Genomic DNA, 55,163 nt, shown 5'->3' with positions numbered 1-55,163 from the left:
GGCGCCGCCGACCTGGGCGTGGCCGGGCGCGACGTGCTGATCGAGCATGGTGGCGCGGGCCTGTATCAACCGCTGGACTTGGACATTGCCAAGTGCCGCCTGATGGTGGCGGTGCAGAACGGCTTCGACTACGACGGCGCCGTCAAGCAGGGCGCACGGCTGCGCATCGCTACCAAGTACACCGATCAGGCCCGCGAGCATTTCGCCGCCAAGGGCGTGCACGTGGATCTGATCAAGCTTTACGGCTCGATGGAGCTGGCGCCCCTGGTCGGCCTGGCCGACGCCATCGTCGATCTGGTCTCCACCGGCGGCACGCTGAAAGCGAACGATCTGGTGGCAGTGGAGCACATCCGCGATATTTCCAGCCGCCTGATCGTCAACCAGGCCGCGCTCAAGCTCAAGGAAGAGCGTATCCAGCCCATGATCGAAGCCTTCGCCGGCGCGATCGGCCGCTGAGTTGCCGCTCCCCGTGCATTGGCAAGCGGGGTGGCAACGTGCCACGACCAGTGGTCCGGGCCATCCGGCCGTCCTCTGACATGGCGCAATGTGTGCACGGATGCGGCATGAGGAAAGCGGTTGCATGCTTTCCGCCCCGGTTGCGGGAGGCGGAGGATTGCATTAATTTCCAGGCGGTTGTCCTTTGCCCATGACAAAAGAATGAGCGACACCGTCCGCCTTGTCCTGACTGGCGCCGTCCTGCCCGGCCATACTCGCGAATCGTTGCTGCACAACCTTGGTGGATTGCTCAAGCTGGAACGAGAGCGCGTCGCTACCCTGCTCGACGACGCGCCGACAGTCATCAAACAGCAATTGCCGCTCGAACACCTGGGTGCCTACCTGCCGTTGCTGGAGCGTACCGGCGCGGTGGTACGGGTAGAACATCCCGATGGCAGACTTTACCAGCCACGCCACGCCGCTGCGCCGGACGCATTTCCCACGCTGCTCGATGATCTGCCTCCCGTGGCGTCGCCGACACCTCAAGTTGCGCCAGCCCCAATGCAGCCGGTGGTTGCAGTGGTGCCCACGGTGGAAGTCATTGGCCCAGCCGAGGCGCCACTGGCGCTTGCCGAGGCCGAAGAGGAAACCATGAACTGCCCGGGCTGCGGGCATGCGCAGCGCAAACGTACCCTGTGCATCGCGTGTGGTGTGGACATGCCGCGTCTGGCCGCGGCACAGGTCCAGACCAAGCGCGAAGCTCGCGACGAAATCCAGGCCGCGCGCGGCGAAATCGTTCGCCCTTTGTCCGGCCGCGCGGAGCCGGGCGTCGACTGCTACGAAACGCCAGCGCTGTTCGGCCTGAGCCCGGTGGGCAGGTTGGGACGGATGCGGTATCTGGCCTATTCGCTAGGCCTGATCCTTGCGCTGATTCCCGGCGTACTGGTCTTTTCGATCGCCTTGGTGTTTCTTCAGGGGTTCTGGGTCGTATTCGCCATGGCCTGGGCCTGGATGTACATTCGCTTGATCGTATTCCGTTTGCACGACATCAACCTGTCCGGCTGGTGGGTGGCCGCGGGAGTCGGATTGCCCAGCCTGGTCTCGCTGATCGACCTGCGCTTCGGTGCGTTGGCTTCGGCGTTGGTCACGGTGGCTTCGCTGGGCCTGTCGTTCCTGCCCGGCAACGATGGCGAAAACCAATTCGGCGCACCCGCCGCGCCGCCGACGATGCTGATCAATATCGTGGCCATCGTGTCGTTGGCCCTCACCCTGCTCAGTCTGCCCTGGGTGTTGCAATCGCATGCTGTGCGGGGCGAGGATAAGTCGCTCGACGACGATCAGATGGTCGAAGTCATCTAGATAGTCGGCCCTCGGATTCACATCCGAAGATCGCTCGCTTGCCATCCCGATCCCATGCCGGAGTTCCCATGTTCCACACCACGCTGGCCATCACCACCATCGCCCTGCTGGCCATGCTGTCGCCGGGCCCGGATTTCTTCCTGATGGTGAAGAACGCAGCGCGTTACTCGCGCGGCGCCGCGCTGGCGACTGCCGCTGGCATCAACCTGGGCATTGCCGTCCACATGACATATTGCGTGGCGGGGCTGGCGGTCATCATCGCCACCACACCATGGCTGTTCGGCATCCTGAAGTATGCCGGCGCGGCCTACTTGGTGTGGATCGGCATCCAGGCGCTGCGCTCGCGCGGTGGCGCGATGGCGGAAATGGGCACGGCACATGAGCAGGTCAGCCTGCGTGGCGCTTTCCTCCAGGGCCTGCTGTGCAATCTGCTCAACCCCAAGGCCACCTTATTCTTTCTTTCGGTCTTCACCCAGATACTCAATGTCGATACCTCGCTGCTGGCCAAGGTCTGGTATGCGTTCATCATCTGGATGCTGGGGGTGATCTGGTGGCCCTTGCTGGTATTCATCATCCAGCACGCCGCCGTTCGCCGTGGCCTGGCACGGGCACAGACCGCCATCGACAAGGTGCTCGGCGGCGTACTGGTGGCACTGGGCGTGAAGGTCGCGCTGTCGTAACCCTGGCAGGTAAGCAATTGTTCGCGATCATTAGCGGACCGGGGGCCTTCGGTATAATCGTCCGTTCCGCCTTTTCATCCCGGTTCACGCCATGATCCGCCGTCTCGACTCCGCCACGCCCCAGTTCCAGGACCAGCTCAAGGCCCTGCTCGCCTTCGAAACCTCGCAAGACCCGCAGGTCGACACGCGGGTGGCCGAGATACTGCACCACGTGAAGACACGCGGTGACGACGCGGTGGTGGAATACACCAACCGTTTCGACGGCACCAGTGCTGGCACGATGGCCGATCTGGAACTGACCCAGGATGAGCTGAAGGCCGCGTTCGAGCGTCTGCCGGACGCGCGTCGCGACGCACTGACCGCCGCCGCTGCCCGCGTGCGCAGCTATCACGAACACCAGAAAATGGCGTCGTGGAGCTATCGCGATGAAGACGGTACCTTGTTGGGCCAGCAGGTCACCGCGCTGGATCGCGTCGGCATCTATGTGCCGGGCGGCAAGGCCGCCTATCCGTCGTCGGTACTGATGAACGCGCTGCCGGCGCATGTGGCGGGCGTGCCCGAAATCATCATGGTGGTGCCCACCCCGCGCGGCGAGCGCAACGACCTAGTGCTGGCCGCCGCCTACGTGGCCGGCGTCAGCCGTGCCTTCACCATCGGCGGCGCGCAGGCCGTGGGCGCGCTGGCCTATGGCACCGCCACCATTCCGCAGGTGGACAAGATCACCGGCCCCGGTAATGCCTACGTCGCCGCCGCCAAGCGCGCCGTTTTCGGCGTGGTCGGCATCGACATGGTGGCGGGCCCGTCCGAAATCCTGGTGATCTGCGACGGCGGTACCGATCCGGACTGGGTGGCGATGGACCTGTTCAGCCAGGCCGAACATGACGAAATCGCCCAGGCGATCCTGCTTTGCCCGGACGCTGCCTTCATCGAACGCGTCGAGGCCAGTATCGCCAGGCTGCTGCCGACGATGCCGCGCCAGGAAATCATCGCCGCCTCGCTGGCCGGCCGTGGCGCGCTGATCAAGGTGGCCAATCTGGCGGAGGCGTGCGAGATCGCCAACTACATCGCGCCCGAGCACCTGGAGTTGTCCGTGGCGGACCCGGACGCCTGGTTGCCCAGCCTGCGCCACGCTGGCGCCATCTTCATGGGGCGCTTCACCAGCGAATCGCTGGGCGACTACTGCGCCGGTCCCAATCACGTATTGCCGACAGCGCGCACCGCGCGCTTCGCCAGCCCGCTCGGCGTGTACGACTTCCAGAAGCGCACCAGCCTGATCAATGTGTCGGAGGCGGGTGCGCAGAAACTGGGCCGCATCGCCAGCGAGCTGGCGCATGGCGAAGGCCTCACCGCGCATGCGCGTGCGGCGGAATTGCGGCTGAAATAGGCCGTGAGCCGTTGCATTGAAAAGACCGGCCAAGGCCGGTCTTTTTCGTTCAGGCGGCCCCGTGTGCGCGCCGGTGCGAGGCCAGGATATTGTCACGCTCCGGCGCGGCGCCACTGGCCAGTGTGGCGATCCATTCCCCGGTGGTCAGCACGGCGGCGAAGTTCGACTGCATCACCACCATCGTCACCCGGTGGATTTCCTCGGCGGTAGCGTGGCCGGCGCGGTTGGCCAGAGCCAGCGCGCCGCTGGCATCCGACAGGAATTCCACCGCGAAGCCTTCATGCGCCGCCTGCTTGACCGTCGAATCGTCGCAGTTCTGTGTCATGTATCCGACGACGGTCAACGTATCGATGCCGCGCTGCCGCAGCCAGCTGCCGAGATCCGTTCCCGCCAGCGCGCTGGCCTGGTGCTTCTCCACATGGTGATCGTGCGGATGCCGGGCCACCGTCTCGTGCAGTTGCCAGCCGTGGCTACCCGCCGCGAACACCGGGGCGCCCGCAGCCATCGAATGCTGGACCACCACCACGGGGATGCCGGCCGCGTGGGCTGCATCCATGGCCTCGCCCACGCGGGCCAGCGTCTGGGCGAAGGGGGGATATTCGATTTTCAGGCCACCGGTTTCGTATTCGTTCTGGACATCGATGACGATCAGTGCGCGTTGCATGGTGTTCTCCTGGTTGGTCGCTCGTGTGGGACGTGTGGCCATGATGCGTGAACCCGCTATCGACCGACGATTGACCCGAATGACATAAATCGATGAAATCGGGTCAATCTGCATCGAATGCGCGGTGCGCCCAAGGAGACAAGCCATGACTCGCGTCGCGGTTATCGTGTTCGACCACATCAGCCCGTTTCATCTGTCCGTCCCCTGCATCGTGTTCGGTTCGCCGCCTGCGGGTTGCACGGTAAGGGTTTGCGCCGACCAGCCCGGCATGCTCGCCACCAGTGCGGGGTTTCGCATTGCCATCGACGACGACCTGAGCGCGCTCGACGACGCCGACCTGATCGTGATCCCCAGTTGGCGCGATGCCGGCGAGGTGCCGTCGCCCATGCTGCTCGACGGCTTGCGGCGCGCGCATGCGCGGGGCGCGCGGCTGGTGGGGTTGTGCCTGGGGGCGTTCGTACTGGCGCATGCCGGCCTGCTGGATGGCCGGCCGGCGACCACGCACTGGGGCCGGGCCAATGAGTTCGCCACAGCCTTTCCGCGCGTGCGGCTGCAACCCGGTGTGCTGTACGTGGACGATGGTTCTATCGTCACCTCGGCGGGTACGGCTGCCGGCATCGATTGCTGCCTGCATCTGCTGCGCTCGCTGGTCGGTGCCGAAAAGGCCAACCGCGTCGCGCGCTTCCTGGTAGTGCCGCCCTATCGCCAGGGCGGGCAGGCGCAGTACATCGAATGGCCGCTGCCGGCCTCGCGCGCCGACGATCGCCTGGGGGCCACGCTGGAGTGGGCGCTGGCGCGACTCGATCGACCGCTCAGGCTGGATGACCTGGCGGCGCATGCTGCGATGAGCCGCCGCACCTTCACCCGCAAGTTCCGCGCGCTGACTGGTTCCACCGTCGGCGCCTGGCTGCTGCATCAGCGGCTGGGGCAGGCGCAGCGCCTGCTGGAGCAAAGCGATATGCCGATCGAACAGGTGGCGGAAGCGGCGGGTTTCGGCAGTGCGATTTCACTGCGGCAGCATTTCGCGGCGACGCTGGGCGTTTCGCCTTCCGCCTACCGACGTACTTTTCGAGGTTAGTCTTGATCTGTGTATGTTGCCGGTAATGAAAATGACGGTTTTGCTACGGAAATTTTCCCAAGTTAGCTGATAGAATCAAAAAACTGTCTCTGGCAGACAGTAATCAGATAGTTGAGATGAGCTTCTTATAAACAGGGGATGTCCACATGAACGCAGAAACTGTCGTCGCCGTCGAAACAAATCCGTATGCCGCCACCACCGTCGATCTGCAACAGAACGCCAGTGACGATCTTGAACTTGCCGGCCGTGGCACCCGCCTGGGCGCGGTGCTCCTGGATGGCCTGTTCGGCACGATCGCGGGGATCCCGCTCATTGCCGCCGCGATCGCCACGCCCGCCATGTTCCAGGCTGGCGTTTCGCCGGGTGCGGGCCTGATGGTGGGGATCGTCATCGGTAGCCTGTTGCTGCTGGCCTTCGTCATCTACAACTTCGTGCTGGTTCATCGCAACGGCCAGACCCTGGGCAAGAAAGTGCTGGGGATCAAGATCGTGCGCCAGGACGGCAGCCGTTGCGGCCTGCGGCGCTATGTCTTCATCCGTTATCTGCCGATCGCGCTGCTCTCCATGATTCCGCTCGTAGGGGTCATTGTCAGCCTGCTTGATCCACTGCTGATCTTCCGCGAATCGCGGCACTGCCTGCATGACGACATCGCCGGCACCATCGTGGTCCGTGCGTGAGCGCGGCCAGGCCTGAGGAGGACAGGGCGGTCATACCGTTCGAACTCAACCCCTATGCGGCGACCGAGGCCGTACTGGACCAAAGCCCAGAGCCGCAGCAACTGGAGCTGGCCAGCCGCCTTTCGCGCCTGGCTGCCGCGGTTGTGCCGGCGATCCTGTTGTCTTTAGTGCCTATGGGCGGTTTGCTCGATACCACGATGATCTTCCGCAACAACCGTCGCTGCCTGCACGATGACCTTGCCGGCACCATGGTGGTCAAGGCCTGACGGTCGGCCTCGCCCCGGCTAGTTGCCGGGGCGAGGTTTTCCCACTGCCGTGGCTAGCCATGCAACGCGTGGCCGGCACCGGTACACTGCCACTTTTCCAACCGCCTCTCCTCGCACAGAACGAGGCAAGGCCCGAATCGCTTCCATGCTCGACGGCAAGCTCTACTTCTCCACTCCCGAAGGCGTTTCCCTGGTGTTCACCCCGGCCGGGCCGGCGCGGCGCGGGTATGCCTGGCTGATCGACTGGATCCTGCGGGCGTTGATCGGCGCGCTGATCTATATCCCGTTGCTGGTGACGATGGGCCGCGCCGGCATGGGTATGGGGCTGGTGGCGTTCTTTCTGCTGCAATGGGCCTATGGTGTGCTGTTCGAAGTGCTGGGCGATGGCCGCACGCCGGGCAAGCGCATGCTGGGGTTGCAGGTGCTACGCGAGGATGGCCTGCCCGTGGGCTGGCGCGAATCGATATTGCGCAACGTGCTGCGCGCCATCGATTTCATGCCGCTCTGCTACGGCATCGGCCTGGGCGCGATGTTGCTCGACTCGCGTTTTCGCCGTATCGGCGATCTGGTGGCCGGCACCATCGTGGTCTATCGCGAACCGCCAGCGCCATTGCCCAGGCCGGTCGATGCCGCACCGATACCACTGCCGTTTGCGCTATCGCCGGACGAGCAACGCGCGCTGGTCGATCTGGTCGAGCGCATCCACGCGGTACCGCCGCAACGGCAACTCGAACTCGGTGATCTGGCGCAGCCCCTGACCGGCCTGCGTGGCGAGGCCTCGTTGCAACGCCTGTATGGTTATGTCGCCGGCCTGACCGGCAAGGATGCCGTGTGAAACAGCGTCAATTCGAAGCACGCCACGCGGCGCTGTGGGACGAAATCGGCCAGGAGCTGAAAGCTAGAAAGCCATCGCTCGACCTGCCGGCACGCTACCGCGCGCTATGCCATACGCTGGCGGTGGCACGGCAGCGCGGCTATTCGCCCTCGCTGGTGGCGCGGCTGGACAGCCTGGCCATCGCTGCGCACCGCACCCTTTATCGCAGCAGCGCCAACCAGGAACTGGTGTTCGTACGCTGGTTGCGCGTGGATTTCCCCCGGTTGGTACGCGCCGAATGGCGCGTGGTGCTGCTGGCGCTGGTGGCTTTCCTGCTGCCCGCGCTGATCTGCATCGGGCTGGTTAATTGGCGGCCTGAACTGGCCTACACGGTGATCGAGCCGGGACAACTGGCCGACTATGAGTCGATGTATCGCAAGGCTGCCGAGCGCCTGGGCCGCAAGGGCCCGGAGGACGACATCCTGATGTTCGGCGTATACGTCTGGAACAATATCTCCATCGACCTGCGCACCTTCGCCGGTGGCTTGGTGCTGGGCCTGGGGGCGCTGGTGTCCACTGCTTACAATGGCATGCATTTTGGCGTGATCGGCACCTGGCTCGCGCGCGAACCGGCCACACGCGAGGCGTTTCTCTCCTTCGTCGTCACCCATAGCTCCTTCGAAGTCACCGGCCTGCTGCTGGCTTGCGCCGCTGGCCTCAAGTTGGGCGGCGCGCTGCTGTTGCCAGGGCGGATGACGCGCATGGCCGCGTTGCGCAACGCCGGCCATCGCATCCTGCCCATGCTCGGGGGGGCGGTATTGCTGACGCTGTTTGCGGCGTTCGTCGAAGCGTTCTGGTCGGCGCGCACCGATGTGCCGGCGCTGACCAAGTACATCGTCGGTGGCCTGACGTGGTTCATCGTGATCGCCTACTTCTGCCTGATGGGGCGGCGCCGTGCGGCTTGAGCATCTACAGATCGACGCCCGCCCGCGACCGCACTGGATGGCGGTCGACCTTGGCCACGCCTTGCTGCGCCGCCACTGGCGCATCACCTACCTCGCGTGGTGGGGGCCCTGGGCGCTGGCGGCCGCCTTGTTGTGGCTATGTCTGCCGCAAGGCTGGTTGTGGGCGGCATCGCTGGCGCTGTGGTGGCTGCGGCCCATCTTCGAGCGGCTGCCGCTGTTCATCCTGTCGCGCGCTGTCTTCGGTGAACAGGTGAGCGTGCGGCAGGCATGGCGCGCGTGGCCGCGCCAGTTGGGCGGCTGGTTCCGTTCACTGACCTGGTGGCGTCCCTTTATGGTGGGGCGCGGCCTGTATGCGCCGATCTGGCAACTGGAGGGCGCGCGCGGCGCGTTCGCGTCGCAACGCCGCAAGGTATTGGGCGCGCGGGGCGCCTATGGCGTCGCCGCGTGGTTCGGCGTGGCCTGCGCCCACTTCGAAATGGTGCTCCAGTTCGCCGCCTACGGCGCGCTCGGGTTGATCCTGGCGCAGCCGGAATCGGCCAACCCGTTTTCCTTCCTTGCCGGGCACTACCAGGATTCCGCGCTGCTCGAAAGCACCGGCCTGCTGTGCTACGTGCTGACCGCTGGCGTGATCGGTCCGGTTTATACCGCCGGTTGCTTCGGCCTCTATCTGTGCCGGCGCGCCGAACTGGAAGGCTGGGATATCGAACTGACCTTGCGCCAACTGGCCGCGAGGCGCCGCGCCCCGGCAGCGCGCGGTGTCGGGGCGTTGGCGGCGCTGCTGCTGGGCGTGGCATTGTGGTGGGGCACGCCGACACCGGCCTACGCACTGGAGTGCGCCCCGCCCGACGAGGTGACCGAACTTCGCTCTGAGCGCGGGCCGGCCAGGGATGCCGAGCAGGCCGAACTGCGCCAGCAACTGGACGACGTATTGTCCAGCGAGCCATTGCGCGGCTGGACCTGCATCGAAAGCTGGGTGCCGAAAGAGAAAGCCAAGGACGAGGACGACAACTGGCTGGTCGAGTGGCTGCGCAAGTACCTGCGCTCCGGCAAGGGCGGTGGCGGCGTCAGCGCGGATGCGCTCAAGGTCACGCTGATCGTGCTGCTGGTGCTGGTTCTCGCGTGGCTGCTCTGGCGCTATCGCGGCCCGCTGGCCAGCGCGCTGAACCTTCAGCCCCGCCGCGCCGCGATGCCGCCGACCGAGGTGTGCGGCATGGACATCCGCCCCGAAACGTTGCCGGAAGATGTACCCGACACCGTGATGCGCCAGTGGCGCGAAGGCCATCGGCGCGAAGCGCTGGCGCTGTTGTACCGTGCCACCGTATCGCGACTGGCGCATGACCACGGGATCGAGCTGTTCGTCGGCGCCACCGAAGGCGACGTGATCGCCGCCTGCCAGCGCGGCCGCCGCGCGGGCAGGTTGCCCGAACCGGCCGAGCGTGGCTGCGTGCGTGTGACCGAAATCTGGCGCAATGCCGCCTACGCCCGCCGCTGGCCGACCGAGGACGAACTGTCGCCGTTGCTGAGCCAATGGCGGCAGGCCTTCGACGGAGCGCGCCCATGAGCCGGGCCGCGCGCTGGATCATTACCCTGCTGCTGCTGTGGGGCATCGGTTATCTCGCCTGGTATGGCTACACCCACTTCAAAAAGCGCGTGTTCGCGCAAGTGACGCCGCCCGGTGCGGAGGCCGTGCAGAACCCGCTGCTGGCCGCCGAGCGTTTCCTGGTGCGGCGTGGTCATCGCGTCGAGGCCCGTCCGGCGCTGCACGGCGTGGTGGCCGAGCTGGGCGCGCGCGACGTCCTGTACACGCCCCGTCTGGACGAACGCCTGCCGGTCGCCGAACAACGCGCCCTGCGCGATTGGGTGCGGCACGGGGGCGTGCTGATCACCGCCGTGACCGGCTGGGACAATGATGAAACCGCCGCACTGCGCGAGGGCATCGTCCTCGGCCCGCTGGGGCTGACGCTGAACGAAGAGGATTGCGGCTGCGAGGATGACGAGGACGATGGTGCCGGCGACGAATCCGCCACGCCGACGCCCACGCCGGTTCCGCTGAGCGTGCAACCGCCAGGCTCGCGTCATCCGCTGCGCTTCTCGCCCGGCTACACCGTGCTGGAGGCATCGCCCAAAGTGGTACCGGCCTGGCAGGACAACTTGCACGAGCGGCTGTTCGGTTATCGCGTGGGCCAGGGCTGGATCGTGGTAGGCGGCAACGACGAGCTGTTCACCAATGCCGGCCTGGGCAAACGCGACCATGGCGAACTGCTGTGGCGGCTGGCCCGCCTCAACCCGGGCCGGGTATGGCTGGTGCGCCCTGGCGTGCCCGATCCTTGGTACCAGCAGGTTGCCGCGCGCTGGCCGCTGGCAGTGGGCGCGCTGGCGGCGCTGGTGCTGCTGTGGTTGTGGCGCGAAGGTACGCGCTTCGGCCCCAGGCTGGCCGAACCGGCCAACGGACGGCGCGCGCTGCTGGAACATATCCGCGCCACCGCCTTCTGGACCTGGAAGCAGCATGGGCAGCGCCGGCTGCTGCACGCCGCGCGCCGCGAAACGTTGGCGCGCGTGGCGCGGCGCCATCCCGAATGGGCAAATCTGCCCGTCGCCGAACTGTCTGGCCGGCTGGCCGCACTGGCCGGCCTGCCGCAACAGGACATCGAACTTGCGCTGGCGCGCGAAGCGCCCAAGCAACCGACGGCGTTCACCGACTGCGTGGCAACGCTACAAATCTTGAGGAACAAGCTATGAATCCGGAACGTTTCGCCCAGGCCGTCGAGGCCGTGCGCCGCGTGCGCGAGCAGGTGCAGCACGCCGTGGTCGGCCAGGACGACACGGTGAACACCGTGCTGGCCGCATTGCTGGCCGGCGGCCACGTGTTGCTCGAAGGCGTGCCCGGCCTGGGCAAAACCCTGCTGGTACGCGCGCTGGCCAAGACCTTCTCCGGCCAGTTTTCGCGGGTGCAGTTCACGCCCGACCTGATGCCCGCCGATGTCACCGGCCACGCGCTGTTCGATCTGAAGAACCAGGATTTCATCGTCCGCCACGGGCCGATCTTCGCCAACCTGATACTGGCCGACGAAATCAACCGCGCCCCGGCCAAGACGCAGGCAGCGCTGCTGGAGGCAATGCAGGAACGCCAGGTCACCATCGAGGGCGACACCCATGCGCTGCCGGCACCATTCATGGTGCTGGCCACCCAGAACCCGATCGACCAGGAAGGCACGTACCCGCTGCCCGAAGCGCAACTCGACCGTTTTCTGGTCAAGGTGCTGATCGACTACCCGACCGCCGCCGACGAAGTGACGCTGGTGCGTCAGGTGACCGGTGGCCAGGTGGGCGACGCGCTGGATCTGTCCACCGTCGGCACGCTGCTGCGCCCGGAAACGATCAATGCGCTGCAACAACTTACTGCCGAAGTGACGGTGGACGACCAGGTGCTCGACTACGCGGTACGCATTGTGCGCGCCACGCGCGACTGGCCCGGCTTCTCGATGGGCGCCAGCCCGCGCGGCGCCATCGGCTTGATCCGCGTGGCCCGCGCGCTGGCGCTGCTGGCCGAGCGCGACTTCGTCACGCCGGATGAAATCAAGCGCGCCGCGTTGCCGGTACTGCGCCACCGCGTGCTGCTGGCGCCCGAATCCGAGCTGGAAGGGCTGAGCGCCGACCATCTGCTGGCCGGTCTGCTGGAACAGATTCCCGCACCGCGCGCATGATGCCTGGCTTCGTTCCCGGTCGCCGCCTGCTTTACCTGGGGCTTGCTCTGGCGCTCGCCGCCTGCGCCCAGCCCTGGCTGCCACCCGGCCCATGGTGGCTGGTGCCGCTGGCGCTGGTCTCTGTGGCGGTGATCGATGCCGCGCTGGGGTGGCGGATACCGCCACTGACCTGCGAGCGACGCGTCAGCAAGGTGTGGGCGCGTGGCCGCTGGGGCGAGGTGACGCTGACCGTGCATCACCCGCAGGGCCGCGCCTTGCGGCTGGCGCTGTTCGACCATTACCCGACCGGCTGGGAGATGCAGGGTCTGCCGCATGCCGCCAGCCGTCTTGCGGCAGGGCGGTTCCTGCAACTGGGCTATCGCCTGCTGCCCACGGAGCGCGGCGATCATCGCTTTGGCCGGCTGGAACTGCGCGTGGAGACACCGCTGCGCCTGTGGGCTCGCCGCGCCTGGGTGGGAGAGGGCGACGCGGTGCGCGTGTTTCCGGATTTCACCACGGTACTGAAGCGCTCGCTGGCCGCTGCCGACCGGCGCGTACCGCAGGCGGGCGTGCTGCGCCGCCGCCGCCGCGGCGAAGGCACCGATTTTCACCAGTTGCGTGAATATCGTCGCGGCGACAGCCTGCGTGCCATTGACTGGAAGGCCACCGCGCGCCAGCAAAAGCCGATCAGCCGTGAGTACCAGGAAGAACGCGACCAGCAGATCGTGTTCATGCTCGACTGCGGCCGGCGCATGCACGCGCTGGACGGCGAGACCTCGCACTTCGATCACGCGCTCAACGCCATGCTGGTACTGGCGTGGCTGGCCCAGAAACAGGGCGATGCCGTTGGCCTGTTCACCTTCGCCGGGCCGCAACGCTGGCTGGCGCCGACCAAGGGCCGCGCGGCGTTCGACCGCCTGCTGGCGGGCCTGTACGACCTGGAACCGGGCGAAATCCATCCCGACTACGTGCAGGCGGCGCAGGCGCTGGGCGAGCAGGTACGCAAGCGTAGTCTGATCGTGCTGCTGACCAATGTGCGCGACGAAGACAGCGATGCGCTGCCCGATGCGCTGCGGCTGCTGACGCGGCACCATCGCGTGATGTGCGTCAGTCTGCGCGAAGTGGTGCTCGACCAGGTGCTGGCGCAGCCAGCCACCGACCTCGACAGTGCTTTGCTCCACTGCGGCACGCTCGAATACGTCGAAGCGCGCCGTCAGGCGCTGCTCAAACTGCACGGCCACGCCCGCGAGCTGATGGACGTGACGCCACAGCAGTTGCCACTGGCGCTGGTCAATCGCTACCTGGATTTGAAGGAAAGCGGGGCGCTGTAGGTTTTGGGGGGAAGAGGGAAGGGCAACGGCAAGCCAAAAGCCCCTCCGGGCAGTGCTTAGGATCGGCCTTTCACCCTTCCCACCTCCCCCTTCTTCCTTCCCGGTGCGCTCGGGCGCGCCGGCACGCTTTCCGCCGCGCGGGTTCTGGGCGACAATTGCACTCTGTTCCCGCTCCTGCACAAGCCCCATGCGTCAAGTCACCGTTACCCGCAACACGCTCGAAACCCAGATCACCGTCACGCTCAACCTCGACGGTAGCGGGCAATCCCGTTTCGACACCGGCGTGCCGTTCTTCGAGCACATGCTGGACCAGGTGGCGCGCCACGGCCTGTTCGACCTGGACATCGTCGCCAAGGGCGACCTGCATATCGATGCGCACCACACGGTGGAGGATGTCGGCATCGCGGTGGGCCAGGCATTCGCCAAGGCCGTGGGCGACAAGAAGGGTATCCGTCGCTATGGCCACAGCTACGTGCCGCTGGACGAGGCGCTGTCACGCGTGGTGGTCGATCTCTCCGGCCGTCCCGGCCTGGAATACCACTGCGACTACACCCGCGCGGTGATCGGCCAGTTCGACGTGGACCTGTTCGGCGAATTCTTCCGGGGCTTTGTCAACCATGCCGCCGTCACGCTGCATATCGACAACCTGCGTGGCAAGAATGCCCACCATCAGGCCGAGACCATCTTCAAGGCGCTGGGCCGCGCGCTGCGTATGGCCTGTGAGTTCGATGATCGCATGGCCGGCATTACCCCTTCTACCAAGGGCACCCTGGTCGGTTGAGCGGGGCAGCCGGCCAGGCCGGCGCCACCGCCCGTCAACAGGTTCCAAGTCATCACAGGCTCTGAAATGCAAAAAATCGCCATCGTCGACTACGGCATGGGCAATCTGCACTCGGTGACCAAGGCGTTCGAGCTGGTCGCCGAAGGCCGGGCGCAGGTCGAACTGACGCAGGACCCGGCCGTGGTCGCCGCCGCCGATAAGGTGGTGTTTCCCGGCCAGGGCGCCATGCCGGACTGCATGCGCCACCTGGATGAATCCGGCCTCAAGGCCGTTGTGCTGCAAGCGTCGCAGGATCGCCCGTTCTTCGGCATCTGCGTCGGCGCGCAACTGCTGTTCGAGCGTAGCGAAGAAGGCCCGACCGATAGCCTGGGTGTGTTCAAGGGCGAGGTACGGCGTTTTCCGCCCGAACTGATGATCGACGGTCACGGCCAGAAGCTGAAAGTGCCGCACATGGGCTGGAACGAAATGTTCATCGTGCGCGACCACCCCTTGTGGGCCGGGATTCCCGACGGCGAGCGCTTCTATTTCGTACACAGCTATCACTTTGCCCCGACCGACGACATCGCAGTGGTGGAAACCGCCTATCCGTACCGTTTTGCGGCGGCTGTGGCGCGCGACAATATCTTTGCCATCCAGTGCCACCCGGAAAAGAGTGCACAGGCGGGCCTCAAGTTATTGAAAAATTTCGTAGACTGGGACGGTCGCGCCTGAAAGCGATCATTCCTCCGCACCGGTGCCGCGCTGTGCAACCCCTTCATTCAATTCTCATGCAAACGTACCAATCATGCTGATCATTCCCGCAATCGACCTCAAGGACGGCCAGTGCGTGCGCCTGCGCCAGGGTGAAATGGACGACGCCACGGTGTTCTCCGACGATCCGGCCAGCTTCGTCAGCCACTGGCTGGGCCAGGGCGCGCGTCGCATGCACCTGGTGGACCTGAACGGCGCCTTCGCCGGCAAGCCGCGCAACCTGGACGCCGTGAAGCGCATCATCGCCGCCATCGATGGCGAGGTGCCGGTGCAACTGGGCGGCGGCATCCGCAGCCTGGAAACCATTGAGATGTACCTGGACGCCGGCATCGACTACGTCATCATCGGCACCGCCGCCGTCAAGCAGCCCGGCTTCCTGCACGAAGCCTGCGACGCCTTCCCCGGCCATATCATCGTCGGGCTGGACGCCAAGGATGGCAAGGTCGCCACCGATGGCTGGAGCAAGATCACCGACCACGATGTGGTCGATCTGGCGCAACGCTTCCAGGGCTACGGCGTGGAAAGCGTGATCTACACCGACATCGGCCGCGACGGCATGCTGTCCGGCGTGAACATCGAAGCCACGGTACGGCTGGCGCAGGCGCTGACGATCCCGGTGATCGCATCGGGCGGCCTGACCAACCTGGACGATGTGCGCAAGCTGGTGGAAGTGGCCGACGAGGGCATCGAAGGCGTGATCACCGGCCGGGCCATCTACGCAGGCACCATCGACTTCAAGGCCGCGCAGGAGCTGGCCGACGAACTCGTCGCCGCCTGATCCGCCGGGCATCGCCCTTTACCTTTTGCTTCCACGGGCATGGCAAGCGGCCATGCCCCGTTTTTTCCACCCCACCGGTTTTTGCCATGCCGCTCGCCAAACGCATCATTCCCTGCCTCGACGTCACCGCCGGCCGCGTGGTCAAGGGCGTCAATTTCGTCGGCCTGCGCGATGCGGGCGACCCGGTGGAGATCGCCCGCAAGTACGACACGCAGGGCGCGGACGAAATCACCTTTCTCGACATCACCGCCAGCTCGGACGAGCGGGACATCATCCTGCACGTGATCGACGCCGTGGCCAGCGAGGTCTTCATTCCGCTTACGGTGGGCGGCGGCGTGCGGCAGGTGGCGGATGTGCGGCGGCTGCTCAATGCCGGCGCGGACAAGGTCAGCATCAACACCACCGCCGTGACCAACCCGGAAGTGGTGCAGGGTGCCGCCGACCGTTTCGGCAGCCAGGCCATTGTGGTCGCCATCGACGCCAAGGCCGTGGACGCAGACAACACCCGCTGGGAGGTCTTCACCCACGGCGGGCGCAAGCCCACCGGGCTGGATGCGGTGGAATGGGCGCGCAAGATGCAGGAATACGGCGCCGGCGAAATCCTGCTGACCAGCATGGACCGCGATGGCACCCGCATCGGCTTCAACCTGCCGCTGACACGCGCGGTGAGCGACGCGGTCGATATCCCGGTGATTGCCTCGGGTGGCGTGGGCAATCTTGGCCATCTGGTCGATGGCGTATTGCAGGGCCATGCCGACGCGGTACTGGCCGCGTCGATCTTCCATTTCGGCGAGTACACCGTGCGCCAGGCCAAGGAAGAAATGCGCAGGGCCGGCATCGAAGTCCGCCTGTAGGCCACGCGGCCACGGCCGTCGTATGCCGATGGCGATGCGACTGGCTCGCGTTATCGTGGCCGTTTCCCCAAAAAAACCGGATTTACCATGCGCCTCGCCCTCGCCCTCATCGCCACGCTGTTCGCCGCCAATGTGCTGGCCTGTGAACTGGAAGTAAGCAAGCCCGCCAAGGATTTGAACGTGTCCGTGGACAATATGCGCCACGGGATCAAGAACGAACTGACGTTGTTCCTGACGCTGAAGAACGAAGGCACCAAGCCGATCAGGCTGGCCGGCGGCTTCGACGTGCTGGACGATCAGGATCGCCGCGTTGCGCCGGCCAAGGTGGAAGGCGCGGTAACGGAACTGGCGCCCGGCGCCAGCGCCCAGGTGGTCAGCTATTACCTGCCCAGCCCGGATTACACCCCGACCCTGCTGGATCTCAAATAAGCGGCCGACAAACCCTTTTCGGCAGCGTGCACGGGTGCTGGCCTGTGCAGGAGCTGCCTGCGTTCCGCCTTGCCGGGATGATGTCGGGTTTTGTTCGCCGCGCCGGAACATGGAGTACCGATGAGCGCCTGGCTCGACGAAATCAAATGGGACGATAAAGGCCTGGTGCCGGTGATTGCACAGGATCGCGCCACCGGCCGGGTGCTGATGTTTGCCTACGCCAATCGCGAGGCCGTGGCGCTCACGGCGGAAAAGCGCACTGCGCACTACTACACCCGTAGCCGTGGCCGCCTGTGGCACAAGGGCGAGGAAAGCGGGCATTTCCAGGACGTGCACGAAATCCGGCTCGATTGCGACGGCGACGTGCTGATCTACCTGATCGACCAGCAGGGTGGCATCGCTTGCCACACCGGCCGGCAGAGCTGCTTTTTCCGCGTGCTGGAACAAGACGGCTGGGCCACGGTGGACCCGGTACTCAAGAACCCGGACGACATCTACAAGGTTTAGGCGTGTCGTGATACAAGCGACGACACGCCCTGGGTCGATTCGCCCTGAAACGCGCCATTGGCAAAGGGGCTGGCCCAAGGCATGACCGTCCCCGCCACCCGGCCGCGCGCACGATCTGGCCCTTTGCCACGTGCTTGCAACGAAACGGCAATATAATTGCGTTTTGATTGCGCGCCTGGGGGCATCTGCCATGGTTTCTGCCGACATCCTCGAACGTCTTTCCGCCACGCTTGTCAGCCGGCGGGACGCCGACCCGAACGTTTCCTACGTCGCCAAGCTCTTCCACAAGGGCCAGGAGGCCATCCTGAAGAAAGTGGGGGAGGAATCCGTGGAGGTCATCATGGCCGCCAAGGATGGCGACAAGCTGCACATCGTGCGCGAAGTGGCGGACCTGTGGTTCCACACGCTGGTGCTGCTGGCACACGAAGGGCTCAGCCACGAGGACGTACTGGCCGAGCTGGCGCGGCGCGAAGGGATTTCCGGCATCGATGAAAAAGCGGCACGCAAAGGACACTGAGGCATGACGGACTGCATCTTCTGCAAGCTGGCGGCGGGCGAGATCCCGGCCAACAAGGTTTACGAGGACGACGACGTATTCGCCTTCCACGATATCCACCCGGTGGCGCCGGTGCATTTCCTCATCATTCCCAAGCGACACGTCGATTCGCTGGCGCATACCGATGAAAGCCACCAGACGGTGCTGGGCCGGATGCTGCTGCTGGCGCCCAGGCTGGCGGCGGAGCTGGGCCTCACCGAAGGCTTTCGCACCATCATCAATACCGGTGCAGGTGGTGGCCAGACCTTCTTCCACCTGCATCTGCACGTAATCGGCGGCGCGCCGCTGTCCCCCAACATCGTCGAACTTTCCACTCACTGATACATCGCGGAGTACGTTTTCATGGGTTCCCTCAGCATCTGGCACTGGCTGATCGTGCTGCTTATCATCGTGCTGGTCTTCGGCACCAAGAAGCTTGGCAACATCGGCAAGGATCTCGGCTCGGCCGTACGCGGTTTCAAGGAAGGCGTGCGGGGCGACGAGGAGCCCAAGCAGGCGCAGTCCGAGCCGGAAAAAGGCCGTGTGATCGACGTGGCGGAGCGCGACAAGCGCTGATCCACCGTTCAGGGCCGGATGCCGCCTGCGGGCTGGCATCCGGCCTCTTCATTGGCGCGCCCGTCATCGGGGCGTGCCGTGTTCCGCCCCAGGCAATCACTGCCGGGGCTTTCGAATTCTTTCCAGGGTTGATGTCGTGTTCGACGTGGGTTTCGGCGAGCTGATCGTGATTGGCGCCGTGGGGCTGGTGGTACTGGGCCCCGAACGGTTGCCCAAGGTGGCGCGCACGCTGGGTGCGCTGCTGGGGCGCGCGCAGCGCTTCGCCGCCAGCGTGAAGGCCGATCTCGACCGCGAAATCGGCCAGACCGAGCTGGCGCGGATCGAAGCCGAGCTGCGCGAGGAGGGCGACGCGCTGCGTCAGACCATCCACCAGCCGCTCAGCGATGCGCGCGAGGAAATCACCGGGCTGAATCGCGAGCTGGCCGCGCTGGAACAGGCGCCGCCCACCCCGGCACCCGCGCCCCAGGTGTCCGCCGTTTCCCCACCGCTACCCGTTCCGCCGCCCGCCGGGCAGGCCGAACCGGCCATTGACGCCCCCGAGCGCGATGAGCGGCAACTCGACTTGTTCGCTGATCCTGCGCCCCCGGCCGGGCCGGAGAGGGACCGCCGATGAGCGCCGACCTGCAACCGCTGCTGGTCCACCTGCTGGAGTTGCGTACCCGGCTGGTCCGCACGGCACTGGTGTTCCTTGCCGCCTTTTTTGCCTGCTTCTATTTTTCGGGCCAGCTTTATGACCTGCTGGTGGCGCCGCTCGCCAGCGTGCTGCCCAACCAGAAGCTGGTATCGATCGGTATCGCCTCGCCATTCCTGCTTCAGGTGAAGATCGCGGCAATGGCGGCGTTTGTCCTGACGTTGCCGCACACGCTGTATCAGATCTGGGCCTTTGTCGCGCCCGGCCTCTACGCGCACGAAAAGCGGCTGGTGGTGCCGCTGGTGGTGTCGAGCACGCTGCTGTTCCTGCTGGGCATGGCGTTTGCCTATTTCTTTGTCTTCGGCACGGTGTTCCATTTCATCGCCGGCGTGGTGCCGGCGTCGATGCAATGGCTGCCCGACTCCGGCGAATACCTGGATTTCGTGCTGGGCATGTTCGTTGCCTTCGGCTTCACCTTCGAAGTGCCGGTGGCGGTGGTGGTGCTGGTGCATCTGGGCGTGGTCACCGTCGAGAAGCTGCGCGAATGGCGCCCATACGTGATCGTTGGCGCCTTCATCGTCGCCGCCGTGGTCACCCCGCCCGATGTGCTGTCGCAATGCATGCTGGCAATCCCGCTGTGCCTGCTGTTCGAACTGGGCTGCGTGGTTGCCAGATGGGTGGGGCGCCGCGCACCGCTGGGCGGGCAGGCCTGACGCGAAGCGGGCTCAGGGGCGAGGCGCCGCATACAGCAAGCGGTTACAGGCAAGCCCCGCACGGCCCGTTACACTGCGCGTTTTCCCTCCAGGGCATCTGTTCATGCCACTGCGTATCTTCCAGGTTTTGCTGGTGCTGCTGGTCTCGCTGCCGTTTGCGATTCCCTACAAGTATTCGCCCAATGCCGTCTTCCCGTCCGAAGTGGCCGCCTTTGGCCTGAGCGCCTTGCTGGTGCTGGCCGCACTGGCGTTGCCGCGCGACGGCAAGCGTGCTCCCGTGCCGTGGATGGCCTGGCCCTGGCTGACGCTGGCGATGGTGATCGGCCTGCAATGCGTGGTGCTGGATACGCCCTACTGGTCGCTCCGGTTGATTCCCATCGCCTATCTGGTGGTGGGCGCGCTCTCGGTGCTGGCGCTGGCGCGTGCGAAGGACGCGTATGGCTGGATGCCGCTGCTGGACGCGCTGGCCTGGGGTCTGCTGATGGGAACGCTCATCAACTCCGGCATGGCGTTGCCGCAAGTGGTGGACAAGCTGCTTTCCGGCAGCGGCCGGGTATACGGCACCATCGGCCAGGCCAATATGTACGGGCATTACCTGGCGTGGGGCCTGGCCGGCACAGCATGGCTGGGCGCGCGTCGGCAAGTGCCCCGCTGGGTGTTCTGGACGATGACCACATGGCTGGTCATTTCGCTGGCGTGGTGTGGTTCGCGCTCGGTGCTGCTCTATGCCGGCGCATGGCTGGTGCTGGGCGGGCTGGCGGGCTGGCGTGTGCGCGACGAGGAAACCCGTCGCTTCGGACGCTATCTGCTCGGCGCGGCGCTGGCGATGCTGGCGGGCCAAGTGTTCACACCGCTGCTCAACGACCTGATCGCGCTGCTGATCGGCCAGGATCACAATGTACCGACCGCGCTGGAACGGCTCGGCTCCAACGGCGCCCGCCGGCTGGCGGAGTGGCACAAAGCGTGGCTCGCCTTCCTGGCACATCCGCTGCTCGGCGTGGGCTGGGGCAGCTACCCGGCCTATAGCGTGTCGCTGCACGATGCGCCGGAGCTGGCACGGGTGATGGAAAGCAAGCTGTTCACCCATAGCCATAATTCGCTGCTCAACCTGCTGGCCGAAACCGGCGTCGTTGGCGCGCTCTGCGTGTTGTCCGGGCTGGTGGCGGGCGTGGTCGGACTATGGCGCCGACCGGATTCGCCGGTGGTCTGGCTGGGCGCGGCGTTGTTGTCGGTGTCGTTGCTGCACAGCCTGGTGGAATACCCGCTGTGGTATTTCCATTACCTCGGGCCGTTCGTCCTGTTCTGCGTCGTCTTCTACGATGCGGCCCCCTCGTGGCGCCTGCCGGACAGCGCGGCGCGCGCCGTATCGGTGGTGTTCGGTGCGCTGGGCCTGGCGCTGACCTTCGTCGGTGTGCAGTCGTACATGCTGATCTGGCCGCTGATGACGCCTTCGAAGAGCCCGACCGAAAGCATGCAGCAGATCCTGCGGCTAGAAGCGATGCGCCGACATCCACTGACCGACTTCTACGCCGACTTTGCGTTATCGAACTACGTGGTGGCGAACCAGAGCGAGATCGACTGGAAGCTGTCGGTGCTGGACCCGCTCAATCGCGTGCGTCCTTACCCGGCGCAACTGGGCAAGGCAGCGCTGTTGCACGCCTTGCGCGGCGAAGAGGCCGAGGCGCGTCGGCTGATGCACGAGGCGGTGTACGCCTATCCGGCCAACCTGGACTGGTTCGGGCAGATGCCGCTGCCTTACCAGAATGTACCGGCGGTGGCGGCGATGTTGCAGGAAGTGGAGCAGGCGAAGGCATTCTTCGCGACACTGAAGCAGCCGCTGCGTTAAGCACGTGGGAACCGGCGGTGGCCGCGTGAAGCGGCCTTACGCCTCGGCTGCGAGGCGCCTCACGCCGTGGATGAAGAACTCCCGGTTGCCATCGCCGCCGGTGATCGGGCTGTCGAAGTAGTCCAGAACCTCGAAGCCTGCTGTTTCGGCGGCGGCACGGATTCGTGCTTCCACCTGAGGATACAGGGCGGCGTTGCGCACGATGCCACCCTTGCCCAGCGCCTGTGGCCCCACTTCGAACTGTGGCTTCACCAGGAACAGCAGCCTGCCGCCCTCCGGCAGTAGTGCGGCCAGCGCGGGCAGGACCAACGTCAGCGAAATGAACGATACATCGCCGACGATGGCATCGACCCGCTCGTCCAGATAGGGCGCCAGGTCAGTCGGCAGCACATGCCGCACGTTGATGCCTTCCAGCGTGGTCACCCTGGTATCGCTTGCCAGGCGCGGATGCAACTGACCGTGGCCGACCTCCAGCCCCAGTACCCGGCGCGCGCCGGCCTGCAACAGGCAATCGGTAAAGCCGCCGGTGGATTGCCCGATATCCAGCGCCAGCCAGCCGCGCGCGTCCAGCCCGCAATGCGCCAGCGCGCCCGCCAGTTTCAGCCCACCGCGCGAAACGAAGCGATCCGCGTCATCGGCTGCCAGGTCGATGTGCATGCCAGCATCGAGCTTCTGGCTGGGCTTGCTCACCGGCTTGCCTTCCGCCGTCACCCTTCCGGCCGCGATCATCGCTTGCGCCGCGGTGCGCGAGGCGGCCAGGCCCAATTCGACCAACAGCACATCGGCGCGCGACATCAGTGGGTTCCTCTCGCAATGGGGGTAGATAAGGCCGTTGGCCTTACCGCCATAGCTGAGCGCAAGTTGCGATTGAAGCGAGCGCTGCTCACAGGGGAACGGGGGGAACCGGTGCTGGCACTCATTTTCAGGTGTGTCTCCTGCTTTGCCGGGGGCCTGGCAATCCCTTGAATACCGATCTGGGTTGGCGCGTGCATCCCAGTTTTTCGAGCGAAGCGAGGCTCCCTCGCGGCGGCGAGGGCGGGGGGAGCAGGAATGGAACAGGAGGGACCGGTGCTGGCACTCATTTTCAGATGCGCGCCCGGCTTTGCCCGGGGCCTGGCAATCCCTTGAATACCGATCTGGGTTGGCGCGTGCATCCCAGTTTTTCGAGCGAAGCGAGGCTTCCTCGCGGCGGCGAGGGCGGGGGGAGCAGGAATGGAACAGGGGGGACCGCTGCCGGCACTCATTTTCAGGTGCGCGCCCGGCTTTGCCGGGGGCCTGGCAATCCTCTGAATACCAATGTGGGTTGGAACGAGCACCCAGGTCCTCAAAAGCGTTCGTCCGAGCGCAGATAGCGCCACTTACCCTGCGGCAGTTCGCCGAGGGTGATGCGACCGATGCGGATGCGCTTGAGGCCGACCACGCGCAGGCCCACCTGCTCGCACATGCGGCGGATCTGGCGCTTCTTGCCTTCCTTCAGGATGAAGCGTAACTGATCGTTGTTCTGCCACTCGACCCGGGCGGGTTTGAGGCGCTCGCCATCCAGCGACAGGCCATGGTTGAGCAGCGCGAGCCCGTCGGGCGGAAGGCGGCCGGTCACGCGGACCAGATATTCCTTCTCGACGTCGGAATCCTCGCCGATCAGTGTCTTGGCCACCCGGCCGTCCTGGGTCAGCACCAGCAGGCCCACCGAATCGATATCCAGCCGTCCGGCGGGCGCCAGCCCTTGCAGGTGATCGCGCGAGAAGCGCAGGCCGCTCTTGTCGCCGGCCCACAGGTTGTCCGGCTTGATCAGCACCACCGCCGGCTCGTAGCCCTTTTCGGCCTGGCCGGAGACATAGCCCACGGGCTTGTTGATCAGGATGGTCACGCGCTGTGCCTGGGCCGCCTGGGCCTGGCGCTGGAGTTCGATGCGCTGTGTCGGCAGCACCTTGCTGCCGAGCACGTCCACCACCACGCCATCGACGCGTACCCAGCCCTTGGCGATGTATTCATCGGCTTCGCGCCGGGAGCACAGGCCCAGTTCGGCCATGCGTTTGGAAAGTCGGACGGGTTCCATGCTGCGGGGGAGGGACGGTTGCTCAGGTGTGGAAGTCTACAGGCGAACGCTGGCCCGACCAAACCCGGTGGCCGGGCGCCGGGGCCGGCGCAGGGGGATCAGGATTGTGGCGCCTGCCAGTGCCCCGAGCGTCCACCCTGCTTTTCCAGCAGGCGGATACCGTCGATGCGCATTGCTTTGTCCACGGCCTTGCACATGTCGTAGACCGTGAGCAAGGCGATGCCGACGGCGGTGAGCGCCTCCATCTCCACGCCGGTGCGGGCCAGCGTTTCGACGATCGCTTCGCAACGTACGCTGTCGTCGGTGACATTGAATGTCACCTCCAGCCGTGTCAGCGGCAGCGGATGACACAGCGGTATCAGGTCGGCGGTCTGTTTGGCACCCATGATGGCGGCCACGCGTGCCACGCCCAGCACGTCGCCTTTCTTGTTCCCGCCGGAACGGATCAGCGAGATGGTCCGGGCATCGGCATACAGGCGGCCCTCGGCACGTGCGATGCGCACGGTTTCCTCCTTGGCGCCGACATCGACCATGCGCGCGTTGCCGGCCGTGTCGAAGTGGGTCAGGTATTGCCCGGAGGTGTCCAGGTAGCGCTCGGCGTTGTCCAGATCTTCGGCCGTGTTCAGGTTGGCAAAGGCGGTGTCGGGGAATTCGACGTAGGCCGGCGCCAGTGTCACCAGCCAGTCGCCCAGCCCACGGTTGCCACCGCAGCCCAGGCGCTCCATCAGCGACAGCAGTACGCCGCGTCGCAACAGGCACAGTGTCGGGTGCACCCGGCCGTTCTCGCTTTGTGCCACCGCGGCGGGTGTGTTGGCCTCCGTCAGACCGCGATGGAGCCGCTCGGCGAAATCCGGTGGCAGGAACGGAACGTCGCACGGCATCACCAGCAGGTACTCGGCGGGCGAGGCGAGCAGGGCGGTGTGGATGCCGGCGAGCGGGCCGGGGTAGTCGTCGTAGATGTCGTGCAACACGGGATGCCCGAAGCGGGCGTATTCGGCCAGGTTGCGATTGGCCGACAGCAGGATGTGGTCGAGTGGCAGCGTCTGGCGTTGCAGGGCTTCGATGGCCCACAGCACCAGCGGGCGATCCGCCAGCCGGATCATCCCCTTGTCCTCGCCGCCCATGCGCAGGCCGCGCCCCCCGGCAAGGATGACGGCATCGATCTTCATATCAACCCCCACTGTCGGGCCGCTTCGGTGGCGGCCCGCTTCTCGATGATTGCCACCTGGGGCCAACCGCCCCGTCTATGCGGTAATCATAGATGCGCCACCGTCCATAACCGCTGCGCGGCGCCTACTGGTGGCGCCGCGTCGGGCGATCAGTGGTCGAGCAGCGACAACTGGAAGATGCGTACCGGGTCGCCTTCCACCAGCACGCTGTGTTCCGGCACCACGGCGAAGGCATCCGCCCAGACCACCGAGGTCAGCACGCCCGAACTCTGGTTGGGATAAGGCACGGCCAGGCCGTGTTCGATGCGTACGCGGAGGAACTCCCGTCGCGGAATGGCCCGGTTGCGGGAAAAGCCAGCCGGCAGCCACAGGTGCGGCAGGGTTTCGTATACGCCCAGGCGGGCCAGCAGGAACGGACGTACCAGCAGCACGAAGGTGGCGAAGCTGGAAACCGGGTTGCCGGGCAGGCCGATGAAATCCGCCTCGCCGATGCGGCCGAACGCGAAAGGCTTGCCCGGCTTCATGGCGATCTTCCAGAGCGCCAGCCATTCGTGCGTCTGCAAGGCGGCACGTACGTGATCCTCCTCACCCACCGAGACGCCGCCGGTGGAGATCACCACGTCGTTGTCCTGTGCCGCTTCGGCCAGCAACCGAGTGGTCAGGTCCAGCTCGTCGGCCACGATGCCGTAGTCGGTCACGATGCAGCCCAGGTCTTCCAGCAACGCGCGCAGCATGTAGCGGTTGCTGTTGTAGATCTTGCCGGGCGTGAGCGGCGTACCGGGCTCGACCAGTTCGTTGCCGGTGCAGAGCAAGGCCACACGCAAGGGGCGCAGCACACTGAGCGCGGGAACGCCGATTGCGGCGGCCAGGCCCAGTTCGGCGGCGCGCAGCCGCAGGCCGGTGGCGAGTACCACGTGGTCGCGCGCGACGTCTTCACCAGCCAGGCGGATGTTCTGGCCGCGCCGTGGCGGCACGTTGACGTGCACCGTTTCCGCGCCGGCGATGCAGTCCTCCTGCATTGCCACGGCGTTGGCGCCCGGCGGAATGGGCGCACCGGTGAGGATGCGCGCGGCCTGGCCGGGGGCGAGCGGGATGCCGACCTCGCCAGCGGCGATGCGCTGTGTCAGCGGATACTCGACGGGGGGCGCGGCGAAGTCCGGCACATGCAGGGCGTAGCCATCCATGGCACTGTTGTCGAAGGCGGGCACGTCGATGGACGAGGTCAGCGGTGTGGCGAGGACTCGCCCGCGCGCGGCGGTGAGCGGCACCGTTTCGCAATCGGTCAGCGGGCGGGCGGCAGCCAGCAATTGTTCCAGGGCCAGGTCTACGGTCAGCATGGGCGATCCAGAGGTGAAGTCGGAAAACAGATGGGCAACCGGCGCATGATCAGCCTCCGGTCTGCGACATGAAGCGCACGATGCGGTCGGGCGCTTCACGGAATTCGTGGCGCTCGGGCTTCCGTTGCAGTGCATGGTGGATGGCGTCGGCCAGTTCGGCGTCGCTGGCTCCGCCGCGCAGCAAGGGGCGGAACTCGAATTTGTCCTCCTGGCCCAGGCAGAGGTAGAGCGTGCCATCCACGGCCAGCCGCACGCGGTTGCAGCTTGCACAGAAATGCTGCGAGATCGGGGTGATGAAGCCGATACGGCCGTCCCCGTCGGCGGTGCGCCAGTAGCGTGCCGGGCCGCCGCCCAGCTCCAGCGCTTCGGGCTCCAGGCCGAAGCGTGCCACCAGTCGCTCGCGCACGGGCGCCAGGTCCAGGTGGCGCGCATCGCGCCCGGTGTGGCCCATCGGCATGGTTTCGATCAGGCGCAGGATGAAACCGTGGGCGAAACAGAACTCGGCCATGCGTTCGATCTCGTGATCGTTCACGCCCTGGAGCGCCACCATGTTGAGCTTGATGGGTGACAGCCCCGCAGCGCGGGCGGCGCCCAGGCCGGCCATGACCGCGGCGAGCGTGTCGCGGCCGGTGATATCGGTGACGCAGGCACGATCCAGCGAATCCAGGCTGACGTTGATGCGATCGACTCCCGCCTGCTTCAGTGCGTGGGCGTGGCGGTCGAGCTGGGTTCCATTGGTGGACAGCGAAAGGTCGGCCAGGCCGGGTAACGCTTTCAGCCGCTGCGCCAGCCGGGGCAGGTCGCGCCGCAGCAGCGGTTCGCCACCGGTCAACCGTACGCGCCCCACCCCCAGGCGGACAAAGGCGCCCACCAGCCGTGTCAGCTCATCGAAGGTCAGCCAGTGCGCCGGCTCCTGGTAGCCGTGGAAACCCTGGGGCAGGCAGTAGGCACAGCGCAGGTCGCAGCGATCGGTGACCGATACGCGCAGGTAGCTTACCCGACGGCCGTAGCGGTCGATCAAGGCGGGGGGGCGGGTAGCGGTATCGGGCATGGCTGGGTTCCTCGATCCCGTCTCGACGAGTGGACGGGCCAACGCGGCGGCAGCGCATCGCCGGCCCGAAGGCGGCGCACCGCGCGGGGCACGCTGCGGGCGGAACGGCGATGGAAACTTCCCTCACTATACGGCGATGGCGAGGGCGGCGCTCCCGCTCAGTCGCCAGTGCGGCGCGGGAGTTCCAGCAGATGGCCCAGCTTCTGGCGCTTGGTGACGAGGTAGCGGCGGTTTTCGGCGTTGGCGGCGATCTCGTGCGCTTCGCGTTGCAGCACCGGCAGGCCGGCGGCTTCCAGCGCGGCGATCTTGCGCGGATTGTTGCTCATCAGGCGCACCGAGCACAGGCCCAGGTCGCGTAGGATGAAGGCGGCGGCTTCGTAGCTGCGCGCATCCACCGGCAGGCCCTGCGCTTCGTTGGCCTGCACCGTGTCCAGCCCCTGGTCCTGCAAGGCGTAGGCGCGGATTTTATGTGTGATGCCGATGCCGCGCCCTTCCTGGCCGCGCAGGTACAGCAATACACCGCGTCCTTCGTCCTGGATGCGATGCAGTGCCAGTTCGAGTTGTTCGCCGCAGTCGCAACGCAGCGAGCCGAAAATGTCGCCGGTCAGGCATTCCGAGTGCAGGCGCACCAGCACGCCTTCCTGGCCCTCCAGATCGCCCAGCGTCAGCGCCACATGCTCCACGCCATCCAGCCGCGAGCGGTAGACATGCGACATGAACTCACCATGCCGCGTCGGTAAACGGGCGCTGGCCACGCGATCGGCAAGGGTGGGATCGGCCAGCGCGGACAGGGCGTCGGCGCCGGCTGCGGGCAGGCGTTCGGATTCGGGGAGCGACGAGGTGGGCATGAGGATCCGGGGCAGGCTTGGAACGGTTTATCAAAAAGATGTGGGCGACGGCGCGGGTTTCAATGGCCGAGGCTGCCCATTGCGCCACCCCGGAAACGAAAAATCCCGCCGCATCGCTGCGGCGGGATCGGCGCTGTGGCTGGTCCGGCGATCAGGGCGTCGGCAGCGTATAGCCTTCCACCTTAGCCTCGCCCACCAGGCGGGTGAGGTATTCGTTCATGGCGCGGCGGTTGGCCATTTCGGTCAGGAAACCGGCCAGGCGCTCATGCGCTTCCTCGAAGGTCACCTTTTCGCCGCCATGCTTGGCGCCGGCCTTGATGATATGGAAGCCGAACTGGGTTTCCACCAGTTCCGGGCTGACTTCGCCTTCCTTCAGCGAGAATGCGGCGGCTTCGAACTCCGGCACCATCTGGCCGCGACCGAAACGGCCCAGCTCGCCACCCTGCTTGCCCGACGGGCAGGCCGATTGCTCGCGCGCCACGGCGGCGAACTTGTACGGCTCCGCCTTTACTTCTGCCAGCACGCCTTCGGCGCGGGCGCGTACCAGGCCGGCCGAGGTGGCGTCTTCCACCGCGAACAGGATGTGGGCGGCTTCCACTTGCTCGCCGCGCACGAAGCTCTGCGGGTTTTCTTCGTAGAAGCTGCGGCAATCGGCTTCGCTGGGTGCTTCCACCTTGATGTTGGCTTCCAGCAATTCGCCGATGGCGGCGTCGGCGTCCGGGTTGGTGATGCCTTCCTTGCGGGCCTGCTGGGTCAGCAGCTCACGCAGGATCAGTTCCTGGGTGATCGCATCACGCGCGCCGGGCGCGTCGTTGGCTTGTTCGACTGCTTCGTTGATTTCGGCCTCGCTGATCGCGACGCCGTTGACGGTGATGGCCATGCCGGTTCCTTGTCTGTAAAAGAAAAGGCCGCGTCTGTAACGTGCGGCCGTTGCCTTGATTGTACTCGTTATGCGCCGGGCGGCGATGAGTGCCGCCTGGCGGCTTCGCCGCACAGGCGGTTCGACATGCCCCGGCGCGTGGAAAAAAGTGTGTGGTTGCCGGTCCCCCGCGAAAGCAAACCGCCCGGTCAGGCCAGGGCGGTCGGCATCGAGGTGCGCGGGTTCGAGCGGCGCCTAGCGTGCTTTGGACAGCTTGTCGTTCCAGAACACGACGGCGGCATCCAACGCCGCCTTGGCGGTCTTGCGGCCGGTGACGGCCGACTCCACTTCCTCGCGCAGCTTGCGGTACAGCGGCTCGGTGTCGTCGATACCCAGCAGCGTCAGCGTCCGCACGTTGGCCAGGTTACGCGCGCCGATGGCGCGTGCGTTTTCCACCGCACCGGCGTTGGCGGGCAGTTGCTGGAAGTAGGGATCGAACGCAGCCTTGGTCGCGGACGGATAGGTGCCACCGGTGGCCTTGGAGAACGCCAACTGGTTGGCGTCGTTGGTCAGGTACTTGGCGAACTTGGCCACTTCCGGCAGCGCCTTCGGATCGACGCCCTTGGGCACCACGAAGTCGAACAGCCAGCCACCCTTGACCACGCCGGTGGGGCCTTGCGGCGCCGGCAGCACGCGGGTCTTGGCATAGACGGCCTTGCCGTCGTCGCGCACACGGGCCAGGCCGGTGGGCGCGGTTTCCAGCATGGCCAGCTTGCCAGCGTTGTAGGCGGCGATGGCGGCCTGGAAGTTGTCTTCGCCGAACAGTGCGGCCTTGTCGTGGATCAGCGCCTTGCTCTTGTAGGCCAGCACGTATTTTTCCAGCAGCGCCACGTGGGCGGGCGAATTGAACACGGCGCGGTTCTTTTCCACCAGCGGCAGGCCTTCGGCCATGAAGATACGTACCGGCAGGCCCAGTTCGGGCGCCAGCCCGGCCACACCGGTCTTTTCGGCAATCTGCTTGGCGGCGGCCAGCTGCTCGTCCAGCGTGCGGATCGGTTTGTCGGGATCGAGCCCCGCGCGGCGGAACAGATCGGCATTGACGGCCAGCACGCTCACGCCGTTGTACCAGGGGAAGGCGTAGGTCTTGCCTTCCCAGGTCACGTCGGCCAGCGCGCCGGGCATATACATGGCGCGGTCGGCGCCCATCAGCTTGTCCACCGGGACGATGGAGCGGCGTTGCGCCAGGTCGTAGGCCCATTCCACGTTCAGGTTGGCCAGCGCGGGCGGCTGTGCGGCGGCAATGGCCCCGTGCAGGCGCGGCATGATCTTGTCCCATGGGTGGTCCACCCAGACGATATCGACGTTGGGGTTAGCGCGCTCGTAGTCTTTTTCGATCTTCTGGAAATAGCTGTCGAACTTGGGCTTGAGGCTCATCGTCCAGAATTCGATACGGATTTTTTCCGCGTGGGCGAGCGTGCTGACGCACAAGGCGCCGGTGAGCAGCACCGCGAGGGCCGGTTTCATGGACAACTCCTTATAGGCGAACTGGGCAGGGGCGGGCTGGGCGAGAGCCCGCTTCCGCAGCCCGTGCCGTCAGGACGGCCGGAGCGGAAGCGGCGGGATTGTGCCACGCAACCCGCGGCAGGGCCAGAATTTTGACGGGCTAACTTGATGATTCGTAAGATTTTATGAGAAGCGGATTTATCCTGTTTTGTCCTGGGTGCCGCAGTGCGCCATTCCCGCGGGCGGCCACCCGGCCGCTCGTCGTGTACGGGCGCACGTTTGTTCGTAAGTTTTGCGGCGGCGATGCTCAGTTGCCCCGAACGGGCAGGGCGCGCCCATCCGCGTCGAACAGATGGCAGGCATCGGCGTCGAACAGCAGGTGGAGGGTGGCGCCGACGGGGGCCTCGCGCTGGAGCTTGACGGTCACGATCTGCGGCACGCCGGCGATTTCCACGTAGCCCAGCAGGACATCTCCCAGGTGCTCGATCAGATCGACGCGCGCCGCGATCGCACCCGGCTGCGGGCCGGCAACCACGCTGACGTGCTCGGGGCGGATGCCCAGCGTCAGCGCCGCGCCTGCCTGCTGCGTGGAGGCATCGCGCCGGGTGGCGACCAGAGCGCCCGCCAGAGCCACCTGAGCGCCCTGTGGTGCGTCGCGCTCCAGGGTGCAGGGCAGCAGGTTCATGCGCGGCGAGCCGAGAAAGCCGGCGACGAACGCATTGCGCGGCGCGTGATACAGCTCCAGCGGCGTGCCGATCTGTTCGATGCGCCCCGCATTGAACACGGCGATGCGGTCGCCCAGCGTCATCGCCTCCACCTGATCGTGTGTCACGTAGATCATGGTGGTGCCCAGTTCCTGGTGCAGCTTGGCCAGCTCCACGCGCATTTGCAGGCGCAGCGCCGCGTCCAGGTTCGACAGCGGTTCGTCGAACAGGAACACCTTGGGTTCGCGCACGATGGCGCGGCCGATGGCCACGCGCTGGCGCTGCCCGCCCGACAGGGCCTTGGGCTTGCGTTGCAGCAGGTGGGTGATTTGCAGTATCTCGGCGGCGCGGGTGACGCGGGTGTCGATTTCGGTGGGCGGTGTCCGGGCCAGTTTCAAGGCGAAAGCCATGTTGTCGTACACGCTCATGTGCGGGTACAGGGCGTAGCTCTGGAACACCATGGCGATGCCGCGCCGCGAGGCATGTATGTCGTTGGCGTGCGTGCCGGCGATATGCAGCTCGCCGTCGGTGATGTCCTCCAGCCCGGCGATCATGCGCAGCAGGGTCGATTTGCCACAGCCGGAGGGGCCGACGAAGACCATGAACTCGCCGGCCTCGATATCCAGGTCCAGCCCTGGAATGACGTAGTGGTCGCGGGTGTAGGCCTTGCGGATGTTGCGGAGTTGTACTGCGGCCATGTTCTGGCTCCTTGGGTTTTTTGTTCGCGGGTGGTCAGGGCGTGTCATCAGATGTTTCACGACAGCGTTCGGTGCAGTTCGGGATGCCGTGCCAGGCGCTGGGCGCGCTGCGGTATGGATACCGCAAGCGGCCTGCGACGTCGCGCGGCGCCCGAAATGCCCCAAACCCGCAGGGCTGGGCCGAAAAAACACCATCCACTGCGTTGCACTCCTTGCCAATAACCGGTTATTGCCTGCGTCATGCGCCTGGTGGCTGGTGTTTTTTCGGCCCAGCGCTGTCGCGAAACATTTGATGACATGCCCTAGGGCTTGTCGTGATACAGGTGACGACACGCCCTACTTCACAGCGCCGTCCAGGCCGCGCATGAAGTAGCGCTGCGCCAGCAGGAACAGGATCAGCACCGGCAGGATGGTCAGTACCGTGCCGGCGGCGATGACGCGCGTCTTGGCGGCGAAAGTGCCGGACAGGTAGAGCACGCCCACCGCCAGCGGGTACTCGTCGGGTGTTTGCAGTACCACCGCCGGCCAGATGTAGGCATTCCAGGTGGCGACCAGGGTGAAGATGCCCAGCGCGGCCAGCGACGGCATCGCCAATGGCAACGCCACGCGCAGGAACAACTGCCACTCGCCCGCGCCGTCGATGCGCGCGGCATCCAGGATCTCGGCGGGGATTTCCTCGAACGCCTGCTTGAGCAGGAAGATGCCAAAGGCGTTGGCGAGCAGCGGCAGCACCACGCCGGTATGCGTGTTGGTCAGCTTCAACTGCGTCACGGTGATGAAGTTGACGATGAAGTTGAGTTCCGACGGCAGGATCAGCGTGGTCAGTACCGCGAGGAACACCCACTTGCTGCCACGGAACTTCATCACCGCCAGCGCGTAACCGGCCAGGCTGGAGATCAGCAGCGTGCCGAACACGGTCCAGGCGGAAATCCACACCGAATTCCAGAAAAAGCGATCCAGCGGGATCACGCGGCGCGCTTCTTCCACGTGGGCCAGCGTGGGTTCGGTGGGCAGCATCTGCGGCGGAAAGGCGTAGATGTTGCCGCCGTCGCCCAGCGCGGTGGACAGTGTCCAGAGAAAGGGAAAGGTGGTGAACAGGCCGACCAGCGCCAGCAAGGTATAGCGCGGCGTCCAGTTCAGCAGGATGCGTTTCAACATGGGGTGCCTCCAGCGGCGGTTATCGATGGCCCGGCGGGCACGAGCGGGCGCGGTGGGGAAAGAGGGAGCGGCCGCCCGATTGCGGGCCACGGATGCGCCCTGGCCAGAAGTCTTGGGTCCATGGCGGCACTACCGGGAATCGGGTCGGAAGAAGCGGAAGTTGAACCACGCCAGTACGAAGCCGATCAGCGATACCACCAGACTGGCGGCCAGTGCGCGGCTGAAATCGAAGGCGCGGAAACCCATGTCGTAGGCATAGAACGCCAGCGTGTAGGTGCTGCCGATGGGGCCGCCACCGGTCATCACCACCACCTCCTCGAACGCCTTCATCGCGGCCAGTGTGGAGAGCAGCGTGCACAGCAGGATGGTCGGGCGCAGCATCGGCACGGTGATGCGCCAGAAACGCTGCCAGCGATTGGCGCCATCGAGCAGCGCAGCCTCTTCCACTTCCTGCGGCATTGCCTGGAGGCCGGCCAGGTACAGCACCATGTAGTAGCCCAGCCCGCGCCAGAAGGTGACGAACATGACGGAAAACAACGCAAAGCGTTCGTCCGACAGCCAGCCGACCGGGGCATCGATCAGCCGCAGCCAGGCCAGTACCTGGTTGAGCATGCCGTCCTCGTTGTACATCCAGCCCCACATGATGCCGACCACCGATACCGAGGTGACCACGGGCACGAAGAACGCGGTGCGGAACAGCCGGATCGCCGGTAGCTGCGTATTGACCAGCACGGCCAGCGCCAGCGCGGCCACCTGGATCAACGGCACCACCAGCAGGTAGAGCAGCGTGTTGCGGATACTGCCGAGAAAGACCGGGTCGTCGAACAGGGTGCGGAAGTTGTCCAGCCCCACCCATTGCGAACCAGCCAGGTTGAAGATATCCACCCGGGTAAAGGCGAGCAGCGCGCCCAGCCCCACCGGCCAGAAGGAAAACAGGAACAGCACGATGAGCGCGGGCGCCAGGAACAGGTAGGCGCGCACGTCCCGGGTCAGGGCGTTCTTATCCATGAGGGTCTCGCTGTGGCGGGGCGGTGCCCCGGCGGGCCGCCCCGGGCGCAAGCCCGGGTGGCCCGCGTGGATCACTTCTTCAGTTGCGCATTCCAGAACGTCACGGCGGCGTCCATCGCTGCCTTGGGATCCTTGCGGCCAGTGACGGCGGCTTCGGTTTCCTCGCGCAGGCGGCGCAGCAAGGGGGCCGGGTCGTCGATCCCCAGGATCGCCAGCGTGCGCACGTTCTCCAGGTTGCGCGCGCCGATGGCCCGGGCGTTTTCCACGGCCCCCGCATTGGCCGGTACATCCTGGAAGAACGGATCGAGCGCGGCCTGTTTCACCGACGGGTAGGTGCCGCCAGTGGCCTTGGAGAATGCCAACTGGTTGGCGTCGTTGGTCAGGAACTTGGCGAACGTGCCCACCTGCGGCAGCAACTTTGCATCGACGCCCTTGGGCACGACGAAGTCCATCAGCCAGCCGCCCTTGACCACGCCGGTGGCGCCGGGCGGCACCGGCTGCGCCAGCGTCACGGCATAGATGTCCTTGGCGTCGTCGCGCACGCGGGTCAGCGCGGTGGGCGTGGTTTCCAGGATGCCCAGGCGGCCGCCGTTATAGGCGGCGATCGATACCTGGAAGTTGTCCTCGGCGAACAGGTTGTCCTTGAGCAGCGCGCCGGCCTTGTAGGCGGTGGCGAATTCGCGCAGCAACGCCACATGCTTGGGCGAGTTGAACACCGCTTTGCCGTTCTCCAGCACCGGCAGGCCCTCGCCGAGGAAAACGCTTTCCACCCGGCCCAGGCGGGGCGCCAAGCCGGCGACGCCCGCCTTTTGCCGGATCTGCGTCGCCATCTTCAGTTGCTCGGACAGGTTGCGGATCGGCTTGTTGGGGTCCAGGCCGGCCTTTTTGAAGATGGTGACGTTCACCGCCATGATGTCGGCCGAGTTGTACCAGGGAAAGGCGTAGGTCTTGCCCTTCCAGGTCACATCGGCCAGTGCGCCGGCGGTGTACATGCCGCGATCCTTGCCCAGCAGCGCATCGATCGGCTGGATCGCGCCGGATACCGCGTAGTCGTAGGCCCATTGCACGTTCATGTTGGCCAGGGCCGGCGGCTGGCCGGCTGCGACCGCGGCGGTGAACTTGGAACGGATCACGTCCCAGGGTAAATCGGTCCACACCACGTCCACATCGGGGTTCTGGGCTTCGTAGCGCTTGACCACGTCTTCGAAGTAAGCATCGAAGCGGGGCTTCATGCTCATGGTCCAGAACTCGATCTTGACCTTTTCGGCATGGGCGCCGCCGCTGGCGAGCAGCGCGCCGACCATTGCGGCGATCAGGGTGTGCTTCATCGTTCCTCTCTCCTGTTGGGTGCCCCCGGTCGCGGCGCGGCCGGCCTGGCGAGCCGCTGCGCCGGGGTGCCGGTCGCGTCGTGGCGGCTTGTTTTTCAATCTACGGGCGACCTTTGGCCGGGCGGAACCGTTGGCGGCGCATGCCTGTCATGCGTCCCCCGCATGGCGCGGCAAAAAAAAAAGCCCCGCATGCAGCGGGGCGGACAAGAAGATGGAAGTGCCCAGATTGGCGGGAGCGGATTCATTTAAACGCAGTGTTCCGGCAGCTCACAGCCTTGATGGCGCATGTCGGGGATGCGCCGCAGGCATGTGCCGGGAGGATGGCGTCGCCAGACTGCGGATGTGCCGTTCATCGCCGCAGTGCCGATTGCCTGGGACAAGCAAGGCAAAACCGGTGGTGTAGTCCGTGGGGGAGAGCTACATCACGGCGCCGGACGGTCGGTGGCATGGGGCGGGCCGATGGTGCGATGCAGCGTGGCCTTCGGTTTGACTCAGATTGTCGTGACGGTTATTGGCGCCACACCGCCGGAGCACGGGCAACGCCAACAGCGGCGCGGCCTGAGGCGTGCTGTGCATGCCGGTCATGCGCGAGACGCATGGGCAGGTGCTATGCCCGCTTGTCATAAAGCGTTTAATGTATTGAAAAAAGCACGACTACAAGTATTCGCCACAGGCCGACCGGCCGCGCGCGAGGGGCCACCTCGAAGCGACGCGGTACGCAGGCGGTGGTACCGGAGGGAACAATGATGCTGGCCACGCACCAACTCGATCTCAACCTGCTGTTGAGCCTGCACGCACTGCTGACGCACGGCAGCGTCACCCGCGCCGCCGAAACGCTCGGGGTGACGCAGTCGGCAATGAGCCGCTCGCTGGCGCGGCTGCGCGAAGCGTTCGACGATCCGCTATTCGTGCGCGCCGCCAACAAGCTGGCGCCCACGCCGCGCGCCGAAGCACTACGCGCGCCGTTGTCCACCATCCTGCGCCAGATCGACCAACTGGTGGTGCCGGAGGATTTCTGTCCCGCCACTGCCCGTGCCCGCTACCGCATTGCCTGTGCCGGCAGTGCCGAACACGCGCTGTTGCCGGCGGTGCTGGGTACCCTGCTGTATGAAGCGCCGCAGTTTGAGCTGGAGATCGTTCCCTGGGAGGCACATATCCTGGAGGCGATGTCCGACGATGGGCCGGACCTGGCGCTCGGGCTGGCGTTCGATGCCCCGGCGGATGTCTACCAGCGGCTGGTCTGTCGCGATCGCGTGATGTGCGCATTGCGCGTCGATCACCCCGCGCTGCGCGACGGCGAGCTGTCGCTGGATGCCTATTGCGCCGCGTCGCAATTGCAACTGCGCCTGGGGCAGGAACTGGGCCAGATGGTCGATGCCCGGCTGAGCGCGCTGGGCCGCGAACGGCGGGTGAACCTGCAACTGTCGCAATACGCAGCGGCATTCGATCTGCTGAGCGAAAGCGACATGCTGCTTACCGCGCCGGAGCTGGTATTGCGTGCGGCGGAAGCGCGGCGTGGCCTCAAGGTGGTGCCGCTGCCGTTCGATCTGCCACAGATATCGTTGTCGCTGTACTGGCATGCGCGACGGCATCACGATCCCGCGCATATCTGGATGCGCAATGCACTGTGCGGCGGGCTGAAAGCCGAATTCGAGGCGCGCCGTGATGTCTGGGCGGTGGCGGCGTCCTCCCGCCTGCAATCGCTGCCACAGATGCGGCCACTGCCGGTGGAAGCCCAGGCCCGGCCATCGCACGAGCCGCGCAGCTATCCACGGCTGACCAGCTTTTATCCGGTCTACCGCTGAGGCATGGCATGACCACCCGGCAAGCGCTTCATCGGTTCAGCGAAGGCGGCGCGGCGTTGCTGGTGTCCGGGGCGCTGGCTGTCGTTGCCGCTTCAATGCAGGGTGGCACGGCGCTGTGGGCCGGCTTGTGCGTATTGCCGTGCGTGGTGGTGGGGGTGCAACGCTTCCGGCTTGGCGTACAGACCTGGCTGCATCGTGATGGGCGCTGCGCCGGTTGCGGGCGGGAAACCGAGTTCTGTCCCACCGATTGCTATACCCGCTACGATCGCTGCCCGCATTGCGATCTGGGAAATGCACCCTCCAAATAGCGGGCCATTGCGTTGTTCCGGCTACGCAGAGCGGATCGTGCCTCAAAGCAGGAGCTTACCCCCTAGACTGGTATTGGTCTTTTGCGCGGGGCATCGATATGGAAGATTTGTTCTTCCTGGGACGGCAACCCATCATCAACCGGCAGCGGCAACTGGTCGCCTACGAGTTGCTGTTCCGCGACGGGACCGGCGATCACGCCCAGGTCACCGACGACCTGGCGGCCAGCGCGTCAGTCATCAACCACACCTTCACCGATCTGGGCCTGGCGGGCGCGCTGCAAGGCCGGGCCGCTTTCATCAACGTGAATGATGAACTGCTGTTCTCCGAGATGATCGAGCTGCTGCCGGCTGACCGCGTGGTGCTGGAGCTGCTGGAAACCATCGAGCTGAACGAGGCGCTGTACCGGCGTTGCGCCGAACTGCATGCATTGGGCTATCGGCTGGCGCTGGACGATCTGGTCGCGCTGGAGCCGGCACATCTGCCGCTGCTGTCGCTGATCGATGTGATCAAGGTGGATGTGATGCTGGTGCCGTTCGACGAACTGATGCCGCTGGTCCATAAGCTGCGCCATGTTACCGAGCGCATGCACAACCGGCCGATCCAGCTTCTGGCGGAGAAGGTCGCCAACCCGGAAATGCAACGTCATTGCAGCGATCTGGGTTTCGATCTGTTCCAGGGATATCACTTCGCCCGGCCCACCATCCTGTCCGGCCGCCGCCTCAACCCGGCGCAGGCGCAGTTGTTGTCGTTGCTGGGCCTGTTGCAGCAGGATGCCGACATCGAAGAGCTGGAACTGGCCTTCAAGCATGCGCCCAACCTGGCGCTGGGCCTGATCAAGCTGGTGAATTCGGTGGCGTGCGGGTTGCCGGTGCGCATTGCCAGCGTGCGGCATGCGATCACGCTGCTGGGGTTGCGCCAGTTGTTCCGCTGGTTGCAGATTCTGATGTTCGCCCAGGCCGGTAACCACGATAGCGGCGATGTGCTGCTCTATACCGTGGTCTGCCGCGGCCGTTTCATGGAGCGGTTGGCGCAAACGCTGGTGCCCGGGCAGCGGAAGCTGGCGGACAAAGCATTTCTGGTGGGGTTGCTGTCGTTGCTGGACGTGTTGTTCGATCGACCGCTGGTGGAATTGTTGCCCGAGCTGAACCTGAGCATCGACGTGCAGGCGGCCCTGCTGGGAGACCCGCAAGTCAGCCGGCTGGGCCACTGGCTGGCGCTGACGGTGGCGGCGGAGGACGGCGATGTGATCGCGGTACGGCAATGGATGGCGACCGAACCGGAGCTGGATCTGTCGGCGATCAACCGCATGCAGGTGGAGGCCATGCAATGGGCCACCGACATGGGACGCCCCGCCGATTGAGGGGCGCGGCCGCACAAAAAAAGCCAGGCATTCGCCTGGCTTTTTTGCCGACGCCATCCGCTCAGCGCTGGGCCAGCTTGGCCGCGATGCCGGCGACGTGTTTGCCCTGGAAGCGGGCGATGGCCAGCTCGTTTTCCGAAGGTTGCCGTGCACCATCGCCGCCGGTCAGCGTGGAGGCGCCATAGGGGCTGCCGCCGCTGATCTCCGCCAGCGTCATCTGGCGCGCTTCGGAATACGGCACGCCGACGATGACGAGGCCATGATGCAGCAGCGTGGTGTGGAAGCTGGTCAGCGTGGTTTCCTGCCCGCCGTGCTGGGTGGCGGTGCTGGTGAACACACTGCCCACCTTGCCGATCAGCGCACCCTTGGCCCACAGCCCGCCGGTCTGATCCAGGAAGTTGCGCATCTGCGCGCACATGTTGCCAAAGCGGGTCGGGGTGCCGAAGATGATGGCATCCGCCTCTACCAGCTTGTCCACCGTGGCGACCGGCACATGCGCGAACGACGCGCGGCTGGCGGTGGCGCCGCTTTTTTCCAGCACTTCGGGCGGCACCAGCTCGGGTACCTGCAGCACGCTCACCTCGGCGCCGGCCTCACGCGCGCCTTCGGCCACTGCCTCTGCCATGTGATAGATGTGGCCGTACATGCTGTAGAACACCACTTGCACTTTCGTTGCCATGCGAACCTCCTTGGAGTAACCATCGATCGATGCCCAGGACGGGCGGAGCGACCTTGGTTATAGCTCAGTGCGATTTACGTGGAGGGGTAGTGAAGGTGGGGCAGCCATCGGCAAGCCCCCGGGAAGGCGTCTACCGCGCAAAAGCGACTCACCCTTGCTGTGGCGGGGCGGAGCATGCCGATCCGATTCGCTGCGAATGGCGCGGTGGGTCAGGCGCGGCGGAACACCCAGCGATCCGGCCCGCTGGCCGTCTCGGCATAGGCATAGTCTTCCAGATCGAATGCCTTGAGCGCTTCCGGATCGGTGATGCCATGCAGCGCCGCGTAGCGCACCATCAGGCCCCGCGCCCGCTTGGCATGGAAGCTGATGATCTTGTACTGCCCGTTCTTGAAGTCTTCGAATACCGGGGTGATCAGCCGCGCCTTGAGCCGGGCGGTACCCACCGATTTGAAGTACTCCTCGCTGGCCAGATTGACCACGATGCCGGGTTTCAGCTTGTTCACCGCGCGCGCCAGCGTGTCACCCCACCAGGCGTACAGATCCGTGCCGAGTGGGTTGTTCAGCCGGGTGCCCATTTCGAGACGGTAGGGCTGGATCAGGTCGAATGGCGTCAACAGGCCATACAGGCCGGAAAGAATGCGCAGATGCGACGCCAGGTAATCGAAATGCGCGTCGTCCAGCGAATACGCATCCAGCCCTTCATAGACATCGCCCTTGAAGGCGAACACCGCCGCGCGGGCATTGTCCGGGGTGAACGGCTTCTTCCAGTGGTGAAAGCGGCCGACGTTCAGCACCGCCAGCGGGTCGGAGATATGCATCAGCGCCGCCAGCTCGGCGGGCGATTGTTTGCGCAGCAGCCCGACCAGGGTGGTGGACTGCTTGAGGTAAGCGGGCTGGCAGTGGCGATCGGTGGGAAGTTCGGTGGTGTAGTCCAGCGTCTTGGCCGGGGAAATCAACATCAGCATTGCGGATTCAAAACCTTGAAAAGCGAAAGGCGCCCGGTGGCGCGGGGTGGAACAGGGGGCTCAACGTAGCGCGAGATACAGCAGCACGCCCAGCAATACCACGCCGGTCACCAGCAACTGTCGATATTGCCGGCGCAGGCGCAAGGTGAGCTGGGCGTTCTGCTGCGCCAGCTCCTCGATCAGCCGCGCGCTTTCCTGTTGGCGCGTATGCAGCTCGCGTAGCTCGCGACGGTTTTCCTCGACCACCATTTCCAGCGTGGCGAGGCGAGCTTCGGTGCCGGCGGCCGGGTTGATCTCGATCTCGGCCGGCGGAGGCGGCGGCATGGCCTGGGTGCGCTTGAACAGCTTCTTGCTCGCGTCCAGGATGCGGGGCGCGTTCTCGATCAATACCGCCCAGGGAATGGCGGCCAGCCAGTTCAGTGCCATGCGATGCTCCGGTGACAACATGCCCTGTTCGACGATAGCGGCGCAGACTGGTTCGCGAGCGGGTCACTGTGCCGGTTACTGCGCCTCCACGCCAGCATCGCGCAGCAGCGCCGCCAGCTCCATGGCCGTTTTCACGTGCATTTTTTCGAGGATGCGCGCGCGGTGCACTTCCACCGTCTTCATCGAGATCGACAGATCGTCGGCGATCTGCTTGTTCAGGCGGCCGGTGAGGATCAGCTTCATCACCTCGCGCTCGCGCGGTGTCAGCGCGGCCAGCCGGCCTTCCACCTGGCTGCGGGCGTGCCAGGCGTCGCGATGGGTGGCATCGTCGGCCAGCGCCTTTTCGACCAGATCGACGATGTCGTTGTCGTTGAATGGCTTTTCCACGAAGTCGGCCGCGCCGCCTTTCAATGCCGAGACCGCCATCGGCACATCGCCGTGGCCGGTCAGGAAGATCACCGGTGGAACATAGGTGTATTCCTTGAGCCGCGCGAAGAGTTCGATGCCGCCCATGCCGGGCATGCGCACGTCCAGCAACAGGCAACCGAAGCGATCGGGGCTGTAGTCGGCCAGCAACGCCTCGGCGCTGGCAAAGGCCTGGGCCTCGTGATTGCGCGTGGAAAACAGCCATACCAGCGCATCGCGCAGGGCATCGTCGTCATCGACGATGGCGATCCTTCGGTTAGGGTTCATGTGCGTCGGTCTCCTCACTGAACGGTACGGTAAAGACGAAGCGGCAGCCGCCGCCGGGGTTGGCTTCGGCCCAGAGCCGGCCATGATGGTGTTCGATGATGGAACGGCAGATGTTCAGCCCCATGCCCATGCCGGCGTCCTTGGTGGTGAAGAAAGGCTTGAACAATTGTTCCAGTTGTTCCGGCGCGATGCCAGTGCCGCGATCGGCGATGACCACCTTCAGCGCACCGTTGTGGCGGGTGAGCGAGATGGCGAGCTGGCGACGATCGGGCGCGGCGTTGTCCATGGCTTCCAGCGCGTTCTTGATCAGGTTGAACAGCACCTGCTCCAGCATCACCGCGTCGGCATACAGCGGCGGCAGTGCCTCGGCCTGGGCGATCGAGACATCCACGCCGCGCCGGACGATCTCATGACCGAGCAGGCCGAGCACCGTATCCAGCAGTGTACCGATGTCGCAACGCTTGCGATGCGGCGCACGACGCTGCACGAACTCGCGGATGCCGCGAATGATGTGCCCGGCGCGCTTGGCCTGTTCCGCCATCTTGTCGATGGCTTGGTCGAGCTGGGTGAGATTGGGCGCGGGCGCGGCCAGGATATTGCGGCAGCCGCTGGCATAGCTGGCGATGGCGCCCAGCGGCTGGTTCAGTTCGTGTGCCAGGCTGGACGCCATCTCGCCCATGCTGATCAGGCGCGCGGTCTGTTGCAGCGTTTCGTTCTGACGCCGCTCGCGCTCGGCGGCGGTCTTCAGCGCGGTGATGTCGGTGGCGATTTCCAGCCAGACCGCGCTGCCGTCCACCCACACGCTTTGCCGGCTTTTCACCTGGTACCAGTTCTGGCGAAAGCCGTCGTACCACTCCGCATCCACCGGCGGCTCGGTGCGCCGGGGCAGGAAGGGCAGGATGCAGCAACGGCCGCGCCAGTCGGGCAGGCCGAAGGCGCGATCGAACAACTGGTTGCTCATCAGCAGTTCGCCGGTCTGCGCGTCGCTGACCGCCACGGCGGCATCCAGCCCGTTCATCACGGTGACGAAGCGCTCGTGCGATGCTTGCAGCGCCTCACGCTCGCGGCGGATTTCGGTGATGTCGTACATCGACCCCATCCAGCCGATGTGTTCGCCTTCGCCATCGATCAGCCGCGACGCATAGACCCGCACGTCGAAGCGTTCGCCATTGCGGCGCATGAAGCGCACCGCGAAGCCATTGGGGTCGAGCCGCCCGGCGAGGATGGCGTCGAACACCGCTTCGCAACGCTCGAGTTCCTCGGCGGGCCAGTAAGGCATGGGTGGATGGTGACCGATCAGTTCCTCGGCGCGATAACCCACCATCTCGCAGAAGGCGCGGTTCACGTAAAGGATGCGCCCATGCTTGTCCATGGCGCGCAGACCGGTGACCAGCGAATCCTCCATGGCCTTGCGCAAGGCGGTTTCGGCGCGCAGGCGGATCTCCGCCACCTCGCGTACCCGCATCACCCGCCCCAGCGCCCAGGTCGAAGCCAGCATCGCCAGTGCCAGGCCGAACAGCACCCAGGGCAGCGCCAGCGTCACCGGGCGGGCGCGCGTCTGGTAGACCTCGGCCTTCAGCGACAGGCCCAGTGGCGGTTCGGTCAGGTTGATATGGCCGATCTCGCCTGCCAGATCGAGCTGCCGCTGGTACTTGGAGGCCAGCGGCACATACCCCGGCCCATACAGCGTCATCTGGTAGCGTTGGGCGATCCACCATGGCACCTGCTGTTGCAGCAGCCGATCCAGCGCCAGCACGATCACCACCATGCGGCGGCGGTCGGGGGTGGCAACGGCGTACTGGACACGCGGCTGCCCATGCGACACCCACAGCTCGCCCCAGCCGGGGTCGCCGCGATAAGGCAATGCCCATTGCGACGCCTGCGAGGAATGCCATTCCACCTGACCACGGCCGTCCTGCACCGACAGGCCGACGATCTCCGGACTGGTCTGCAGCAACGACAGTGCGCGCGCCTGGAACACCGGCGAACCGAAATCCGCGCCCGCCAGCGTGGCGGCCAGCCCCAGCACCGCGTCGCGATCCACATTCATCTGCTGCTCGATGGCCTGCTTCTGCCAGAGCAGATCCTGTTCCATCGTCGCCGCGCGCTGCTCCGCCGCCTCACCGCGTGCCAGCAGCAGGTAGCCGGAAAACGCCAGCGTGAACAACGCAGCGAGCAGACCGGGAACCAACGGCAGCCAGCGATGGGCGCGGGATGGAGTCATGACACAGGGATGAATGGGCAACGCCTGGGACTATAAGCGATCCGGCCCGGATGGGAGATGGCGATTTCCCGGGGCCAGCGGGTGGGGCCGGCGCAGAAGGGCTGGCTTCACCCCAACCGCAATTGCTATGGCATGATTCGCTGCTTTTTCTTACGTGTGCTCTTTTGAATATTTGCTTTGGTTGTAGTCAACAATGCCATTGATGTGTTGATGGTACGAATCGAATTTTGCCTGGCTTGGCAGGATCTGGATCAGGGTTTGCCCGTCCTGCCTATGGCAATGTTGTTTCCCGGCAGTTTTTGCCAACCCCCTTCTTTTTTGGATGCCTTGCTCGTGGATCTCGACCCCGGCCAACATCGCCTGCTGACGGTTTCGCGTCTGCTCGAACAACAACTGGCCCATCCCTGGCGGCTGGACGATCTGGCGCGCCAGGGATGTTATTCACGGCATCATTTCGAGCGGGTGTTTGCCGACCTGACCGGCCGCACCCCGATCGATTACCTGAGACGCCGCCGCCTGCTTCGTGCCGCGTTGCGGGTGCGGCATGAACGGACACCACTGCTGCAGATCGCCCATGAAATCGGCTTTGCGTCCGACAGTGTTTTTTCGCGCAATTTCAAGCAGACGTTCGGCTTCGCGCCTCGCTGCTGGCGGGCGGGCGCCTGGCTCGATTTCCACCTCGATATCCAGGAGCGCTGGCGCCGCCTGCACGACAGCGACCCGGACGATGTCAGCGACGAATCGCTGATGGCGTCGCTGGAACTGAACAAACCGAACGTCGCCGTCACGGCACAGGTTCGTTACTGCGCGGCCCAGCCGGTCTGGCTGGCGCGCAGTTTCGGTGTCTGGGGCACCAAGGCCGAGGCGTACTGGAAAATGCTCGCCCATACCCTGCCGGCCACCGAGCAGGCGCCGCTGTGGTGTGCCATCACGCGCGAAGACCCCGGTTTCGTCACCGGGGACGAATGCATATACGAGTGGGGCGTCTCCGCCATTAGCCAGCGACCACCGGGCTGGCTTACCGACTCGCTGCCTTCCGGCTATTACCTGTGCCTGCGGTATCGGGGGGCTGGCGCGCCTTTCCGCTGGCTGTACAGCGAGTGGCTAGAGCGGCAGCAGCGCTGGATCACCGATGCGTGCCGCCCTCATCTCAACCTGTTCCGCGATCTTGGCCATGCACTGGATGGAGAGCTGCGCATTCCCATCAGATTGCGCTGAAGAATCGCCATTTTTGCCACACCAAGATCACCACCACGGCGAACAGCGTGGATCCGGACTTCAAACTCAGCGCTACCGAGGAAGTGTGGCAAACCAAGGATTCCCGGATTTACAAACTCTCGTCCGAGCGGCAAACCGATCAAGCGGATCTTTTGCTGTACGGTCGCGACGAAGCGCAGACCGTGGTCGGCTATGTGAAGGACGGCATTGCCTATGGCAACGTCGGCACCACCCCTTGAGCATGGCTCCAGCCTTGGTCTGAATGAAAAAAGCCGGCGTTTTCGCCGGCTTTTTTTTACGATGGTGTGACCTGATTGGCCAATGGTTGGCCCGCAGCGTAATCCGCCACATTCTGCATCACCGTCCCGGCGATGGCGGCCAGTGCTTCGTCGGTGAGGAAGCCCTGATGGGAGGTGATCACCACATTGGGGAAGGTGGTCAGCCGCGCCAGAACATCGTCCTGCACCGCCGAGCCGGACAGGTCTTCGAAAAACACGCCTTCCTCGTATTCGTAGACGTCCAGCCCCACGCCACCCAGTTGGCCACTCTTGAGCGCATCGAGCAGGGCGCTGGAGTCGATCAGGCCGCCGCGGCTGGTGTTGATGATGACGGCGCCTTGTTTCATCGTCGCCAGCGAGTCGGCGCTGATCATGTGGCGGGTTTCGGGGAACAATGGCGCGTGCAGGCTGACGATATCGGCCTGGGCCAACAGTTCGGGCAGCGAGACGAAACGGCAGCCGAGCGATTCCAGGGCGGGATCGGGGTTGCGATCGTAGGCCAGCAACTTCATGCCGAAACCGTTGGCGATGTTGAGCGCGGCGCGGCCGATCTTGCCGGCGCCGACCACGCCGAAGGTGCGGCCGTGCAGGTTGAAGCCGACCAGTCCGTCGAGCGAGAAATTGGCGTCGCGCACGCGGTTGAACGCGCGATGGGTCTTGCGCACCAGCGTCAGCAGTAGCGCGAACACGTGCTCCGCCACGGCTTCGGGCGAATAGGCGGGCACGCGGGTGACCACGATGCCCAGTCGTGCGGCAGCCGCGATGTCCACGCCGTTGTAGCCGGCGCTACGCAGTGCGACATGGCCGACGCCCAGGCGCTTCAATTCGGTGAGGGTGGCTTCATCGACCCGGTCGTTGACGAAGGGGCACACTACGTCGAAGCCTGCGGCCAGCGGCACGGTGGTGCGGTTGAGGCGGTCGTCGAAAAACTCCAGCTCGTGGCCGGCGTGATTGGCGTCGTTCAGCGCGATACGGTCATATCGTTTGCTGTCGAATACGGCAATGCGCATCGTGTATCCCCATCGTGGAAGAAAGGCCATCGTAGCGCTGGGCTGCGATGGGCGACAGTGAAAGATGGCAGAAGGGCCGGAACATCTTGCGATGTCCGGCCCACAGCGGATTGGCGATCGGTTGCCAATCCAAGCTCAGCTTCCTGGCGGTTGGCCGAGGGGGTCAGCCCCAGCCCAGATTGGTATGGCTGGCCGTGATGTCGTGACCTTTCCAGTGGTGACCATTGAGCTGGCCACAAATGGCGGAAACGGCGGCACTGCTCACTGCTTCATCCAGTTTGACCAGCGCGTTGGCGCGCTCGCCCAGGCCGGCGGAGACGGTGATTTCGCTTACACCGGGCACCCCCAGCGATTCGAGCAACTCACGGACGTCGTCGATCGTGGTATCGGGGGGCAGATTGCCGAGCATCATTTGCATGCGGTGGAACTCCAGCGGTGGGGTGGGAATCGACCTAGCGGAACATGAAACCATTCTAGGGCGAGTTTGAAAACTTGAAACTTCACGTGATGACGCCCGCCCTGGATGGGCAGGGAATCATCGTTGCGCGGGATGGTGCGCCTCGTGCCGCCAGCGATAGAGTCGCGGATCGGGCTTGAGGTAGGTTGGGGCCACCGCTTCGAGCGATGCCGGCTCGAAGCCCAGTTGCGCAGGAAAACCCGCCGGATCGACGCTGTCGTGGCGCATCGAATCCAGGTTGTCGCGCGATAGCGGCGGATTGGGCAGCAGCGCCATCAGGGCCGCTTCGACGCGGGCGATGCCATGGGCGAGCGGCAGGATGGGGCGGGGGTGTCCGCTCAACTGGCCAGCCAGCTTCACCAGCTCCGCCAGGGTGTAGACCTGGGGCCCGACCAGGTTCAGCGACTGGCCGATCAGGTCTGCGCGCAGTACGCCCTGTTCGAAGGCCCGTGCCACGTCGCCCACCCATACCGGCTGGAAGCGCGCCTTGGCGCAGGCCAGCGGCACCACCGGCAAGGTGCGCTGCATGCTGGCGAACAGGTTGAGAAAACGGTCACCCTCGCCGAACACGACCGAGGGGCGGTAGATGGTCCAGTCCAGCTCGCTGGCGCGCACGCGAGCTTCCGCCTCGCCCTTGCTGCGCAGGTAGTGCGAGGGCCCGAACAGATCGGCGCCCAGCGCGCTCATGTGCAGGTAGCGCATCACGTTGGTGGCATGGCAGGCATCGAGGATCTTTTCGGTCAACCCGAGATGCGCGCGCTGGAATGCGGCGGGGCGACCTTGCAGGATGCCAACCAGGTTGATGACCACATCCTGGTCGCGCATCAGGGCCGCCAGTTGCGCCGGCTGGTGGACGTCGGCGATGGCGATGTCCAGCTGCGGCAACAGCAGCAGGTCACGGGCGTTGGCTTCGCGGCGGGTGGGAACGGTGACGCGGTGGCCGGCGCCGGCCAGGCGCGCCGCGATGCGGCTGCCGATGAAGCCGCTGCCTCCGATCAACAGGATGGCGCGTTCGCGATTGGATATGCGTGCTGGCATGGCGACCTCCGGCAGATTTGAACGCCCGGCTGGCCGCCATCGTGGCGTGCCCGTATTCGCGAAATGTGCCGGTGCGCAAGGGGCCTTAGCTTAGCCCCGCTGCCCCGGGCAGGGCCTTGCGTTAGGTCAGGGGGCGTCCACCACGCCACCTCGCGGCGGAATCGGCGCCAGCCGTTCCTGCAACGTCGGGGCCTTGGGGAAGGCATAGCGGTAGACCTGGGCGTTCGCCAGCACTTTCTTCACGTAATCCCGGGTTTCGTCGAACGGGATCGTCTCGATATAGATCGCCGCATCCAGGGAATCGGGTTCCTGCCAGCCGCGCGCGCGGCCGGGGCCGGCGTTGTAGCCAGCGGTGGCGAGCACCGGGTGCGATTCCAGCCGATCCAGGATGTAGCGCAGATAGAAGGTGCCCATCTGTAGATTGGATTCGGCGTGGTGCACGTCGGCGGGGTTGAAGCGCTTGTCGCCCATCTTGCCCGCCACCCATTTGGCGGTTGCCGGCATCAATTGCATCAGCCCGCCGGCGCCGACCGAGGAGCGGGCATCGGTGATGAAGCGGCTTTCCTGGCGGATCAGGCCATAGACCCAGGCCGGGTCCAGGCCGTTGCTGCGTGCCTCGCGTTCGATGTCGCCGCGGAACGGCAGCGGATAGCGCAGCGAGATATCGGAAAACCCCTTCGCGCGCTCGGCGGCATAGATCGAGCGGTCATAGAAGCCTTCGCGCTGCGCCAGCATCGATGCGGCGATCAGTTCCGGCTCGCTGGCGCCGCGCAGGCCCCAGTTCCATTCGCGCACGCCCTCGTTGCGCCAGCCGCCGTTCAGCAGGGTCAGCGCGCGGGTCAGGCCGGGCCGGGCGCGCATCGTGGCGATTTCCTGCTCGGTGGGGCGATAGGGTAGTGATGGGTTCAGGGCCACGGGGGTTTTCAGTTCGCCGAGCGCCAGCAGACCGTAGAAATCGTCATTGCTGGCGACACTGGCCAGCAGGGCTTCGGCCTCGGCCTCGCGCTGTCTGGCCTTGAGCGCCTGGGCCTTCCAGTAGCGCCAGGCCGGCTCATCGGCTTCCTCCGCGGGCAGGGCCTCCACGCGGGCGAGCACGGCATTGATATCCTTGGCGCGCAGGGCGGCGCGGATCGACCAGGCGCGGCCGGCCGGCGTCATGGCGGGAAAGCCATTGCCGAACCAGGCGCTGGCCTGGGCATGACGTGCCTTGGCGGCGGTTTCGGCCACTTGCAGCCAGCCGTAGCGGCGATCTTCGGCCGGCCAGTTGTCGGTACGGTTTTCCAGCCATGCCGCGGCGGCGTCCGGGTTGGTGCGCGCCAGGCGCGACAGGGCGTACAGCGCGGCCTCTCGCGATGCGCGGCGGTCGGCGCTGCCATAGCCGAGCAATGCCTTCACCGGATTGGCGGCGGCCTGCGCGAGCGATTTGTTCTGGAGTTCCGGCGGGCTGCCGACGCGCGCCGCGATCTGGCGGGCGAAATCGGTGTTGTTACGGCTCAGCGCATCGCGAATGCGTGTCCAGGTGTCATCGGTGCCGAGCTGGCCATTGGCGAACAGCCAGTCGAACACCGCACCGCAGGCGTCGGGCTGCGCCCGCCCGATGGCCCACAATCGCTTGACCTGCAGGGCGCCCGCATTGCGGCCGCGCGCCAATCCGGCTTGTGCGGCATAGCATTCGGCTTCGGTGCCGGGACTGTCCAGCTTGGGATACTCGGCCAGCAACTGATCCCAGTTGCCGCGCTTGCCCAGCGAGGAAATCCATTCACCGCGCAATTTGTCGGCCAGCGGCGAGCCATCGTAGCGGCTCAGGAAGGCCCGGATGTCGTCGTCGGGCGGCGTATTTGCCAGTTGTGCGGACAGCAGGTGATAACGCGGATACATCTCCAGCGGATCGCCAACGGCGCTGTTGGCCAGCGCCGAGAGTTGCGCCAGGCTGCGGTTGCGTACCGCCTCCCGCAGCGCATCCAGATCGAGTGCGGCCTGGGCGGAGAAACTGAGCGACAACAGGGCGAGGGCGAGGAACGATTTCATGAGGACGGCGGGCCGGAGCGAAGAAAGGTAGAAAGGCAGCGCCCGCGATGGTTCCGGCGGACCGCTCCATTCTACTCGAAACCTAAACCCGGCTGACGCTGGATGTCATGCTGTGTTCGCCTCGTTACGGTGCTGCGATCGGACGCCATGCCGCGTGCGGCTTGAAGCCACGGTTCCGGGCCCGCGCTCCGTGCAAATTATTGTGTTGCACCCGAACCTGGCGGGGGGCGTCAATGGCGGGCTGCGGGTAAAAGCAAGTAGAATCATCGGTTAACCAGCCGGCCGGCGGCATGCGTCAGGGCCGCCGTTGCCGCGACAAGACCGCATACAGGTTCTTACCCGCACCTCGGGGAAATCAGGGGTTGGAAGCCAAGAAGACGATGCTGACTTTCCAGGAAATCTTGCTCACGCTCCAGAATTACTGGGGCCGCCAGGGTTGTGCCTTGTTGCAGCCCTACGACATGGAAATGGGGGCTGGCACCAGCCACACCGCCACCTTCCTGCGTTCCATCGGCCCGGAGCCATGGAATGCCGCGTACGTACAGCCCAGCCGCCGTCCCAAGGATGGCCGCTACGGCGAGAACCCCAACCGCCTCCAGCACTACTACCAATTCCAGGTGGTGCTCAAGCCCAGCCCGGACAATATCCAGGATCTGTACCTGGGCAGTCTGCGCGAACTGGGCATCGATCCCACCGTGCATGACATCCGTTTCGTCGAGGACGATTGGGAAAACCCCACGCTCGGTGCCTGGGGCCTGGGTTGGGAAGTGTGGCTGAACGGCATGGAAGTCACGCAGTTCACCTATTTCCAGCAGGTCGGCGGCCTGGATTGCAAGCCGGTGCTGGGCGAGATCACCTACGGCACCGAACGCCTGGCGATGTACCTGCAAGGCGTGGAGAACGTCTACGACCTAGTGTGGACGCAGTTCCCCAATGGCCAGAAAGTGACCTACGGCGATATCTACCACCAGAACGAGGTGGAGCAATCCACCTACAACTTCGAGCATTCCAACGTCGAGCTGCTGCTCAGCCTGTTCAACAGTTTCGAAGGCGAAGCGCAGAAGCTGCTGGAAGCGGGCCTGCCGTTGCCGGGCTACGAGATGATCCTGAAGGCTGCCCATACCTTCAACCTGCTCGACGCGCGCGGGGCGATCTCGGTCACCGAACGCGCCGCCTACATCGGCCGTATCCGCACCCTGGCACGCGGCGTGGCGCAAGCCTATTACGAAAGCCGCGAACGCCTGGGCTTCCCGATGTGCCAGCCGGCACAGGCCTGACCGGAGCCACCCCATGAAGACCGTCCTCGTCCTTGCCCTCGCGCTGTCGCTGTGTGCCTGCAAGAAATACGAGGATGGCGCCAGGGGCCCCGAGCCCGTGCCGTTCAAGGGCGACTGGCGCAGCTATGGCGAGATGCCGGATTTCGAAGTGTTCGTCGACGTGAAGTCGATTTCGCACCACGACCGCTCCGGCAGCAATCTGTACACCTACGTCTGGATGCGCCAGGAATTCCGCGAGCCGCAGGTCGATGGCGTCTCCAAGGGCGTGTTCAACCGGAAGTACGCGCGCCTCGCCGTCGAATGCAATAGCGGGCGCATGGCCGAGACAGCTGCTGAGCTGCGCGACGAGAACGACGGCGATATCGCCCGTTACGACGTGCCCGGCTACCAGTGGGAGTTCCAGACCCCCGAACCCAATACCTTTGGCGCCGATTTCATCCGCCAGGTCTGCAAGATCATGGCCGCCAAGGACGCACAAAAAGACAAGGACGACGAGTAAACCCATGTCCCAGACTCTGCTGATCGAACTGTTGACCGAAGAGCTGCCGCCGAAGGCGCTGCCCAAGCTGGGCGCCGTGTTCGCCCAGACCATCTTCGACGAACTCGCCCGCCTGGGTTTCGTCGCCAAGGATGCGCAACACCATGCCTTCGCCAGCCCGCGCCGGCTGGCCGTGACTGTGTCCGGCGTGCTGGCGGTGCAGCCGGACCAGCATGTGGAGCGACGCGGCCCTGCCGTGGCAGCCGGCTTCAAGGATGGCGCGCCGACCCCGGCGCTGGCCGGCTTCGCCCGCAGCTGCGGCGTGCAGGTTTCCGAGCTGGAACAAGGCTCCGATGGCAAGCAGGATGTGTTCGTGTTCCGCTCGGTGAAGCCGGGCCAGCCGCTGGCCGAAGTGTTGTCCGGGCTGGTGGACGCCGCGTTGCGCAAGCTGCCGGCACCCAAGATGATGCGCTGGGGCGACCGCGACGGTCAGTTCATCCGCCCGGTGCACGGCCTAGTGATGCTGCACGGCGCCGATGTCATCCCCGGTGGCGTGCTGCACCTGCAATCGGGCCGCGTCACGCGTGGCCATCGCTTCCTGTCGCAGGGCGAGATCACCCTGACCGATGCCGAGTCCTATGCGCGCACGCTGTACGAGACCGGCAAGGTGGTGGCCAGCTTCGATGCCCGCCGCGCGCTGATCGATCAGAAACTGAAGGAAGAGGCAGGCAGGCTGGGCGCCACCATTGCCGCCGACGAAGCGCTGTTCAACGAAGTGACCGCGCTGGTGGAATGGCCGGTGGTGCTGGTCGGCGAGTTCGAGGCGGACTTCCTGAAAGTGCCGCAGGAATGCCTGATTCTCACCATGCAGCAGAACCAGAAGTATTTCCCGCTGCTGGATGCCGCCGGCAAGCTGACCAACCGGTTCCTGCTGGTTTCCAACCTGGAGACCGCCGACCCGGTGCATATCGTCGAAGGCAATGCCCGTGTGTTGCGCGCGCGGCTGTCCGACGCCAAGTTCTTCTACGAGCAGGACCAGAAAAAGCGCCTCGAAGCACGCGTGCCAGGCCTGTACAACGTGGTGTACCACAACAAGATCGGCAGCCAGCTCGAACGCGTCGAACGCCTGGTGAAGATCGCGGGCGAAATCGGCCCGGTGCTGGGGGCCAGCCGTGCCCATGCCGAGCGTGCCGCCTATCTGGCCAAGGCGGACCTGTTGTCCGACATGGTTGGCGAGTTCCCCGAATTGCAAGGCGTGATGGGTACTTACTACGCCCGGCTGGATGGTGAGCCGTTTGAGGTGGCCGATGCCATCGAAGGCCACTACCACCCGCGCTTCGCCGGCGACAGCCTGCCATCGACGCCGACCGCCACCGCCGTCGCGCTGGCCGACAAGCTGGAAGCCATCGTCGGCATCTGGGGCATCGGCATGATTCCCACCGGCGACAAGGATCCATTCGGCTTGCGCCGCGCCGCGCTGGGTGTACTGCGCATGCTGCTGAACCGGCCGCTGGACCTGCGCGCGCTGCTGACCGCCACCGTGGCGCCGTTTCCGAATGGTGTGATCGCCACAGGCACGGTGGAAGGTGTGTATGGCTTCATGCTGGAGCGCCTGAAAAACTACCTGGCCGCCGATTACCCCGGGGCCGACATCGACGCCGTGCTCGCATTGCAGCCGACCCGCCTGGACGACATCGAGCGCCGTCTCGCGGCCGTGGCCGAGTTTAAGGCGCTGCCCGAGGCCGCCGCGCTGGCCGCCGCCAACAAGCGTATCCGCAACATCCTGAAAAAGGTCGAAGGCGGCCTGCCGGCGCTGAACGCCGCCCTGTTCGCCGAGCCTGCGGAAAAGGCGCTGTACGACGCGCTGCAAAATGTCACCAGCCCGGTGACACAGGCACTGGCCGACCATGACTACACCCGCGCGCTGAAGACGCTGGCCGCGCTCAAGGCGCCGGTGGATGCCTTCTTCGACGGTGTGATGGTGATGGCCGACGACTTGGCGGTACGCGGTAACCGACTGGCGCTGTTGAATGCGCTGGCCGGGCTGATGAACCGGGTGGCGGAACTGTCGCTGCTGGCGGAGTGAAGATGATGCGTTTCTGTATGGGTGTCGCGGCGGTATTGCTGGCGGCACAGGCATTGGCCGAGGAGTGCGTGAAGCCGGTCTATGAAGCTTTCGGTGATGTTGCCGTGTACGACGAAGCGGTCAACGAATATTTGCGCTGCGAGTCGCCGGATTATCAGCCCGGCTACGTGATGAGCCCACCAGCGCCAGCGAAGGAAGCGCCGGAATCGGAGCTGGGATTCGGATTGGCTGAGCTGAAGGCGGCGATGGCGACCGAGTGCGCCAGAGAGATTCGCCCTTGGGCCGAGCGGACCAAGGCCGAGATGATCGGGGGATGGACGGATCAGCGGGCTTATACCACCTGGATTCAGGAAAATCGGGCGAGGGTGAGTTGGTGGCTGCGCCATAACGAGCATCCGCTGATTGCGAAGCACGCGGAGGTTCTGCTGGAAGTCTGCGTCCAAAGTGTCAGAGAGGAATTAAAGGCGTTATGAAAGAGGCCGCCGTCAAACTGCTGATCCTCGACCGCGATGGCGTGATCAATGAGGATCGGCCCGATTTCGTGAAGTCGCCGGACGAATGGCTACCGATTCCCGGTAGCCTGGAGGCGGTGAGCGAATTGTCGCGTGCCGGGTATCTGCTGGTGGTCGCGACCAACCAGTCGGCGATCGGGCGTGGCATCTTCGATATGGCCACGCTGAATGCCATCCACGCCAAGCTGCATCGTTCGGTCGCCGAGTCTGGCGGTCACATCGACGCCATCTTCTTCTGTCCACATGCGCCCGATGCCGGCTGCGCCTGTCGCAAGCCGCTGCCGGGCATGGTGCTCGATATCGCCAAGCGTTTTCATGTGGCGCCCGCCGATTGCCTGATGGTCGGCGATAGCCTGCGTGATTTGCAGGCGGTGTCCGCCGTCGGCGGCAAGCCACTGCTGGTACGGACCGGCAATGGCGCCAAAACCGAGGCCAAAGGCGATCTGCCGGCGGGTACCCAGGTGTTCGACAACCTGGCCGCCGTTGCCCAATGGTTGCTGCACCGCCCTCATCCCGACGCACCCGCGCGCGACGCCGCCTAGGCGTCCTTCACCGTAGATAGGTTTTTCACCGATGATCTGGATTCGTTCTGCGTTGTACTGGCTGGGCCTGATTGTGATCACGCCGCCCTATGCCGTTCTTTGCCTGTTGATCCTGCCGCTGCCCCCGGTATTGCGCTTTCGCATCATCAGCGGTTGGTGCTGGAGTCAGGTGCAGTGGGTGCGCATCACCTGCGGCGTCAAATATCGTGTGGAAGGGCGGGAGCACATCCCCGCTGGCCCGGCGATGATTCTCTCCAAGCACCAGTCGGCGTGGGAAACGATGGCATTGCCGGTCATCTTCCCGCCCTTCGTCTATGTCCTGA

The 55,163-nt window shown here is 65.4% G+C and carries 58 protein-coding genes (2 of these 58 cut by a window edge); 36 read left to right on the top strand and 22 right to left on the bottom strand.

Features of this window, described 5'->3' with window-relative positions:
• From hisG to hisD, 4 genes are all read left to right on the top strand, one after another.
• On the top strand, positions 1-456 hold the 3' portion of the coding sequence (hisG, locus tag FAZ21_RS02120; protein WP_136771618.1) for an ATP phosphoribosyltransferase. It extends 183 nt beyond the left edge of the window; the window shows 456 of its 639 coding nt (coding positions 184-639); the start codon falls outside the window, past its left edge; its stop codon occupies positions 454-456.
• A 201-nt stretch (positions 457-657) separates the two neighbouring features.
• Positions 658-1,794: a DUF805 domain-containing protein gene (locus tag FAZ21_RS02115; RefSeq protein ID WP_136771617.1), complete on the top strand. Its 1,137-nt coding sequence runs from the start codon at positions 658-660 to the stop codon at positions 1,792-1,794.
• 68 nt (positions 1,795-1,862) lie between these two features.
• The gene (locus FAZ21_RS02110; protein ID WP_136771616.1) at positions 1,863-2,474 is read left to right on the top strand and encodes a LysE family transporter; all 612 of its coding nucleotides are present in this window, start codon (positions 1,863-1,865) and stop codon (positions 2,472-2,474) included.
• 91 nt (positions 2,475-2,565) lie between these two features.
• The gene (gene hisD, locus FAZ21_RS02105; protein ID WP_373279512.1) at positions 2,566-3,858 is read left to right on the top strand and encodes a histidinol dehydrogenase; all 1,293 of its coding nucleotides are present in this window, start codon (positions 2,566-2,568) and stop codon (positions 3,856-3,858) included.
• A 49-nt stretch (positions 3,859-3,907) separates the two neighbouring features.
• Here hisD and FAZ21_RS02100 read toward each other — a convergent pair whose 3' ends face one another.
• Positions 3,908-4,522 carry a cysteine hydrolase family protein gene (locus FAZ21_RS02100; protein WP_136771615.1) on the bottom strand — a complete coding sequence of 205 codons (615 nt, stop codon included), beginning with the start codon at positions 4,520-4,522 and terminating at the stop codon, positions 3,908-3,910.
• Between the two features lie 145 nt (positions 4,523-4,667).
• Here FAZ21_RS02100 and FAZ21_RS02095 point away from each other — a divergent pair, with 145 nt between their 5' ends.
• The 21 genes from FAZ21_RS02095 (at position 4,668) to FAZ21_RS01995 (ending at position 21,736) form a co-directional block, all read left to right on the top strand.
• On the top strand, positions 4,668-5,600 hold the full coding sequence (locus FAZ21_RS02095) for a GlxA family transcriptional regulator (protein ID WP_136771614.1): 933 nt from the start codon (positions 4,668-4,670) through the stop codon (positions 5,598-5,600).
• A 146-nt stretch (positions 5,601-5,746) separates the two neighbouring features.
• Positions 5,747-6,277 carry an RDD family protein gene (locus FAZ21_RS02090; RefSeq protein WP_136771613.1) on the top strand — a complete coding sequence of 177 codons (531 nt, stop codon included), beginning with the start codon at positions 5,747-5,749 and terminating at the stop codon, positions 6,275-6,277.
• A complete protein-coding gene (locus FAZ21_RS02085) occupies positions 6,274-6,543 on the top strand; it encodes an RDD family protein (RefSeq protein ID WP_136771612.1) in 270 nt (89 codons plus the stop codon). The genes FAZ21_RS02090 and FAZ21_RS02085 overlap by 4 nt, the downstream gene beginning before the upstream one ends.
• Positions 6,544-6,688: 145 nt before the next feature.
• A complete protein-coding gene (locus tag FAZ21_RS02080) occupies positions 6,689-7,378 on the top strand; it encodes an RDD family protein (protein ID WP_136771611.1) in 690 nt (229 codons plus the stop codon).
• Complete coding sequence (locus FAZ21_RS02075; RefSeq protein ID WP_136771610.1) at positions 7,375-8,322, top strand: stage II sporulation protein M; 948 nt, start codon at positions 7,375-7,377, stop codon at positions 8,320-8,322. Before FAZ21_RS02080 ends, FAZ21_RS02075 begins: the two co-directional genes overlap by 4 nt.
• Before the next feature lie 37 nt (positions 8,323-8,359).
• Complete coding sequence (locus FAZ21_RS02070; RefSeq protein WP_136771609.1) at positions 8,360-9,883, top strand: hypothetical protein; 1,524 nt, start codon at positions 8,360-8,362, stop codon at positions 9,881-9,883.
• Positions 9,880-11,061 carry a DUF4350 domain-containing protein gene (locus FAZ21_RS02065; protein WP_136771608.1) on the top strand — a complete coding sequence of 394 codons (1,182 nt, stop codon included), beginning with the start codon at positions 9,880-9,882 and terminating at the stop codon, positions 11,059-11,061. Before FAZ21_RS02070 ends, FAZ21_RS02065 begins: the two co-directional genes overlap by 4 nt.
• Positions 11,058-12,026, top strand: coding sequence for an AAA family ATPase (locus FAZ21_RS02060; protein WP_136771607.1), 969 nt, complete (start codon positions 11,058-11,060; stop codon positions 12,024-12,026). Before FAZ21_RS02065 ends, FAZ21_RS02060 begins: the two co-directional genes overlap by 4 nt.
• On the top strand, positions 12,023-13,336 hold the full coding sequence (locus FAZ21_RS02055; RefSeq protein WP_136771606.1) for a DUF58 domain-containing protein: 1,314 nt from the start codon (positions 12,023-12,025) through the stop codon (positions 13,334-13,336). The genes FAZ21_RS02060 and FAZ21_RS02055 overlap by 4 nt, the downstream gene beginning before the upstream one ends.
• Positions 13,337-13,523: 187 nt before the next feature.
• On the top strand, positions 13,524-14,117 hold the full coding sequence (hisB, locus tag FAZ21_RS02050) for an imidazoleglycerol-phosphate dehydratase HisB (protein ID WP_136771605.1): 594 nt from the start codon (positions 13,524-13,526) through the stop codon (positions 14,115-14,117).
• A gap of 66 nt (positions 14,118-14,183) precedes the next feature.
• Positions 14,184-14,828, top strand: a complete 645-nt coding sequence (gene hisH, locus FAZ21_RS02045) for an imidazole glycerol phosphate synthase subunit HisH (RefSeq protein ID WP_136771604.1) — start codon at positions 14,184-14,186, stop codon at positions 14,826-14,828.
• Between the two features lie 73 nt (positions 14,829-14,901).
• Positions 14,902-15,645 carry a 1-(5-phosphoribosyl)-5-[(5-phosphoribosylamino)methylideneamino]imidazole-4-carboxamide isomerase gene (hisA, locus tag FAZ21_RS02040; RefSeq protein ID WP_136771603.1) on the top strand — a complete coding sequence of 248 codons (744 nt, stop codon included), beginning with the start codon at positions 14,902-14,904 and terminating at the stop codon, positions 15,643-15,645.
• Positions 15,646-15,731: 86 nt separating this feature from the next.
• A complete protein-coding gene (gene hisF, locus FAZ21_RS02035; protein WP_136771602.1) occupies positions 15,732-16,499 on the top strand; it encodes an imidazole glycerol phosphate synthase subunit HisF in 768 nt (255 codons plus the stop codon).
• Between the two features lie 87 nt (positions 16,500-16,586).
• Entirely contained in the window at positions 16,587-16,928 is a 342-nt protein-coding gene (locus FAZ21_RS02030) for a DUF4232 domain-containing protein (RefSeq protein WP_136771601.1), read from the top strand.
• A 120-nt stretch (positions 16,929-17,048) separates the two neighbouring features.
• Positions 17,049-17,435 (top strand): phosphoribosyl-AMP cyclohydrolase, encoded by a 387-nt coding sequence (gene hisI / locus FAZ21_RS02025; protein WP_136771600.1) that lies wholly within the window; start codon positions 17,049-17,051, stop codon positions 17,433-17,435.
• Between the two features lie 190 nt (positions 17,436-17,625).
• Complete coding sequence (locus FAZ21_RS02020) at positions 17,626-17,952, top strand: phosphoribosyl-ATP diphosphatase (protein WP_136771599.1); 327 nt, start codon at positions 17,626-17,628, stop codon at positions 17,950-17,952.
• Between the two features lie 3 nt (positions 17,953-17,955).
• Positions 17,956-18,312, top strand: coding sequence for a histidine triad nucleotide-binding protein (locus FAZ21_RS02015; RefSeq protein WP_136771598.1), 357 nt, complete (start codon positions 17,956-17,958; stop codon positions 18,310-18,312).
• A 21-nt stretch (positions 18,313-18,333) separates the two neighbouring features.
• Complete coding sequence (gene tatA / locus FAZ21_RS02010; RefSeq protein ID WP_136771597.1) at positions 18,334-18,546, top strand: Sec-independent protein translocase subunit TatA; 213 nt, start codon at positions 18,334-18,336, stop codon at positions 18,544-18,546.
• Positions 18,547-18,682: 136 nt separating this feature from the next.
• Positions 18,683-19,159, top strand: a complete 477-nt coding sequence (gene tatB, locus FAZ21_RS02005) for a Sec-independent protein translocase protein TatB (protein WP_169307209.1) — start codon at positions 18,683-18,685, stop codon at positions 19,157-19,159.
• A complete protein-coding gene (gene tatC / locus FAZ21_RS02000) occupies positions 19,156-19,890 on the top strand; it encodes a twin-arginine translocase subunit TatC (protein WP_136771595.1) in 735 nt (244 codons plus the stop codon). Before tatB ends, tatC begins: the two co-directional genes overlap by 4 nt.
• A gap of 103 nt (positions 19,891-19,993) precedes the next feature.
• Positions 19,994-21,736 (top strand): PglL family O-oligosaccharyltransferase, encoded by a 1,743-nt coding sequence (locus FAZ21_RS01995; RefSeq protein ID WP_169307208.1) that lies wholly within the window; start codon positions 19,994-19,996, stop codon positions 21,734-21,736.
• Between the two features lie 36 nt (positions 21,737-21,772).
• On the opposite strand, the gene FAZ21_RS01990 is transcribed toward FAZ21_RS01995, so the two are convergent.
• The 12 genes from FAZ21_RS01990 to FAZ21_RS01935 form a co-directional block, all read right to left on the bottom strand.
• Complete coding sequence (locus tag FAZ21_RS01990) at positions 21,773-22,531, bottom strand: TlyA family RNA methyltransferase (RefSeq protein WP_136771593.1); 759 nt, start codon at positions 22,529-22,531, stop codon at positions 21,773-21,775.
• 529 nt (positions 22,532-23,060) lie between these two features.
• Positions 23,061-23,792 carry a pseudouridine synthase gene (locus FAZ21_RS01985; protein WP_136771592.1) on the bottom strand — a complete coding sequence of 244 codons (732 nt, stop codon included), beginning with the start codon at positions 23,790-23,792 and terminating at the stop codon, positions 23,061-23,063.
• Between the two features lie 98 nt (positions 23,793-23,890).
• On the bottom strand, positions 23,891-24,961 hold the full coding sequence (gene moaC / locus FAZ21_RS21150; RefSeq protein ID WP_136771591.1) for a cyclic pyranopterin monophosphate synthase MoaC: 1,071 nt from the start codon (positions 24,959-24,961) through the stop codon (positions 23,891-23,893).
• A gap of 149 nt (positions 24,962-25,110) precedes the next feature.
• Complete coding sequence (locus tag FAZ21_RS01975; protein WP_136771590.1) at positions 25,111-26,298, bottom strand: molybdopterin molybdotransferase MoeA; 1,188 nt, start codon at positions 26,296-26,298, stop codon at positions 25,111-25,113.
• Positions 26,299-26,347: 49 nt separating this feature from the next.
• Positions 26,348-27,349: a GTP 3',8-cyclase MoaA gene (moaA, locus tag FAZ21_RS01970; RefSeq protein WP_136771589.1), complete on the bottom strand. Its 1,002-nt coding sequence runs from the start codon at positions 27,347-27,349 to the stop codon at positions 26,348-26,350.
• A 158-nt stretch (positions 27,350-27,507) separates the two neighbouring features.
• Positions 27,508-28,197: a GTP cyclohydrolase II gene (ribA, locus tag FAZ21_RS01965; protein WP_136771588.1), complete on the bottom strand. Its 690-nt coding sequence runs from the start codon at positions 28,195-28,197 to the stop codon at positions 27,508-27,510.
• A gap of 151 nt (positions 28,198-28,348) precedes the next feature.
• Positions 28,349-29,077, bottom strand: a complete 729-nt coding sequence (locus tag FAZ21_RS01960; protein ID WP_136771587.1) for a peptidylprolyl isomerase — start codon at positions 29,075-29,077, stop codon at positions 28,349-28,351.
• A 234-nt stretch (positions 29,078-29,311) separates the two neighbouring features.
• Positions 29,312-30,580, bottom strand: coding sequence for an ABC transporter substrate-binding protein (locus tag FAZ21_RS01955; RefSeq protein WP_136771586.1), 1,269 nt, complete (start codon positions 30,578-30,580; stop codon positions 29,312-29,314).
• 286 nt (positions 30,581-30,866) lie between these two features.
• Entirely contained in the window at positions 30,867-31,961 is a 1,095-nt protein-coding gene (locus FAZ21_RS01950; protein ID WP_136771585.1) for an ABC transporter ATP-binding protein, read from the bottom strand.
• Between the two features lie 336 nt (positions 31,962-32,297).
• Positions 32,298-33,119: a carbohydrate ABC transporter permease gene (locus tag FAZ21_RS01945; RefSeq protein ID WP_136771584.1), complete on the bottom strand. Its 822-nt coding sequence runs from the start codon at positions 33,117-33,119 to the stop codon at positions 32,298-32,300.
• Positions 33,120-33,248: 129 nt separating this feature from the next.
• Entirely contained in the window at positions 33,249-34,127 is an 879-nt protein-coding gene (locus tag FAZ21_RS01940) for a carbohydrate ABC transporter permease (protein ID WP_136771583.1), read from the bottom strand.
• A 71-nt stretch (positions 34,128-34,198) separates the two neighbouring features.
• Positions 34,199-35,455 (bottom strand): extracellular solute-binding protein, encoded by a 1,257-nt coding sequence (locus FAZ21_RS01935; protein WP_136771582.1) that lies wholly within the window; start codon positions 35,453-35,455, stop codon positions 34,199-34,201.
• A 743-nt stretch (positions 35,456-36,198) separates the two neighbouring features.
• Between FAZ21_RS01935 and FAZ21_RS01930 the strand changes: the two genes are divergently transcribed.
• From FAZ21_RS01930 to FAZ21_RS01920, 3 genes are all read left to right on the top strand, one after another.
• Entirely contained in the window at positions 36,199-37,260 is a 1,062-nt protein-coding gene (locus FAZ21_RS01930; RefSeq protein ID WP_136771581.1) for a LysR family transcriptional regulator, read from the top strand.
• Positions 37,261-37,268: 8 nt separating this feature from the next.
• A complete protein-coding gene (locus FAZ21_RS01925) occupies positions 37,269-37,568 on the top strand; it encodes a hypothetical protein (protein WP_136771580.1) in 300 nt (99 codons plus the stop codon).
• A 98-nt stretch (positions 37,569-37,666) separates the two neighbouring features.
• A complete protein-coding gene (locus FAZ21_RS01920; RefSeq protein WP_136771579.1) occupies positions 37,667-38,929 on the top strand; it encodes an EAL and HDOD domain-containing protein in 1,263 nt (420 codons plus the stop codon).
• Between the two features lie 61 nt (positions 38,930-38,990).
• On the opposite strand, the gene wrbA is transcribed toward FAZ21_RS01920, so the two are convergent.
• From wrbA to FAZ21_RS01895, 5 genes are all read right to left on the bottom strand, one after another.
• The gene (gene wrbA / locus FAZ21_RS01915) at positions 38,991-39,608 is read right to left on the bottom strand and encodes an NAD(P)H:quinone oxidoreductase (RefSeq protein ID WP_136771578.1); all 618 of its coding nucleotides are present in this window, start codon (positions 39,606-39,608) and stop codon (positions 38,991-38,993) included.
• A gap of 209 nt (positions 39,609-39,817) precedes the next feature.
• Positions 39,818-40,573 carry a peroxide stress protein YaaA gene (gene yaaA / locus FAZ21_RS01910; RefSeq protein WP_136771577.1) on the bottom strand — a complete coding sequence of 252 codons (756 nt, stop codon included), beginning with the start codon at positions 40,571-40,573 and terminating at the stop codon, positions 39,818-39,820.
• A 60-nt stretch (positions 40,574-40,633) separates the two neighbouring features.
• A complete protein-coding gene (locus tag FAZ21_RS01905; RefSeq protein WP_136771576.1) occupies positions 40,634-40,999 on the bottom strand; it encodes a hypothetical protein in 366 nt (121 codons plus the stop codon).
• 75 nt (positions 41,000-41,074) lie between these two features.
• Positions 41,075-41,692, bottom strand: coding sequence for a response regulator transcription factor (locus FAZ21_RS01900; RefSeq protein ID WP_136771575.1), 618 nt, complete (start codon positions 41,690-41,692; stop codon positions 41,075-41,077).
• The gene (locus FAZ21_RS01895; RefSeq protein WP_136771574.1) at positions 41,682-43,916 is read right to left on the bottom strand and encodes a PAS domain-containing sensor histidine kinase; all 2,235 of its coding nucleotides are present in this window, start codon (positions 43,914-43,916) and stop codon (positions 41,682-41,684) included. The genes FAZ21_RS01900 and FAZ21_RS01895 overlap by 11 nt, the downstream gene beginning before the upstream one ends.
• Before the next feature lie 333 nt (positions 43,917-44,249).
• On the opposite strand from FAZ21_RS01895, the gene FAZ21_RS01890 reads away from it, so the two are divergent.
• Both FAZ21_RS01890 and FAZ21_RS01885 read left to right on the top strand, forming a co-directional pair.
• A complete protein-coding gene (locus FAZ21_RS01890) occupies positions 44,250-45,134 on the top strand; it encodes a helix-turn-helix domain-containing protein (RefSeq protein ID WP_169307207.1) in 885 nt (294 codons plus the stop codon).
• 47 nt (positions 45,135-45,181) lie between these two features.
• A complete protein-coding gene (locus tag FAZ21_RS01885; protein ID WP_136771572.1) occupies positions 45,182-45,373 on the top strand; it encodes a hypothetical protein in 192 nt (63 codons plus the stop codon).
• Between the two features lie 56 nt (positions 45,374-45,429).
• Here the strand turns inward: FAZ21_RS01885 and FAZ21_RS01880 are convergent, their stop codons facing one another.
• The 4 genes from FAZ21_RS01880 to FAZ21_RS01865 all read right to left on the bottom strand — a co-directional run bounded on the left by FAZ21_RS01880 (position 45,430) and on the right by FAZ21_RS01865 (position 49,945).
• Positions 45,430-46,422, bottom strand: a complete 993-nt coding sequence (locus tag FAZ21_RS01880; RefSeq protein WP_136771571.1) for a 2-hydroxyacid dehydrogenase — start codon at positions 46,420-46,422, stop codon at positions 45,430-45,432.
• 163 nt (positions 46,423-46,585) lie between these two features.
• Positions 46,586-46,840, bottom strand: a complete 255-nt coding sequence (locus tag FAZ21_RS01875) for an RNA recognition motif domain-containing protein (protein WP_136771570.1) — start codon at positions 46,838-46,840, stop codon at positions 46,586-46,588.
• Positions 46,841-46,957: 117 nt separating this feature from the next.
• Entirely contained in the window at positions 46,958-47,917 is a 960-nt protein-coding gene (locus FAZ21_RS01870; RefSeq protein WP_136771569.1) for a complex I NDUFA9 subunit family protein, read from the bottom strand.
• A 126-nt stretch (positions 47,918-48,043) separates the two neighbouring features.
• On the bottom strand, positions 48,044-49,945 hold the full coding sequence (locus FAZ21_RS01865) for a lytic transglycosylase domain-containing protein (protein WP_136771568.1): 1,902 nt from the start codon (positions 49,943-49,945) through the stop codon (positions 48,044-48,046).
• 380 nt (positions 49,946-50,325) lie between these two features.
• Between FAZ21_RS01865 and glyQ the strand changes: the two genes are divergently transcribed.
• The 6 genes in view from glyQ to FAZ21_RS01835 are tightly spaced (at most 31 nt apart) and all read left to right on the top strand, a layout consistent with a single transcriptional unit that may run on beyond the window.
• A complete protein-coding gene (gene glyQ / locus FAZ21_RS01860; protein WP_136771725.1) occupies positions 50,326-51,222 on the top strand; it encodes a glycine--tRNA ligase subunit alpha in 897 nt (298 codons plus the stop codon).
• A 13-nt stretch (positions 51,223-51,235) separates the two neighbouring features.
• Positions 51,236-51,721: a surface-adhesin E family protein gene (locus FAZ21_RS01855; RefSeq protein ID WP_136771567.1), complete on the top strand. Its 486-nt coding sequence runs from the start codon at positions 51,236-51,238 to the stop codon at positions 51,719-51,721.
• Positions 51,722-51,725: 4 nt separating this feature from the next.
• Positions 51,726-53,786: a glycine--tRNA ligase subunit beta gene (glyS, locus tag FAZ21_RS01850; RefSeq protein WP_136771566.1), complete on the top strand. Its 2,061-nt coding sequence runs from the start codon at positions 51,726-51,728 to the stop codon at positions 53,784-53,786.
• 2 nt (positions 53,787-53,788) lie between these two features.
• Complete coding sequence (locus tag FAZ21_RS01845; RefSeq protein WP_136771565.1) at positions 53,789-54,259, top strand: hypothetical protein; 471 nt, start codon at positions 53,789-53,791, stop codon at positions 54,257-54,259.
• Positions 54,256-54,840 (top strand): D-glycero-beta-D-manno-heptose 1,7-bisphosphate 7-phosphatase, encoded by a 585-nt coding sequence (gene gmhB, locus FAZ21_RS01840; RefSeq protein ID WP_136771564.1) that lies wholly within the window; start codon positions 54,256-54,258, stop codon positions 54,838-54,840. The genes FAZ21_RS01845 and gmhB overlap by 4 nt, the downstream gene beginning before the upstream one ends.
• 31 nt (positions 54,841-54,871) lie before the next feature.
• Positions 54,872-55,163: the beginning of a lysophospholipid acyltransferase family protein gene (locus FAZ21_RS01835; protein ID WP_136771563.1), read on the top strand. Its footprint extends 443 nt past the window's final position; 292 of the gene's 735 nt are visible here — the first part of the coding sequence; it begins with the start codon at positions 54,872-54,874; its stop codon lies off the right edge, out of view.

The sequence above is a fragment of the Chitiniphilus eburneus genome, from assembly GCF_005048205.1.
In the GTDB taxonomy this organism is placed as follows: domain Bacteria; phylum Pseudomonadota; class Gammaproteobacteria; order Burkholderiales; family Chitinibacteraceae; genus Chitiniphilus; species Chitiniphilus eburneus.
The sequence above is the reverse complement of the archived record's forward strand: the minus strand, read 5'-3'. Positions and strand labels throughout refer to the sequence as shown.

Coding starts and splice junctions, on each gene's coding strand:
- hisA (WP_136771603.1), top strand. CDS start 14,902: ATGCTGATCATTCCCGCAATCGACCTCAAGGACGGCCAGTGCGTGCGC.
- hisH (WP_136771604.1), top strand. CDS start 14,184: ATGCAAAAAATCGCCATCGTCGACTACGGCATGGGCAATCTGCACTCG.
- FAZ21_RS01960 (WP_136771587.1), bottom strand. CDS start 29,077: ATGGCCATCACCGTCAACGGCGTCGCGATCAGCGAGGCCGAAATCAAC.
- FAZ21_RS02115 (WP_136771617.1), top strand. CDS start 658: ATGAGCGACACCGTCCGCCTTGTCCTGACTGGCGCCGTCCTGCCCGGC.
- hisB (WP_136771605.1), top strand. CDS start 13,524: ATGCGTCAAGTCACCGTTACCCGCAACACGCTCGAAACCCAGATCACC.
- hisD (WP_373279512.1), top strand. CDS start 2,566: ATGATCCGCCGTCTCGACTCCGCCACGCCCCAGTTCCAGGACCAGCTC.
- FAZ21_RS02060 (WP_136771607.1), top strand. CDS start 11,058: ATGAATCCGGAACGTTTCGCCCAGGCCGTCGAGGCCGTGCGCCGCGTG.
- moaA (WP_136771589.1), bottom strand. CDS start 27,349: ATGCCCGATACCGCTACCCGCCCCCCCGCCTTGATCGACCGCTACGGC.
- FAZ21_RS01855 (WP_136771567.1), top strand. CDS start 51,236: ATGAAGACCGTCCTCGTCCTTGCCCTCGCGCTGTCGCTGTGTGCCTGC.
- FAZ21_RS01950 (WP_136771585.1), bottom strand. CDS start 31,961: ATGGCCGCAGTACAACTCCGCAACATCCGCAAGGCCTACACCCGCGAC.
- yaaA (WP_136771577.1), bottom strand. CDS start 40,573: ATGCTGATGTTGATTTCCCCGGCCAAGACGCTGGACTACACCACCGAA.
- glyS (WP_136771566.1), top strand. CDS start 51,726: ATGTCCCAGACTCTGCTGATCGAACTGTTGACCGAAGAGCTGCCGCCG.
- FAZ21_RS02110 (WP_136771616.1), top strand. CDS start 1,863: ATGTTCCACACCACGCTGGCCATCACCACCATCGCCCTGCTGGCCATG.
- FAZ21_RS01955 (WP_136771586.1), bottom strand. CDS start 30,580: ATGAAACCGGCCCTCGCGGTGCTGCTCACCGGCGCCTTGTGCGTCAGC.
- FAZ21_RS02065 (WP_136771608.1), top strand. CDS start 9,880: ATGAGCCGGGCCGCGCGCTGGATCATTACCCTGCTGCTGCTGTGGGGC.
- FAZ21_RS01905 (WP_136771576.1), bottom strand. CDS start 40,999: ATGGCACTGAACTGGCTGGCCGCCATTCCCTGGGCGGTATTGATCGAG.
- FAZ21_RS01930 (WP_136771581.1), top strand. CDS start 36,199: ATGATGCTGGCCACGCACCAACTCGATCTCAACCTGCTGTTGAGCCTG.
- hisI (WP_136771600.1), top strand. CDS start 17,049: ATGAGCGCCTGGCTCGACGAAATCAAATGGGACGATAAAGGCCTGGTG.
- FAZ21_RS01845 (WP_136771565.1), top strand. CDS start 53,789: ATGATGCGTTTCTGTATGGGTGTCGCGGCGGTATTGCTGGCGGCACAG.
- FAZ21_RS02055 (WP_136771606.1), top strand. CDS start 12,023: ATGATGCCTGGCTTCGTTCCCGGTCGCCGCCTGCTTTACCTGGGGCTT.
- FAZ21_RS02100 (WP_136771615.1), bottom strand. CDS start 4,522: ATGCAACGCGCACTGATCGTCATCGATGTCCAGAACGAATACGAAACC.
- FAZ21_RS01870 (WP_136771569.1), bottom strand. CDS start 47,917: ATGCCAGCACGCATATCCAATCGCGAACGCGCCATCCTGTTGATCGGA.
- FAZ21_RS01985 (WP_136771592.1), bottom strand. CDS start 23,792: ATGGAACCCGTCCGACTTTCCAAACGCATGGCCGAACTGGGCCTGTGC.
- FAZ21_RS02030 (WP_136771601.1), top strand. CDS start 16,587: ATGCGCCTCGCCCTCGCCCTCATCGCCACGCTGTTCGCCGCCAATGTG.
- hisF (WP_136771602.1), top strand. CDS start 15,732: ATGCCGCTCGCCAAACGCATCATTCCCTGCCTCGACGTCACCGCCGGC.
- wrbA (WP_136771578.1), bottom strand. CDS start 39,608: ATGGCAACGAAAGTGCAAGTGGTGTTCTACAGCATGTACGGCCACATC.
- FAZ21_RS01975 (WP_136771590.1), bottom strand. CDS start 26,298: ATGCTGACCGTAGACCTGGCCCTGGAACAATTGCTGGCTGCCGCCCGC.
- gmhB (WP_136771564.1), top strand. CDS start 54,256: ATGAAAGAGGCCGCCGTCAAACTGCTGATCCTCGACCGCGATGGCGTG.
- tatA (WP_136771597.1), top strand. CDS start 18,334: ATGGGTTCCCTCAGCATCTGGCACTGGCTGATCGTGCTGCTTATCATC.
- FAZ21_RS02095 (WP_136771614.1), top strand. CDS start 4,668: ATGACTCGCGTCGCGGTTATCGTGTTCGACCACATCAGCCCGTTTCAT.
- FAZ21_RS02015 (WP_136771598.1), top strand. CDS start 17,956: ATGACGGACTGCATCTTCTGCAAGCTGGCGGCGGGCGAGATCCCGGCC.
- ribA (WP_136771588.1), bottom strand. CDS start 28,197: ATGCCCACCTCGTCGCTCCCCGAATCCGAACGCCTGCCCGCAGCCGGC.
- FAZ21_RS01865 (WP_136771568.1), bottom strand. CDS start 49,945: ATGAAATCGTTCCTCGCCCTCGCCCTGTTGTCGCTCAGTTTCTCCGCC.
- FAZ21_RS02090 (WP_136771613.1), top strand. CDS start 5,747: ATGAACGCAGAAACTGTCGTCGCCGTCGAAACAAATCCGTATGCCGCC.
- FAZ21_RS02080 (WP_136771611.1), top strand. CDS start 6,689: ATGCTCGACGGCAAGCTCTACTTCTCCACTCCCGAAGGCGTTTCCCTG.
- FAZ21_RS02070 (WP_136771609.1), top strand. CDS start 8,360: ATGGCGGTCGACCTTGGCCACGCCTTGCTGCGCCGCCACTGGCGCATC.
- FAZ21_RS01875 (WP_136771570.1), bottom strand. CDS start 46,840: ATGCAAATGATGCTCGGCAATCTGCCCCCCGATACCACGATCGACGAC.
- glyQ (WP_136771725.1), top strand. CDS start 50,326: ATGCTGACTTTCCAGGAAATCTTGCTCACGCTCCAGAATTACTGGGGC.
- FAZ21_RS01920 (WP_136771579.1), top strand. CDS start 37,667: ATGGAAGATTTGTTCTTCCTGGGACGGCAACCCATCATCAACCGGCAG.
- FAZ21_RS01880 (WP_136771571.1), bottom strand. CDS start 46,422: ATGCGCATTGCCGTATTCGACAGCAAACGATATGACCGTATCGCGCTG.
- FAZ21_RS01945 (WP_136771584.1), bottom strand. CDS start 33,119: ATGTTGAAACGCATCCTGCTGAACTGGACGCCGCGCTATACCTTGCTG.
- FAZ21_RS01995 (WP_169307208.1), top strand. CDS start 19,994: ATGCCACTGCGTATCTTCCAGGTTTTGCTGGTGCTGCTGGTCTCGCTG.
- FAZ21_RS01935 (WP_136771582.1), bottom strand. CDS start 35,455: ATGAAGCACACCCTGATCGCCGCAATGGTCGGCGCGCTGCTCGCCAGC.
- FAZ21_RS01895 (WP_136771574.1), bottom strand. CDS start 43,916: ATGACTCCATCCCGCGCCCATCGCTGGCTGCCGTTGGTTCCCGGTCTG.
- moaC (WP_136771591.1), bottom strand. CDS start 24,961: ATGAAGATCGATGCCGTCATCCTTGCCGGGGGGCGCGGCCTGCGCATG.
- FAZ21_RS01940 (WP_136771583.1), bottom strand. CDS start 34,127: ATGGATAAGAACGCCCTGACCCGGGACGTGCGCGCCTACCTGTTCCTG.
- FAZ21_RS02020 (WP_136771599.1), top strand. CDS start 17,626: ATGGTTTCTGCCGACATCCTCGAACGTCTTTCCGCCACGCTTGTCAGC.
- tatC (WP_136771595.1), top strand. CDS start 19,156: ATGAGCGCCGACCTGCAACCGCTGCTGGTCCACCTGCTGGAGTTGCGT.
- FAZ21_RS01900 (WP_136771575.1), bottom strand. CDS start 41,692: ATGAACCCTAACCGAAGGATCGCCATCGTCGATGACGACGATGCCCTG.
- FAZ21_RS01925 (WP_136771580.1), top strand. CDS start 37,269: ATGACCACCCGGCAAGCGCTTCATCGGTTCAGCGAAGGCGGCGCGGCG.
- FAZ21_RS01990 (WP_136771593.1), bottom strand. CDS start 22,531: ATGTCGCGCGCCGATGTGCTGTTGGTCGAATTGGGCCTGGCCGCCTCG.